Consider the following 41,585-nt stretch of genomic DNA (forward strand, 5'->3'; position numbering starts at 1 on the left):
GCCCGGCCCGGGCGCCGCCGTACGGGCCGGGGGCCGGCGTGTGGAAGCCGGGCGCGCCGCCCGGGCCGGGCTGCGGCGCCATCGGGTGCGAGGGCGGCGGCGGGGTGGACGGCCCGAAGCCGCCGAAGCCCCCGCCGGTCCCGGCCGGCGACTGGTACGGGGTGTGCACGTTCGGCGCCGGGGCCTGCGGGCCGCCGGGCTGGTCCACGGGCGGGAAGACCGCGGAGCCGACGCCCGCGCCGCTGCGGGCCCGCGGCCCCTCGCTGATGATCAGCGGCGTGGCGCCGGACTGGGCCGTGCCGGCGACCCGGGCGCACTCGTCGCGCATCGCCTCGGCGGAGGGGAAGCGCTCGTTGGGGTTCTTCTTGAGCGCGCGGGCGACCAGGGCGTCGACCGCGGGCGGCACCGAGCGGTTGATGCTCGACGGGACCGGCGGCTCCTCCTGGACGTGCGCGTAGGCGATGGCCAGCGGGGAGTCCGCGTCGAACGGAAGCTGCCCGGTGAGCAGCTCGAAGAGCATGATGCCCACGGAGTACAGGTCGCTGCGGGCGTCGACGTTGCGGCCCAGCGCCTGCTCGGGCGAGAGGTACTGCGGGGTGCCGACGACCATGCCGGTCTGGGTCATGGAGGTGACGCCGGACTGCATGGCGCGGGCGATGCCGAAGTCCATGACCTTGACCACATTGCGCTTGGTCATCATCACGTTGCCCGGCTTGATGTCGCGGTGGACCAGCCCCATCTCGTGGCTGATCTCCAGCGCCGCCAGCACATCCGCCGTGATCTTCAGCGCCTTCTCGGTGGGCATGGCACCGAGCCCGGCGATGTCCTCGTCCAGCACCGAGCGCAGCGGGCGGCCCTCGACGTACTCCATGACGATGTACGGCATGGCCGCGCCGTCGTCCGCCAGCGGTTCCTCGCCGGTGTCGAAGACCGAGACGATGTTGGTGTGGGAGAGCTTGGCGACGGCCTGGGCCTCGCGCCGGAACCGCTCGCGGAAGGACTGCTCGCGCCCCAGCTCCGTATGGAGCGTCTTGATGGCGACCTGGCGGTCCAGCACACTGTCGTAGGCGAGGTGCACCGACGCCATGCCGCCCGCGCCGAGCAGGTCGCGCAGCTGGTATCGGCCACCGGCGAGTGAACGCCCCTCGTAGCGACCCTGAGCGCCGTCCTGGCTCATGTGACTGCTTCCCCCTTGGCGGACGGACGCGCTGCCCGGCCAGACGTACTGATCCTCATCGTTTCCCGGCCAAGTCTGCCCCAGGGGTCGGACACGTCAAGCCAGGTGCCCGTTCCGTGACCGCTTGCGCAAAGAAGAGTCTCTGAAGCGTTACCGCGGGCGCTTCCGATTTGCGCCCATGTCCGCACAGAAGGTTTGATGACCGGTCCATCACGAACCGGTGCACGGCGCGGAGCCTGTAGCGTTCCTTAGCGGAAGAACGGAAGAGGTCCCTGGCCCGAGGGCGGTCCAGGGCACCGGACCGTGCAAGCGTGCAGAGATTACGACGGCGAGGACTGATGGCACAGACGCAGCGCGCCCAGGGCCCGTCCGACCCCGACGCGTCCGGCGGCGGCATGGCCGATTCGCCGGAGGTATGGGGCAACGGCGGGCTGGTCGGTGACGGTCGCTACCGTCTCACGCACCGGCTGGGGCGCGGTGGCATGGCCGAGGTCTTCGCGGCCGAGGACGTCCGGCTGGGGCGCACCGTCGCGGTGAAGCTGCTCCGTGCCGATCTCGCCGAGGACCCCGTCTCGAAGGCCCGCTTCACCCGCGAGGCACAGTCGGTCGCCGGTCTCAACCACCACGCCGTGGTGGCGGTGTACGACTCCGGCGAGGACGTCATCGGCAACCGCGCCGTTCCCTACATTGTCATGGAACTGGTTGAGGGTCGAACGATCCGCGACCTGCTGCTCAACGCCGAGGCGCCGCCGCCGGACCAGGCCCTGATCATCGTCTCCGGTGTGCTGGAGGCGCTCGCGTACAGCCACCACCACGGCATCGTGCACCGCGACATCAAGCCCGCCAACGTGATCATCACCCACGGCGGCGCCGTCAAGGTCATGGACTTCGGCATCGCCCGCGCCCTGCACGGCGCCTCCACCACCATGACCCAGACCGGCATGGTCATGGGCACCCCGCAGTACCTCTCGCCCGAGCAGGCGCTGGGCAAGGCCGTCGACCACCGCTCCGACCTGTACGCCACCGGCTGTCTGCTGTACGAGCTCCTCGCGCTGCGCCCGCCCTTCGTCGGCGAGACCCCGCTGTCGGTGGTCTACCAGCACGTCCAGGACACCCCCGTGCCGCCCTCGGAGGTCTCCGACAGCGCGCCGCCGGAGCTCGACGGGCTGGTCATGCGCTCCCTCGCCAAAGACCCGGACGACCGGTTCCAGAGCGCCGAGGAGATGCGCGGCCTCGTGCAGTACGGCCTCCAGATGCTCGCCGAGCGAGGCGCCCACACCGGCGCCTGGGACACCGGCCCCGTGATGCACGCCGGCGGCGCCACCGCGGTGATGGGCGCCGTGGGCACCACCGCCATGCCGCACCCGGTGCACGGCGACACCAGCCAGATCGGCGCGCCGCTGCTGCCGGGCGGCCGGGACGACGACGGGGGCTTCCACGGCGGCCCGCACGGTGGCGGCGGCGGTGCCGGCAGCGGGCGCGGCAAGGTGTGGCTGCTCGCCGCCCTCGCCGTCATAGCGGTGGTCGTGGGCGTCGTCATGGCGATGCCGTTCGAGAAGAAGGGCAGCCCGGACACCGTCAAGCCGCAGAACTCCCCGTCGAAGTCGCAGGACTCGTCGCCCTCGGTCTCCCAGTCGGAGGACCGTCCGCCGGTCACCGAGCCGGACACCTCCACGGGGGGCGAGGGCGGCTGGACCCCGCCGCGCAGCCACTCGCGGCCCTCCACGCGGCCGTCGACGCCGTCCCACACCCCGTCGCAGTCCAGCAGCGGCGACGCGAGTCCGCCGGCCACCAGCGGCGGCGGCCAGGGCGGCACCAGTACGGGCACCGGCAGCGGCGGCTCGAACAGCAGCCCGTCCACGTCGACCCAGGGCGGCGCGTCGAACGGCAACAACGGCGACCCCAAGGGGCCGACGACCTCGGGCGGCGGCGGCAACACCACGAGCGTGGGCACGTCCGCCGGCTCGGGCACGACGACCTCGGGCGGTACGACGACCGGGGGCACGGGCGGCGGCACGCAGTAGCCGGCCGACGCCACGCACCGGGCACACGAGCCCCCGAACGGCCCCCGGGCCGTCCGGGGGCTCGTCCGTTCCGCGCGGCGGCCCTCAGTACGGTGGCGGCGGCCCTCAGTCCGTGAAGGCGTCCCGCACCGCGTCGTAGTCCCGCGTCCACCAGACCACCAGCGCCGCGGCCGCCGGGAACTGGTGGTCGGCCCGCTGGTCGTGCAGCTGATAGCGCCAGCGCAGCATCCAGAAGTCGTTGAGCCGCTCCCACCACACCCGGTGCACCGCGGCCGCCAGCTCGTCCGCGCCCGCGCCGGTCGCCCCCCGGTAGGCGCGGGCGTACGCGCGCACCTTGGACAGCTCCAGCGTGCCGCAGGGCCGCACGAAGAAGATCGCGGCGGCCCGTACCGCCTCCTCGGCGCGCGGCTGGACGCCGAGCCGGTCCCAGTCGACGATCGCGGCCGGCTCCGCGCCCCGGTAGAGCAGGTTCAGCGGGTGGAAGTCGCCGTGCACCCAGCCGGGGGCCGGCTCCGCGCCCGCCTCGGGGCGGCAGTGGGCGTGCCGCTGGAGCAGCACCCGGCGCTCCAGCAGCCGGTGTTCGGCGAGTTCGTCGAAGGCGTCCCTGGGCCGGCGGCCGCGGGCGAGCGCGAGCAGCTCGTCGATCAGCTCGAAGGTGCCGACGGGGTCGGCGCTGGCGTACGGCTCGCCGGCGCCGCGCCCCGGGTCCGGCTCCCCCGCACGGACCGTACGGACCGTACCGGCCGTACGGACGCCGGGCGGCTGCGGGCCGCGCTCGCGCATCACCCGCTCCAGACAGGTGTGCACATGCCCCAGCAGGGCGCCCAGCCGCCCGCACTGCGCCGCGGTCAGCTCGGTGCCGTCCCGATGCCGGCCGTCCACCCAGGGGTGCAGCGCGAAGCACCGGCCGCCGATGACGGCGACGGTGCGGCCGTGGGCGTCGGGCACCGGCGGGGCCACCGGCAGGCCCAGCTCCTCCAGCCGGGCGGTGGCCCGGTGCTGGCGGACGATGGCGGCGCGGTCGCCGTCGAGGTGGTGCTTGAGGAAGTACCGGCCGCGGGTGGTGGCGAGCCGGTAGCCGCGGTTCAGCAGCCCCTGGGCGACCGGTTCGCACGACAGCGGCTCGCCCGTGTTCTCGTACCGGCGCAGCAGCGTGCCCAGCGTCGGTCCGTCGGGGGGCGCGATCTCGGGCGACAGGGTGGCAGATGAGCGCGGCACGCGCCAGATGTTAGATCACCCGGAGTACTGACTCTGGCGGGAAGGAACACCGCTGAGCGAATGGATGGTGATGAACTGCGGTTCGATGCGCAAATAGACCGGTTCGAAGGGGAAGTTGTCCGCCAGGAGCGGTGTCGGGCCGAACAACTCCCGCTGGCGGTCGGTCGGCTGGAGCAGGTGCGCGGTGCCGACGAACTGGGCCGTCCACACGTCCGTGGCGAGGTGCGCGGGCCCGTCCAGGGGGTGCGGCGCGGCCAGCGGGTCGAGCGCGCCGGCGGCGCGTGCCGCGGCCTCGTCCCGGAGGACCTGGTCGAGGTTGTCCGCCTCGTACGCCACCACATTGCCGTCGCAGGACTGGTGGTAGTTGTAGCCGCGGTGCAGCCGCAGCAGGACGGTGCCCCCGGCCACGACATGGCGGGCGACCGTGGTGAACGGCAGGGCGCGCCTGCTGGTCGAGAGCCGGCCGTACGGGGTGCGGTGCAGCAGGTCGAACGCGCGGAATTCCTCGGGGGTCACGGACCCACGGTGGCGCAGGAGGGCCGCCGGGGGAAGGGGCGGGGGCCCTTCCGCGGCAGGGCCGTTGGTCCCGAATCGCCCGCACGCCCGTACGAGGCCGGTACGCCGTACGCCCGCCCGAGGCCCGTGCCCCGTACGCCCGTACGAGCCGTCGCGCCTCCCGTCGGGCGCCCCGCGGGCCGTCGTACCCGCCGGGTCAGCCCTTCTCCGCCTGGAGCCGGGCCACGTACGCCGCCGCCTGCGAGCGCCGCTCCATGCCCAGCTTGGAGAGCAGGCTGCTGACATAGTTCTTGATCGTTTTCTCGGCGAGGTGCAGCCGGTCGCCGATCGCGCGATTGGTGAGCCCCTCCCCGATCAGGTCGAGGATCTTCCGCTCCTGCTCGGTGAGGCTGGCGAGCCGATCGTCGCCCTTGCTCGCGCCGCCGTCGCGGAGACGTTCCAGCACGCGTGCCGTGGCCACGGGGTCGAGCAGGGATTTCCCCGCCGCCACGTCGCGCACCGCGGACAGCAGTTCATTTCCCCGGATGGCCTTGAGGACATATCCCGACGCACCTGCCATGATCGCGTCGAAAAGGGCCTCGTCGTCCGCGAACGAGGTGAGCATCAGGCATTTGATGTCCTCGTCCTGGGAGCGGATCTCCCGGCAGACCTCCACGCCGCTGCCGTCCGGCAGCCGGACGTCGAGAATGGCGACATCCGGCCGGGTGGCCGGAATCCGCACCAGTGCGTCGGCCGCCGTGCCCGCCTCGCCGACGACCTCGATGTCGGCCTCCACGGACAGCAGCTCATGGACCCCGCGGCGGACAACTTCATGGTCATCCAGCAGAAAAACGCTGATTTTTCCTTGTTCGCGCACGCCACCAGTCTCACATACGAACTCTTCCCGTGCTCTTGCCCGCCGGGATAACGTGCGGTTGTCCCGGCGGGCCGCAAGGCTGTGACCAGTGATTGTTCCCCGCTTTCTCGATTTACTTGGAAATCCAAGCAAAATCGCAGGTCAGAGGGGTTTCGCAGACATGCGGAGCACTGGGTAACGTGCCTGTTGCGAGCCATCGCCGGGCGCAGTCACGCCCGGTTCGGCCACGCCGCACACACCCCGTGCGCGTTTCGAAGCGGGTGAGCCTCCCCTAGCCGAGGGCAGGGGGACCCCAGGCCACCGGCGACCCCGGGGGCCGGACAGACGGAGGAGCACACGTGACCGTGGAGAGCACTGCCGCGCGAAAGCCGCGCCGCAGCAGCAAGCGCGTCGGCGCCAAGAAGCCACCGAGCGGCGAACCCCAGCTCGTGCAGCTGCTGACCCCTCAGGGGCAGCGGGTCGAGCACGAGGAGTACTCCATCGACCTCTCCGCCGACGAGCTGCGCGGCCTGTACCGCGACATGGTGCTGACCCGGCGGTTCGACGCCGAGGCCACCGCCCTCCAGCGCCAGGGCGAGCTGGGCCTGTGGGCCTCGCTGCTCGGCCAGGAGGCCGCTCAGATCGGCTCCGGCCGCGCGCTGCGCGACGACGACTACGTCTTCCCGACCTACCGCGAGCACGGCGTCGCCTGGTGCCGCGGGGTCGACCCGACCAATCTGCTCGGCATGTTCCGCGGTGTGAACCACGGCGGCTGGGACCCCACCTCCAACAACTTCCACCTCTACACCATCGTCATCGGCTCGCAGACGCTCCACGCGACCGGTTACGCGATGGGCGTGGCCAAGGACGGCGCCGACTCGGCGGTGATCGCCTACTTCGGCGACGGCGCCTCCAGCCAGGGCGACGTGGCGGAGGCGTTCACCTTCGCCGCCGTCTACAACGCCCCCGTGATCTTCTTCTGCCAGAACAACCAGTGGGCGATCTCCGAGCCCACCGAGCGCCAGACGCGGGTGCCGCTCTACCAGCGCGCCGCCGGCTTCGGCTTCCCCGGCGTCCGGGTGGACGGCAACGACGTGCTCGCCTGCCTGGCGGTCACCCGGGCCGCGCTGGAGCGCGCCCGGCGCGGTGAGGGCCCCATGCTCATCGAGGCCTTCACCTACCGCATGGGCGCGCACACCACCTCCGACGACCCGACCCGCTACCGCCACGACGAGGAGCGGGAGGCGTGGGAGGCCAAGGACCCGATCCTGCGGCTGCGGACGTATCTGCTGGCCGAGGGGCACGTCGACGAGGCGTTCCTCGCGGAGCTGGAGACGGAGAGCGACGCGCTCGCCAAGCGGGTGCGCGAGGCGGTCCGGGCCATGCCCGACCCGGACGGCATGGCCATCTTCGAGCATGTCTACGCCGACGGGCACGCGCTCGTCGACGAGGAGCGCGCGCAGTTCGCCGCCTACCGGGCGTCGTTCGCTGACGAGGCGGAGACCGCCGGGAAGGGGCACTGATCATGGCCGTGGAGAAGATGGCGATCGCCAAGGCGCTCAACGAGGCGCTGCGCGGGGCGCTGGAGTCCGACCCCAAGGTGCTGATCATGGGTGAGGACGTCGGCAAGCTCGGCGGCGTCTTCCGCGTCACCGACGGGCTGCAGAAGGACTTCGGCGAGGACCGCGTCATCGACACCCCGCTCGCGGAGTCCGGCATCGTCGGCACCGCGATCGGGCTGGCGCTGCGCGGCTACCGGCCGGTGGTGGAGATCCAGTTCGACGGGTTCGTCTTCCCGGCGTACGACCAGATCGTCACCCAGCTCGCCAAGATGCACGCGCGGGCGCTGGGCACGGTCAAGCTCCCCGTGGTCATCCGCATCCCCTACGGCGGCGGCATCGGCGCGGTGGAGCACCACAGCGAGTCCCCCGAGGCGCTCTTCGCGCACGTGCCGGGCCTCAAGGTGGTCTCGCCGGCCACGCCGTCCGACGCGTACTGGATGATGCGCCAGGCCATCGAGAGCGACGACCCGGTCATCCTGTTCGAGCCCAAGCGCCGCTACTGGGACAAGGGCGAGGTCGACACCTCCGCCATCCCCGGGCCGCTGCACGCGGCGCGGGTGGTGCGCGAGGGCACGGACCTCACGCTCGCCGCGTACGGGCCGATGGTGAAGGTGTGCCTGGAGGCGGCCGCGGCCGCCGCCGAGGAGGGCAAGTCGCTGGAGGTCGTCGACCTGCGCTCGATGTCGCCGGTCGACTTCGCGACCGTGCAGGCGTCCGTGGAGCGGACCCGGCGGCTCGTCGTGGTGCACGAGGCACCGGAGTTCCTCGGCATGGGCGCGGAGATCGCCGCCCGGATCACCGAGCGGTGCTTCTACCACCTGGAGGCCCCCGTCCTGCGGGTGGGCGGCTACCACTCGCCCTACCCGCCGGCCCGGGTGGAGGACGAGTACCTGCCCGGCCTGGACCGGGTGCTGGACGCCGTCGACCGCGCGTTGGCGTACTGAGGAGAGGGTCGTGACGACGATGACCGAGACTGCCACCACGGCCGTCCGCGAGTTCAAGATGCCCGACGTGGGCGAGGGGCTCACCGAGGCGGAGATCCTCAAGTGGTACGTCCAGCCCGGCGACACCGTCACCGACGGACAGGTCGTGTGCGAGGTGGAGACGGCGAAGGCGGCCGTCGAACTGCCCATCCCGTACGACGGGGTGGTCCATGAGCTGCGGTTCCCCGAGGGGACGACCGTGGACGTGGGCCAGGTGATCATCACGGTGGACACGGGTGGGGGTGCGGGTGCCGCCGCGGCGGCGGCTCCGGCCGCTGCGCCCGCCGCTGCTCCCGCCGTCGCTCCCGCCGAGCCGGGCGCGGCTCCGGCGGCCGAGGAGGAGGAGCCGCAGGGCCGCCAGCCGGTGCTGGTCGGCTACGGCGTCGCCGCCTCGTCGACCAAGCGCCGGCCGCGCAAGCAGCAGCCGGGCGGGGGCGGGGCTCAGCCGGCCGCCGCGGCCGCCGTACAGGCCGAGCTCAACGGCCGTGCCGGTGCGGCTCCGACGGCTCCGGTTGCCCCGGCGGCTCCGGTTTCCGCGACGGCTCCGGTTTCCGCGACGGCTCCGGTTTCCCCGGCGGCGCCGGGCGCGGGGCGGCCGCTGGCCAAGCCGCCGGTGCGCAAGCTCGCCAAGGACCTCGGCGTGGATCTCGCGGGCGTCACCCCGACGGGCCCCGGCGGGGTCATCACCCGCGAGGACGTGCACGCGGCGGCGGCCCCCGCGCCGCAGGCCGCTCCGGCGGCCGACACGGCTGCGGCCCAGGCCGCGCCCGTGGCCCCCGCCGCCCCGGCCGCCGCCACGGGTGAGCGCGAGACCCGGGTGCCGGTCAAGGGCGTACGGAAGGCCACCGCCCAGGCGATGGTCGCCAGCGCCTTCACCGCGCCGCACGTCACGGAGTTCGTGACCGTCGACGTGACGCGCACGATGAAGCTGGTCCAGGAGCTCAAGCAGGACCCGGATCTGGCCGGCGTGCGGGTCAACCCGCTGCTGATGGTGGCGAAGGCGTTCCTGGTGGCGATCCGCCGCAACCCCGAGGTCAACGCGGCCTGGGACGAGGCGAACCAGGAGATCGTCCACAAGCACTATGTGAACCTGGGCATCGCGGCCGCCACGCCGCGCGGCCTGATCGTGCCCAACATCAAGGACGCCCACGCCAAGACGCTGCCGGAGCTCGCGGCGGCCCTCGGCGAGCTGGTGACCACGGCCCGCGAGGGCAGGACGTCCCCGGCGGCGATGCAGGGCGGCACGGTGACCATCACCAACGTCGGTGTCTTCGGCGTGGACACCGGCACGCCGATCCTCAACCCCGGCGAGTCGGCGATCCTCGCCTTCGGCGCGATCAAGCTCCAGCCGTGGGTCCACAAGGGCAAGGTGAAGCCGCGTCACGTCACGACGCTGGCGCTCTCCTTCGACCACCGCCTGGTCGACGGCGAGCTGGGCTCCAAGGTCCTCGCGGACACCGCGGCGGTCCTGGAGCGCCCCAAGCGCCTGATGACCTGGTCGTAATCGCCAGGGGCGGCAGCCGATACGACGAGGGGCCCGGACCACGACAGGTCCGGGCCCCTCGCTACGTTGACGACCATGAACGCTCTCATGGCCGCCTCCATCGTCCTGGTCGCCCTCATCGGCTTCTTCCCCGCCATCACCCCCAAACTCCGCTCCGTGGAACGCAAGGTCGACGAGCTGGACCGCAAGCTCGACCTGATCTGCGCCCACCTGGGCATCGACACCCGCCACCCCGGCCTGGAGGAGGTCGAGTCCTTCCTCCGCGAGGGCAAGAAGATGTCGGCCATCAAGGCCTACCGCGACCTGACCGGCGCGGACCTCAAAGAAGCGGCCGACGCGATAGCCCGCCTCACCCCCCGCGCCTGACCCGGACCGAGGCGATGACCCTCCTTCAGCGCGCCGGGCGGTGGCTGTTCGCCACGCCCCCGCGCATCGTCGTCGTGGCGGCCGTGTCCCTGACGCTGCTCACCGTGGGGTATCTGCGGATTCCGACCGGCCCCTCGTACGGGTGCCCGAGGCCGCTCTCCCGCCTGGACGGGGACTCCCTTGTGGGGGACTACACCGGCTCCGGCGGGATGCGCATCACCCTCCACCCCTCCACGTTCAGCGTGGAGAACTGGCCCTCCGGGGACATCGGGTTCCACGGGGCGGACAGCCGGCTGCCGAGTGGGTCGGGGAGATGGTCCATGGACACGTACGCGGGTTCCGACGAGAAGCTGCTCCGGCTCAGTTTCGAGGGCGGTCCGGGGGCCGCGGAACCCAAACCGCTGCAGTTCCTCGCCGTCGGGGGCGACCGGGGCCACCGCGTGCTGTTCGACGACGAGGACCCGGACGTCTGTCCCGACACCGTGCTCACGAGGGCCCCGCGCTGAGGAAGCGCCGCCAGGTCCGGCAGGGCCTGGCGGGCCCGCCCCGTCCGGGATGCGGACGGGGCATCGGCAGGATCATCTGTTGTATCTATGATGCGTTCATCATGAGTGCAGCCCTCACAGCCAAGCAGCCGCCCGCCGCCGAGCGGGTGTACGCGCATGTCAAGCAGGCCGTTCTGGAGCGGCGTTACGAAGGGGGGACGCTGCTCACCGAGGGGGACCTCGCCGAGGCCGTCGGGGTGTCGCGGACGCCCGTGCGGGAGGCGCTGCTGCGGCTGGAGGCGGAGGGGCTGCTCAAGCTCTACCCCAAGAAGGGCGCGCTCGTGCTGCCCGTCTCCGCGCAGGAGATCGGGGACGTGGTCGAGACCCGGCTGCTCGTCGAGGAGTACGCGGCCCGCCGCGCCGTGCCCGCCGGGCCGCGGCTGATCGGCCGGCTGGAGGAGCTGCTCGCCGAGCAGAAGGCCCACGCCGAGGCCGGCGACCTCGCCGCCGTCGCGGTCAGCGACCGCTGCTTCCACGCCGAGATCGTGCGCAACGCGGGCAATCACATCCTCGACCGGCTCTACGACCAGCTACGCGACCGCCAACTCCGGATGGGAGTCGCCGTGATGCACGCGCACCCGGACCGTATCGCCAAGAACATCACCGAACACACCGAGATCCTGGAGGCCCTGCGGTCCGGCGACGCGGACGAGGCCGCGGCCGTCGTGCACCGCCACGTCGGCTGGGTGCGCACGCTCGCCCGGGGTGAGCACCGGTGAGCCCGCCGCCGAGTCTGCCCGGTGACCCACCCGGCGGCCGGCGGGCCGCCGCGGTGTGGGGGATCGGCGTCGCCGTCTACTTCGTCGCCATCACCTACCGGACCAGCCTGGGCGTGGCGGGCCTCGACGCCGCCGACCGCTTCCACATCAACGCGTCCGCGCTCTCCAGCTTCTCCATCCTCCAACTCCTGGTCTACGCCGGGATGCAGATACCCGTCGGCCTGATGGTCGACCGCCTCGGCACCCGGAAGGTCCTCGCGCTGGGCGCGGTGCTCTTCACCGTCGGCCAGCTCGGCTTCGCCCTCTCCCACTCCTACGCCGCCGCCCTCGCCTCCCGCGCCCTGCTGGGCTGCGGGGACGCGATGACGTTCATCAGCGTGCTGCGGCTGGGCTCGCGCTGGTTCCCCGCCCGCCGGGGCCCGCTGATCGCGCAGGTCGCCGCCCTCTTCGGCATGGCCGGCAACCTCGTCTCCACCGTCCTCATCGCCCGCCTGCTGCACCGCTTCGGCTGGACCCCGACCTTCGCGAGCAGCGCCATCGGCGGCGCCGTCGTGCTGATCGCCCTGCTGCTGTTCCTCCGGGACCACCCGGAGGGCCACGCGCCGCCGCCCCCGCGGCAGCGCGGCCGCGGCTCCGTGCGCCGGCAGGTCGCCGCGGCCTGGCGCGAGCCCGGCACCCGGCTCGGCATGTGGGTGCACTTCACCACGCAGTTCCCCGCCATGGTCTTCCTGCTGCTGTGGGGGCTGCCGTTCCTCGTCGAGGCGCAGGGGCTGTCCCGGGCCACCGCCGGTGAGCTGCTGACCCTCGTCGTGCTCTCCAACATGGCGATCGGCCTGGTCTACGGGCAGGTCATCGCCCGGCACCACGCGGCGCGGGCCCCGCTGGCGCTCGGCACGGTGGCCGCCACGGCGCTGGTGTGGGGCGCGGCCCTCGGCTGGCCCGGCGGCCGCGCGCCGATGTGGCTGCTGATCACGATGTGCGCCGTGCTGGGGGCCTGCGGCCCGGCCTCGATGATCGGGTTCGACTTCGCCCGCCCGGCGAACCCCCCGGAGCGCTTCGGCACGGCCTCCGGCATCGTCAACATCGGCGGCTTCACCGCCTCGATGGCGACGCTGCTGGCCATCGGCGTGCTGCTGGACGCCACGGGTGAGGACTACCGCACGGCCTTCGCGTCGGTCTTCGTCCTCCAGGCGCTGGGCGTGGCGCAGATCCTGCGGCTGCGGGGGCGCGCCCGGCGGCGGGAGCGGGAGCGGATCGTGGCGAGCCGGGTGGAGACGGTCCACGTGCCGGCGTGACGGCTCCGTACGGCGGCGGCTCACCCTCGTACGGACGGCGGCGCGCCGCGGCTCACCCTCGTACGGACCGCGGCGTGCGGCGGCCAACCCTCGTACGGAGCGCGCCCGTACCGCGGCGGCCCGCTCTCGTATCGCGTACGGGTCGCGCCCGTACCGCGGCCGCTACGGCGTGACCGCGAACGCCGCCAGGATCGCCGCGGCCAGCTCCTGGTCGCCCTCCACCTTCACCCGGTCGGCCACCGCCGCCGGCCGGACCCGCCCGCACGCCAGCCGCACATACGTCTCCCAGTCCGTGGCCAGCGTGACCGCGGGGCCCAGCGAGGGGCTGCCGTCGATCGAGCCCCGGCCCCGGTCGTCCACCCGTACCGTCCGCAGGAACTCCAGCGGCCCGTGCACGTCCACCACCACCGCGGAGTTCGGCGGCGCGCCGGCGTCCTTGGCGACCACCTTGGGCAGCCCGGCCAGCAGTATGTCCCGGGTGAGGTGCGCGCCCGGCGAGACCAGATTGCCGGGCCGGCCCAGCGCCCGGCGCAGGTCCTGCTCGTGCACCCACACGTCGAAGGCCCGCAGCCGCAGCACCTGTTCGAGCGTCTGCTCGCGCCCCAGCAGCCCGCGCACCAGTGTCTGCGGCTCCCGCTTCTCGTTCCTGAGCTGCCGCGACCGGCGGATGACGGTGTACTCCAGTTCGGAGGTCATCTCCGGCGCCGTGTGGCAGCGGCGCACATCGACGGGGACCTCCATGTAGCGGCTGAACTCGTCCTTCACATGGAACAGATCGCGCGGCAGGCTGTGGATCGGCCGCGGATCGCCGAGCATCTCGCACTCCATCCCGATGACGTGCGAGACCACGTCGCGCACCGACCAGCCGGGGCACTCCGTCGCCCGGTTCCACTCGCCCTCGGCGAGCGGTGTCACCAAGGCGGATATGGCGTCGATGGAGTGGGCCCAAGCGTCGATGGAGGACTGAAGGTTCGGATGGACGGTCACGGTCACGGGACCCCTCGGACAGTTCAGTTGCGCGAGCAGAGTGCTGTGTGCAGTTAAGTTACGCTGCCCACGAGCGCCCCGGCAGTGCTTTCGGGGGACGATCGTAGGCCCGTTCCGGCAACTCGGACCGTGAGAGTGGTGGTAGTGTGCGCGCCTCCTTGCTCCAGATTTCCGTCAATTCGGATGAATCGGCCGATGAGCGGCGAGCCCGGGTGGCGTCCCTCGTCCGGGCGCGGGCCGGCGTCGCGGACCTCGTCGTGCTGCCGGAGCTCTGGCCGGTGGGGGCGTTCGCGTACGAGGACTTCGCCGCGGGGGCGGAGAGCGCGCAGGACGGGCCCACGGCCCGCCTGATGTCCGCCGCGGCGCGGGACGCGGGCGTCTGGCTGCACGCCGGCTCCGTCGTCGAACGCGGCACGGACGGCGTCCTCTACAACACCTCGCTCGTCTTCCGCCCGGACGGCACGCTCGCCACGACCTACCGCAAGATCCACCGCTTCGGCTTCGACAAGGGCGAGGCCGTGCTCATGGGCGCCGGTGACGCGATCGCCACGGTGGCCCTGCCGGGCGGGCTCACGCTGGGCCTGGCCACCTGCTACGACCTCCGCTTCCCCGAGCAGTTCCGGCAGCTCACGGACGCCGGCGCGCAGGTGCTCGTGATCCCGGCGGGCTGGCCGGCCCGCCGCCGCGCGCACTGGTCGCTGCTGGCCCGCGCCCGCGCGGTGGAGAACCAGGCGTACGTGCTGGCCTGCGGCACGGCCGGTACGCACGCGGGCGTCCCGCAGGCCGGTCACAGCGTGATCGTCGATCCCTGGGGCGAGACGGTCGCCGAGGCGGGCGAGGCGGAGGAGATCCTCACCGCCGACCTCGACCCGGCGCGGGTCGCGAAGACGCGCGAGGAGTTCCCGGCGCTCAGGGACCGGGTGCTGGGGCTGGCGCCGCCGCGCGAGCGGTGAGGCCGGCGCGGCCGGCGCGCCCGGGGGTGCCGGGGCCTCGCCCCGTCCCAGGGCCTCGCCCCGCCCCGGGGCCGGGCCTCGTCCGGCGATGGGCCCGGTCTCACCTCAGTTGCAGGATCATCGAGTCGTAGACCGGGGTCTCGCCCCACGGTCTGAACCGCCCCACCAGCCGGTAGCCCCACGACCGGTACGCGCAGCGGGCCGGCGCCGCCTCGGGCTCCGGCCGCGCGGTCAGCGTCACCCGCTCGACCGTGAGCCCCTCCAGCAGCGCGGCGTGCAGCCGCGCGGCGATGCCCTGCCGCCGGCACGGCTTGCGCACGGCCAGCCCGGCCACGGCGAAGGTCCGCTCGCCCGTCTCCCGGGTGAAGTCCTCCTCCGGCAGCGGCTCCAGCAGCCCGTCCCACCACGGGCTGCCCGCGGCCAGCCGGTGCCCGAACGCGAACCCCACGATCTCCGCCGCCCGCCGCGCCAGCACCAGCCGGAATCCGGGCCGCTGGGCCTGCCGCTGAAAGCTGTCGATGAAGTCGGCGACCTCCAACGGCCCGGCGCGGTACGGGGGCTCGACGTAGACCTCCTCGTACGCGGGGAGGAACACATCGATCTGCCGGGCGGCCTCCGGCCCGTCCCACCGGCGCAGCGACACCTCTGCCATGAACGCACTCCTCCCCTGGCGTAGCGAAACGGGACGCAACCGACGCGTTGCGATCGCCTCCTTACGCATAGTGTCGGCCGCGCGCCCCCGTTCCCGGGAGGGACACACGCCCCGCCCCGCTTCGTCCGGATGTGATCCGGCGTGCGCCAGATGATCGCCTACCCCAGATACGGCGCCGCCCGCCGCTCCAGAAAGTGCCGCAGCCGAAGCCGCTGGGTATGGTGCATGGGCAGGGAGCCGAGCTCCGTGGGCGCCACGAACCGGAGTTCCGTGCTCTCGTCGGAGACGGCCAGGCCGCCGCCGACGACCCGCGCCGTGAAGCACACGTTGAACTGCCGCCGCACTTCTCCGTCGCTGTACGCGATGACGTGCCGGGGGTCGGTGTACGTGCCGACGAGCCCCGTGATCTCCACGTCGAGGCCCGTCTCCTCCCTGACCTCCCGCACGGCGGCGCCGGGCAGCGACTCGCTCATGTCCATGCCGCCCCCGGGCAGCGCCCACAGCCCGTTGTCCCGCCGCCGCTGCAGCAGAATGCGCCCCTCCTCGTCCGTGACCACGGCCGACGCGGCCACAACCAGCCGATTGGGCTCCGGCGCGCCCGGGTCGTCGTAGTACTCGGTCCGTCCCATGCGCTCACCTTTCCACGGGCCGTGCCGTGTCCCATACGGCATCGAAACTGTTCGCGTAGGTGTCGAACACCCCGCCGTCCCGAGTCCGCCGCAGATGCCAGACGGGCGCTGCGTAGGCGTTCGTGCCCCAGACGTGGGCGTTGACCAACACCTGGTCGTCCGCGCGGTACAGGGTGTTGTAGAGCGTGGTGGCATGCGTGCGCAGCTCGATCCCGGGCACGTCGAGAAGGGGCGCGTAGTGCAGGAGGGCCAGACGGCAGCGTGACTCGATGCCGTGCCCGAACCGCTCTTCCCGTCCTCGGGCCCGTACGTGGGGGCTGTCGGCGTCCCCTACGGCGATTTTGATGGCGGTGCCTTCGGCCGCCCGCTCCCGCAGAAGGTCATTGAGCCGGGGATACGCCTCATGCAGGAAGACGGCCGCGTACACGAGCACGTCGATGCGCTCGCGAGCCTGGGCCAGAACTTCCACGAACACCGACACGGGAAGGTCGGCGCGTTGATCGTAGAGCGCCACCAGTTCAGGACTGACAGTCCGTGCTGCCCGCGCCTGCCGAAGGGCGGGCCACAGCGCGTACACGTCCTCCCCAAGGGCTTCGGCCGCCATGAGGGCCGTCGCGCGGCGAGGCGTACGCCCCAGGTTCACCCATCGCTCGACGGACTTGGGATCGACCCCGGCAGCGTCGGCAAGGACCGCGTGAGTCCAGCCGCGCGATGCCAGCGCGGCTCGTAAACGCTCGTTCGGCATACCCGCTCCTTCCGTTTCCGGACGCGGTCAGGGACGTTCTACCTCCCTCGGGACGTCCCGAAGTGGGAAACGCGTGAGGTTCCTTCGTCCTGACGGCCGGCGAGACGCTCGCTGTGACAGCACGGACCGGAGGGGACGGCGAGACGATGACGGCAGAGGCCGATGTGGACATCAGCATGGACAAGTACGCGACGTACGCTCCGCCAGGCGAGACGTGCTTCACCTGCGGGGAACCGATCAGGACCCTTGAGTTCGTCCGGCGAGGCACTCTGGCGGGTTCGTCCGGCGTGCGCATGGTGATCTACCGGCATGTGACCTGTCTCAGGGGCCCGCAGTGATTGCGTCGGCCCCGGCGGCGGCGCTCCGTGGTGGGGACCGTGATCCCTACCGGGGCACGCCCTATGAGAACTCCCCCCAAGGATGGTGGACGGATCTCGGCGGTGCACTGGATGTGTCCTCCGGCGTGGTCTACGTCCCGCCCGGCGTCGGGCTTCCACCGTGCCCGTCGCCGTGCCCGACGTGCCGGGCGAAGGGGCGCCAGTAGTTCCCGCCACCTGCACAGTGGCCCGCTCGCGCAGTGGGGAGCAACACAGCCGGAGGGTCGTCGTACGGGTGTGATCCCGTGTTCATACGTGGATGGCAAGCTTGAAGGATGAACGATGCCGCCTCCGCGACCGCGCCCCGTCGACGCGCACGTGTCCGTGCTCCCGAGCTGATCGGCAAGGGAGGGTGGCTCAATACGGGCGGGAAAGAGCTCAGCCTCGCCGGGCTGCGGGGGCGCATCGTGGTTCTCGACTTCTGGACGTTCTGCTGTGTGAACTGCCTGCACGTCCTCGACGAGCTCCGTGAGCTGGAGGAGAAGCACCGCGACACCGTGGTGATCATCGGCGTGCACTCGCCGAAGTTCGTGCACGAGGCCGAGCACCAGGCCGTGGTCGACGCCGTCGAGCGGTACGAGGTGCACCACCCCGTGCTCGACGACCCCGAGCTCGCCACGTGGAAGCAGTACGCCGTGCGGGCCTGGCCCACGCTCGTGGTCATCGACCCCGAGGGGTACGTCGTCGCCCAGCACGCCGGCGAGGGCCACGCCCACGCGATCGCCGCGCTCGTGGCGGAGCTGGAGGCCGAGCACGCGGCGAAGGGGACGCTGCGGCGCGGGGACGGGCCGTACGTGCCGCCGGAGCCGGTCGCGAGCGACCTGCGCTTCCCGGGGAAGGCGCTGGCGCTGCCCGGCGGCGGCTACCTCGTCTCCGACACCACGCGCCACCGTCTTGTGGAGCTGGCCGACGACGGCGAGACCGTCCTGCGGCGGATCGGAACCGGCGAGCGCGGGCTCGTCGACGGCCCCGCCGACCTCGCCCGCTTCAGCGAGCCGCAGGGCCTCGCGCTGCTCCCCGACGGCTCGGTGATCGTCGCGGACACCGTCAACCACGCGCTGCGCCGGCTCGACCCGGCGACCGGCGAGGTCACCACCGTGGCCGGCACCGGCCGGCAGTGGTGGCAGGGCTCGGCGACGTCCGGGCCGGCCCGCGAGGTGGCGCTGTCGTCCCCGTGGGACGTCGCCTGGTGGGCGGACCGGCTGTGGATCGCCATGGCGGGCGTGCACCAGCTGTGGAGCTACGACCCGGCCGCCGGGACGGTCGCGGTCGCGGCCGGTACGACGAACGAGGGCCTGGTCGACGGCCCCGCCCACGCGGCGTGGTTCGCCCAGCCGTCCGGGCTGGCCGCCGCCGGCGACCGGCTGTGGATCGCCGACTCCGAGACCTCCGCGCTGCGCTGGGTCGAGCGCGCGGAAGAGGGCGACGAGGGCGACGAGGGCGACGAGGGCGCCGACGGCGAAGGGGGCGGCTTCACCGTCCGCACGGCCGTCGGCACCGGTCTGTTCGACTTCGGCCACCGCGACGGCCCCGCCGCCCAGGCGCTGCTCCAGCACCCCCTGGGCGTCACCGCGCTGCCCGACGGGTCGGTGGCCGTCAGCGACACGTACAACCACGCGCTGCGCCGCTACGACCCGGCCACCGGCGAGGTCACCACCCTGGCCACCGATCTGCGGGAGCCCTCCGACGCGGTGCTGGCCGGGGACGACATCGTCGTGGTCGAGTCGGCGCGGCACCGGCTGACCCGGCTGCGGCTGCCGGAGGAGACCGTACGGGTGGAGGCCGTGGCCCACCGCACCCGGCGCGCGGCGACGGAGGTCGCGCCCGGCGCGCTGCGGCTGGACATCGTCTTCCAGGCCCCCGCGGGGCAGAAGCTGGACGACCGCTACGGGCCGTCCACGCGGCTGATCGTGAGTGCCTCGCCGCCGGAGCTCCTGGCGGAGGGCGCGGGTACGGGTACGGACCTGGGTCGGGATCTCGTCCTCGCGGACGGCGTCGCCGAGGGCGTGCTGCACGTCTCCGCGATGGCCGCGTCCTGCGACGACGACCCCGCGAACGAATACCCCGCCTGCCACGTCCACCAGCAGGACTGGGGCGTCCCCGTCCGCGTCACCCCCACGGGCGCGACCCGCCTCCCGCTGGTGCTAGCAGGTCTGGACGCTCCGTGACAAGTCGACTCCACCGGGTCAGGTGGGGTTGGGTAGCCTGAACGCATGAGTGAGGTCGAGGAGCTGCGCCGTCGCATGGACGCCATGGAGGCCGAGATCGCCACGCTCCGCGAGGACGCGGCGACCACCCGCGCGCTGGTCGCCATAAACGATCGGGACGTGGCGGAGTTCCGTAGCGAGCTGCGCGCGCACCGCCAGGTGCTCTCCGCCCTGCGGGAGACGCAGATCGAGCAGGGTCAGCGGCTGGACTCGCTGGACGGGGAAGTCCGGCGCGGGTTCTCCACCGTTCTGTCGGCCGTCGAGGCCATCGCCCGGCGTCTGGATCGCGGGGGCCCGCCGCGTGGGGAGGACGCGCGCTGAGCGCGCGTCCTCAGCGGTAGTAGCGGTCGTGGTCCTCGACCTCGACGACCGGGGCGCCGGGCGGCGGGGGCTGGACCCGGCGGCGCTTGAGGATGCTGACGTAGGACGCGAGGCCGATGATGCCGACCGCCATCATGATCAGGCCCGCCACGTCGAGGTTGATGCCGGCCACTTGCCAGTCGACCGCGAAGGTGAGGATCGCCCCCACGGCGATCAGACCGATGCATCCGCCGATTCCCATGGTGTCCGCCTCCGTAAGGGGATGGCACTGCGAGGCTCTACCTCCCCTCGCGTACCCGGAGGCGGACAACCCATGTGCGATCGGGCGGAACCCGCCCCTCAGCCCGCGAGGTTGACGGGCCGGTAGGGCTTGAACTGGGTGCCCTTGGCCAGGCCGTAGGAGACGACGCGGTGCTGCGTGCCGTGCCCGGCGCGGTGCTCGAACGCCCAGTAGGCCGTCTTCTTGGCGTTGGCCCACTTCTCGAAGATGACCACGTGCCGGTTGCGGCTGTTGCCGATGGCGTCGATGAGGAGGTCACCGGACTTGAGCTGCTTGACCGTGATGGGCTTGGTCAGCTTGCGGTCGTTGGCCATGGCCACCGTGTTGGGGCCGGGCTTCGGCAGCCGGAGCGCCATGGAGACATAGCCGGAGCAGTCCTGGCGGTAGCCGTCCTTCCAGACCTTGCGCTGGTTGTACGGGACCGGCTTGCCCTTGTTGGCGGTGAGCCAGATGTGCGCCCGCTTGCGCGCGTCCGTCCAGGAGATCCGGGGGGCCACGGGGGCGAGGGGGCTCGCCTCGGTGGCGCCCGACTCCGGGAGGGCCTCGGGGCCGGCGGGCGGGCCGGCGATCGGGTCGGCCTCGGGATCGGGCTCGGGGTCGGTGTCGGCCGCGCTGTCGGCCTCGGTGTCGAGCGGGCCCTCGCCGGGGCCCTCGGCCTGGCTGTCGGCCGGGCTCTCGGTGCCGGCCTCCATCCCGGGGCGCGGGTCGGCCTGGGGGGCGGCCTGGTCGGCGGGCGGCGGCTCGGCGACCACTCGGGCGACGGCCGGCGGTGTGAGCATCAGCAGGCCGAGCACGAGCGCGGTGACGGAGGACAGCGCCTTCGGTCGTACGGACCACGGCGATCGCGCGGATCGTACGGAGCGGCCGAAGGACGGGAAACGGGGGAGCGAGCGGGACATGACGCGTTCCTCTCGGTGCGCCGGAACGGACACGGAGCGGCCCGGCCCGAGAGGTCCGGGCCGGGACTCCGACTTTCCGACGATCATGCGGGCGGGGCCGCCCGCGACCCCCGCGTCCGGCCCGGTGTCACGCGCAGATCACCTGATGGATGCCGCCGCTGCCCGCCACCTGGCGGTGGCGCGGGCCCCCGAAGGGGCCGACACGGTCCCGACACGGGCCGCACGCGAGCCCCGCGCGAGCCCCGTACGGGCCGTCAGCCCCGCAGGAACTCCGTGAGCGCGTTCGCCAGCAGATACGGGTCGTCCGCCCCGCACAGCTCCCGCGCGGAGTGCATGGACAGGATCGCCACCCCGATGTCGATCACCGAGATGCCGTGCCGCGCCGCGGTGATCGGCCCGATCGTCGTGCCGCAGGGCACCGCGTTGTTGGAGACGAACGTCTGCCACGGCACGCCGGCCCGCTCGCACGCCTCGACGAACACCGCCCGGCCGCCGCCGTCGGTGGCGTACCGCTGGTTGACGTTCACCTTCAGGATCGGCCCGCCGTTGGGCATCGGGTGGTGCCCGGGGTCGTGCCGCTCGGAGTAGTTGGGATGCACCGCGTGGCCGGTGTCGGAGGAGAGGCAGATCGTGCCGGCGAGGGCGCGGGCACGGTCCTCGTACGAGCCGCCGCGGGCGTGCACGGAGCGCTCCAGCACGCTGCCGAGCAGCGGCCCCTCGGCGCCGGTGTCGGACTGGCTGCCGTTCTCCTCGTGGTCGAACGCGGCGAGCACCGGCACACAGGCCGGCTCGGCGCCGCCCCGCTCCGAGCCGCCCCGCTCCGCGGCCGCCGCGGCCGCGAGCAGCGCGGCCGTGCCGGCGTGCACGCTCAGCAGGTTGTCCATGCGGGGCCCGGCGAGCAGCTCGCGGTCCCGCCCGAGGTACGCGGGCGGCTCGACGCTGTGCGTCATCAGGTCCCAGCCCACGATGTCCGCGGCGACGAGGCCGGCCTCCTCGGCGAGGAAGTCGATCAGATCGCCCTCCTGGACCCGGCCCAGGCCCCAGATGGGCGTCATATGGCGCTGCCGGTCCAGCTTGAGGCCCTCGGTGTTGACGGACCGGTCGAGGTGCACGGCGAGCTGCGGCACCCGCAGCAGCGGCCGGTCCACCGAGACCAGCCGGTGTTCGCCGCCGCGCAGGGTGAGCCGGCCGGAGAGGCCGAGGTCGCGGTCGAGCCAGGTGTTGAGGAGGGTGCCGCCGTAGATCTCGACGGCGATCTGCCGCCAGCCGTGCGCGCCGGTGTCCGGGACGGGCTTCACCCGGAGGTTGGGGGAGTCGGTGTGCGCGCCGACGATCCGGAACGGCGTGGTGGGCGTCGCGCCCTCGGGCACGTACCAGGCGATGATCGCGCCGCCGCGCACCACGTACTTGCCGCCCGCCGTGCCGTCCCACGCGGCCGTCTCCACGAGCTGCTGGAAGCCGGCCTTCTCCAGGCGTTCGGCGGCGCTCGCGACCGCGTGGTACGGCGACGGACTGGCGGCCAGGTAGGCCATGAGGTCATCGGTGAGGCCGCGGTCGAAGCGGGCGGGATTGCTCATGGTCCTCAGCATAGGCAGGGCCGGGCAAAGGGTCCGAACGGGCGCGACCGAGGCGCTGAACGGCCCGAACGCGGACGGCAGTTGTCCGCAAGGGGACATAGCTTTTCCGGTGTGACGGACGAGAGAGGTGGCCCCATGGCGGACGCACGGAGCACGGCGGAGACGACGGACGGGCGGAGCGCCGTGGAGACGATGGACGAGCGCGGTGAGCTCCTGCGCGCCCTGGCGGAGCAGCGGCAGATGCTGCTCATCACCGTGCGGGGGCTGGACGACGCGCGGGCGGCCGAGCGCAGCACGGTCAGCGAGCTGACCCTCGGTGGGGTGATCAAGCACCTCACCAGCGGCGAGCGGGCGTGGACGCGGATCATGGCGGCGGGCGACGGGGTGGCCCCGCCGGGGATGTTCGACGACGGTCAGTACGTCATGGCCGAGGGCGAGACGCTGGCCGGCCTGGTGGCGGAGTACGAGGCGGCGGCGCGCGCGACGGACGAGGCGGTGGCCGCGCTGGCGGACCTCTCGGCGGTGGTGCCGCTGCCGGAGGCGCCGTGGTGGCCGGTGCGGGAGTGGTGGTCGCCGCGGCGCATCCTGCTCCACCTGCTGCGGGAGACGGCGCAGCACGCGGGGCACGCGGACCTCATCCGCGAGTCGCTGGACGGGGCGAGCACGACGGCGCAGCTCGGTACGTGATCGCCCGCGGCTCGCGCCGTACGTGATCGCCCGCGGGGCGCACCGTACGTGATCGCCCGCGGCGCGTGCCGTACGTGACGGTGGCGCGTGTCCCCCGCAACGGCCCAGGGCCCCCGGCGCGAAGCCGGGGGCCCTGGGTGTCGTTCGAGCCGCTGGAGCGGTTGGACGGCCGGGATCGCTTTTAGAACGCGGCCTCGTCCAGCTCCATCAGGGACTGGTCGACGGACTCCGCCAGCTTGCGCTGGACCGAGACGCCCGGCAGCACCGTCTGCGCGAAGAACTTCGCCGCGGCGATCTTGCCCGTGTAGAAGTGCTTGTCCTTCGCGGAGGCCGTGGCCAGCTTCTCCGCGGCCACGGCCGCGCCCTTGAGCAGCAGGTAGCCGACGACGACATCGCCGGAGGCCATCAGCACGCGGGTGGTGTTGAGGCCGACCTTGTAGATCGACTTCACGTCCTGCTCGGTGGCCGCGAGGTCCGTCAGCATGGCGCCGACGATCGCCTCCAGGTCGACGGCCGCCTTGGCCAGCTCGCCGCGGGCCTCGGCCAGCTCCTCGCCGCCCACGCCCTCGGCGAGGAACTTCTTGATCTCCTCGGAGAGGGTGGTGAGCGCCTGGCCCTGGTCCCGGACGATCTTCCGGAAGAAGAAGTCCTGGCCCTGGATGGCCGTGGTGCCCTCGTAGAGGGTGTCGATCTTCGAGTCCCGGATGTACTGCTCGATCGGGTACTCCTGGAGGTAGCCGGAGCCACCGAAGATCTGCAGCGACTGGGAGAGCAGCTCGTAGGACTTCTCCGAGCCGTAGCCCTTCACGATCGGGAGCAGCAGGTCGTTGAGGCCGTGCAGCGCCTTGGCGTCCTCGCCCGCGGCCTCCTTGATCAGGATCTCGTCCTGAACGGCGGCGGTGTAGAGCACCAGCGCGCGCATGCCCTCCGCGTACGCCTTCTGCGTCATCAGCGAGCGGCGCACGTCGGGGTGGTGCGTGATGGTGACCTTGGGCGCGGTCTTGTCGGTGAAGTTCGCCAGGTCCGGGCCCTGGACGCGCTCCTTGGCGTACTCCAGCGCGTTGAGGTAGCCGGTGGAGAGGGTGGCGATGGCCTTCGTGCCCACCATCATCCGGGCGAACTCGATGATCATGAACATCTGGCGGATGCCGTCGTGCTTCTCGCCGATCAGCCAGCCCTTGGCGGGGTGCTTGTCGCCGAAGGTCATCTCGCACGTGTTGGACGCCTTGAGGCCCATCTTGTGCTCGACGTTGGTGGCGTAGACGCCGTTGCGCGCGCCGAGCTCACCGGTCTCGAAGTCGAACTCGTACTTCGGCACGAGGAAGAGGGACAGGCCCTTGGTGCCGGGGCCGTGGCCCTCGGGGCGGGCGAGGACGTAGTGGAGGATGTTCTCCGCCATGTCGTGCTCACCGGACGTGATGAAGCGCTTCACGCCCTCGATGTGCCAGGAGCCGTCCTCCTGCTGGACCGCCTTGGTGCGGCCGGCGCCCACGTCCGAGCCCGCGTCGGGCTCGGTCAGCACCATGGTGGAGCCCCACTGCTTCTCCACCGCGAGCTTGGCGATGTGCTTCTGCTGCTCGGTGCCCTCCTCGAAGAGGACGCCCGCGAAGGCCGGGCCGGAGGAGTACATCCAGACGGCCGGGTTGGCGCCCAGGATGGTCTCGGCGAAGCCCCAGAGCAGGGAGCGCGGGGCGGTGGTGCCGCCGATCTCCTCCGGGATGCCCAGGCGCCACCACTCGGCGTCCATGTAGGCCTGGTAGCTCTTCTTGAAGGTGTCCGGGACCGGCGCGGTGTTGGTGTCGGGGTCGAAGACCGGCGGGTTGCGGTCGGCGTCCACGAAGGAGTCGGCCAGCTCGTTCTCGGACAGCCGGGTGATCTCGGCCAGCACGCTCTTGGCGGTCTCGACGTCCATCTCCGCGAACGGGCCGGTGCCGTACACCTTGTCGCGGCCGAGCACCTCGAAGAGGTTGAACTCGATGTCGCGGAGATTCGACTTGTAGTGCCCCATGGCGACGGCTCCGTAAGGCTCGGGAGAGAGAGTTCTCTGTATACGTACCAATCGGTAACCAGCATGATGCTACCGGTCGGTAATAACAGGCAAGCCTCAGATGAACATCTGTGACTCAGTACGCTTTGGCGCATGTACGGCTACGACCAGAACGTCGGCGCAGGCCAGGGCTACGGGGCCCCGCCCCCGCCGCAGCATCCGCAGCAGCAGGTGCCCGGTGGTTACGGGGAGCAGCCGCTCTACCCCGAGCCGTCACCGCCCTCGCTCGCCGACGCGGTCCGGGCCTTCACCACCGGGTCGATGTCGGCCGAGGACTTCCAGCACATCTTCTCGACCTCGAAGGTCTACTGCCCGCGCGGCGACAACCCCGGATTCCTGGCGCTGCACAACACCCAGCAGCCGGTGATCCCCATGTTCACCTCGCTCAAGGAGCTGCGGCGGTACGCGGGCAAGGAGTCCAAGTACTTCGTGATCACCGGCGCCGAGGTGCTCGATCTGCTGCCGACGGGGTACGGGTTCGTGCTCGACATGGAGGGCGACCACCGGATGGTGTTCGACGCGAAGGCGGTCGAGCAGATGGTCGAGTTCGCGATGCGCCGCATGTACGGCTAACGCCGTCACTTCGTGTATGGCTAGCGCCATCACTGCGTGGATGGCTAACACCTCAAGGCGCTGACCCGCGGGAATGGGGCGGCCTTGTGGGTGGTTCAGAGTTCAACTAAATTGAACGGTGAACCGACCCAGGAGGTCGCCATGCCTGCCGTGACCGTCGACAACCCCCTGACCCTGCCGCGCGTGGCCGCCCCCGCCGGGGCCCGGCCGCGCCGGGTGCTCGCCGTGTCCACCGCGCCCGCCGGCTTCGAGGGCGAGGGCTTCCCCGTCCGGCGCGCCTTCGCGGGCATCCGGTACGAGCTGCTCGACCCGTTCGTCATGATGGACCAGATGGGCGAGGTGGAGTACGCCCCGGGCGAGCCCCGCGGCACCCCCTGGCACCCGCACCGCGGCTTCGAGACCGTCACGTACCTGCTCGACGGCACCTTCGTGCACCAGGACTCGCACGGCGGCGGCGGGGTCATCAACGGCGGTGACACCCAGTGGATGACCGCCGGCGCCGGGCTGCTGCACATCGAGGCGCCCCCGGAGGAGCTCGTCGTCAGCGGCGGGCTGTTCCACGGGCTCCAGCTGTGGGTCAATCTGCCGGCCGCGCACAAGATGATGCCGCCGCGCTACCAGGACATCGGCGGCGGTCGGGTGCGACTGCTCACCTCGCCCGACGGCGGGGCGCTGCTGCGGGTGATCGCCGGCGAGCTCGGCGGCCACCGCGGGCCCGGGATCACCGTCACCCCCATCACCATGGTCCACGCGACGCTGCGGCCCGGCGCGGAGGTCGACCTGCCCTGGCGGGAGGACTTCAACGGGCTCGTCTACGTGCTCGCCGGGCGCGGCGCGGTGGGCGAGGAGCGGCGCCCGGTCCGCAGGGGCCAGACGGCCGTCCTCGGCGAGGGCGGCGCGCTGCGGGTGCGGGCGGACGAGCGCCAGGAGTCGCGGGCGCCCGAGCTGGAGGTCGTGCTGCTCGGCGGGCGGCCGATCGGGGAGCCGGTGGCGCACTACGGGCCGTTCGTGATGAACAGCCACGCGGAGCTGGTGGCGGCGTTCGAGGACTACCGGGCCGGCCGCCTCGGCACGGTCCCGGCGGACCGGGCGTAAGGACCGGGCGTAAGGGCCGGGCGCAAGAGCCGGACTCAGGGACCGGGCTCAGGGACCGGGCACGAACCGGGGGCGGACCGCCCGGCGAATGGGGGAGTCGCGGGGGCGCCGCCCCCGCTCCGCCCCCGCGCCGTGGTCGACTTTCGAGGGTGCTGACCCTCCTCCCCGAACCGGCCCGCCGCATCGCGGCCTGGTGCGGCGTGATCCTCCTGGTCACCGCCGTGGCCGCGGTGGCCGTCTGGCTCTGTGTCGTGCTGAAGGCCGCCGTCACCCCCGTCCTGCTCGCCCTGCTCGGCACCGGGCTGCTGGGCCCGCTGCACCGCCGGCTGGTCGCCCTCGGGGTGCACCGCTCCCTCGCCGCGGCCCTGACCTGCGCCGCCCTGGTCGCGGTGGTGGGCGGCGCCGGCTACATCGTGGTGAACGCGCTGATCGACACCGGTGATCAGATCCTGGCCTCGCTCAAGAGCGCCGCCCGGGACCTCTCCGCCCACTTCGGGACGGCCGGCACCTCCCTCGACGACGTGGTTTCGAACGCGCGGGAGCTGGCGGGGAAGTTCGGCGCCACCGCCGCCTCCGGGGTGATCTCCGGGATCAGCGTGGTCGGCGAGGTGATCGCGATGGCCGTGCTGGCGCTGTTCCTCACGTTCTTCTTCCTGCGGGACTCGCACAAGGCGGCGGCCCTGCTGCACTCCCTGGCCCCGGCCGGGGCCGGTGCGCGGCTGGAGGCGATGGCCCGCCGCGGCCTGCTGGCCGTGGAGGGCTTCATGCGCGGTACGACGTTCATCGCGCTGATCGACGCGATCCTGATCGCCGTCGGGCTGCTGATCCTGCGGGTGCCGGGCGCGGTGGGGCTGGGCGCGCTGGTGTTCGTGGGCGCCTACATCCCCTATCTGGGTGCCTTCATCTCCGGCGCCGTGGCGATCCTGGTGGCGCTGGCCGACCGGGGCGCGGCCATCGCGCTGTGGGCGCTGGCCGTGGTCCTGGCCGTGCAGCTGATCGAGGGGCACCTGCTCCAGCCGGTGATCCAGAGCCGTACGGTCCAGATGCACCCGGCGGTGGTGATGCTGGCGATCACGGCGGGCGCCGCGGTGGCCGGCATTCTCGGGATGCTGCTGGCGGTGCCACTGGCCGCGGCCGCCTTCGGGGTGGTCTCGGAGCTGCGCGCCGCCTACGCGCCGGGCGCCGGCCCCCCGGTCGCCACCGGCACCGGAACCGGCTCCACGCCCTCCGGGCCGGCCGACGGGCCACCCTCGCCCCCGTCCTCGCCCCCGCCCTCGTAGAGCTCGAACCAGATGCACTTGCCCTCGCCCCGCGGGTCCACCCCCCAGCTGTCGGCGAGCATCTCCATCAGCAGCAGCCCGCGGCCGGAGGAGGCCATCTCGCCGGGGCGGCGGCGGTGCGGCAGCTCGTCGCTGCCGTCGGCCACGTCGACCCGCAGCCGGCGGGCGGGGCGCTGACCGGTGATCTCGGCGATCATCAGGGCGTCGCCGTCGGTGTGCAGCAGGACGTTGGTCACCATCTCGGAGACCATCAGCACGGCCGCGTCCGTCTGCTCGTCGTCGGCCCAGTCGTACAGCAGCTCGCGCAGTTGGTGCCGCACCCCCGCGATGCGCTCGGGCTCGGACTGGGCGACGGTCAGCACCGTACGGCGCACCGGTCGCGGCGGCGGGCCCTCCTCCGGGCCGCAGCCGCACCCGGGGGCGTTGCGGCACAGCAGCAGGACGGCGATGTCGTCCTCGCGCCGGTCGGCCAGCGGGCCGGTGGTGTGGTGCGAGGACGGCCCGTGCACGGCCTGGACGAGGGCGTCCGCGAGCTTCTCCAGGGGCTCGCCCGCGTGCTCCTCCACGATGGCGCGCAGCCGCCGCCAGCCGGTCTCCAGGTCGTGCCCGCCGGTCTCGATCAGCCCGTCGGTGCAGACCATCATCATCTCGCCGGGCTCCAGCAGCAGCCGGGTGGTGGGGTAGTCGCAGTCGGGGTCTATGCCCAGCGGCAGCCCGCCCGCGGTCGGCCGGATCAGCATGGTGCCGTCGCTCTGCCGGGTGGCGAGCTCCGGGTGTCCGGCGCGGGCGATGTCCAGCGAGCCGGTGGCCGGGTCGACCTCGATGTACAGGCAGGTGGCGAAGCGCGGGCCGTCGTCGTCCCCGTCGGCGTACGCGTCGGTGATGCCGGCGAAGAACCGGGACGCGCGGGAGAGCACCGCGTCGGGGTGGTGCCCCTCGGCGGCGTACGCGCGCAGGGCGATCCGCAGCTGCCCCATCAGCCCGGCGGCCCGTACGTCGTGCCCCTGGACATCGCCGATGACCAGGGCGAAGCGCTGGTGCGGCAGCGGGATCATGTCGTACCAGTCGCCGCCGACCTGGAGGCCGCCGCCGGTGGGCACATAGCGGGCGGCCACCGTCATCCCGGGGATGTTCGACACATGCGTGGGCATCATCGAGCGCTGCAGGCCCAGGGACAGCTCCCGCTCCGACTCCTGCACCCCCGCCCGGGACAGCGCCTGGGCGAGCATCCGGGCCACGGTGGTGAGCACCGCGCGCTCGTCCGGCGTGAACGCCACCGGATGGCTGAACGCGGCCATCCACGCGCCGATGGTGCGGCCCGCGACGATCAGCGGCAGGAACGCCCAGGACCGGCGGCCGAAGCCGGAGACCAGCGACCAGAAGGCGGGGTAGCGGCGGCGGTACTCCTCGGCGGAGGAGAGGTAGACCGCCCGGCCGGTGCGCACCACCTCGGAGGCGGCCCACTCGGTGTTGAGCGACATCTGGTCGAAGACCCGCTCGCTGCCGTGCTCGTAGCCGTGCTGGCCGATCACGGTCAGCCGGTCGCCCTCCAGCCCGAAGACCGCCAGCCCGTCCGGGGAGAAGCCCGGCATGGACAGCGAGGCGGCCACCCGCAGCACCTCGGCCGTCGACCGGGCCTCCGCCAGGGCCCGCCCCGCGTCCAGCAGGAACGCCTCCCGGGAGCGCCGCCAGTCCCCGGTCACCTCGGGCCGGCGGGCCGCGGCGGTGCCCGGCTGCGGCTCGGGCACCTCCTGGAGGGTGCCGACGAGCTGGTAGGCGCCGTCGCGCAGGGCCGGCCGGGAGCGGCTGCGCACGGTCCGCAGCACCGTGCCCTCCTCGTCGACCACCCGCAGCCGCGCCTCGGCGAGGGTGCCCTCGGAGACCGCCAACAGGATGATCCCGCTCAGCTCGATCCAGTCCACCGGGTGGAAACGGGCGCGCACGGCCCCCTCCGAGCAGGTGACCGCCGCCGGCTCCAGCCCGATCAGCCGGGCGGACTCGGCGTCCAGGGTCACCAGACCGGCGGCGTTGTCCCAGCGCCAGATACCCGTGGCGGTGGCGGCCAGGACGTCTTTGGTGCGCATTGCATTACTTTATGTGGATATGACCGGAGCATTCCAGTGAAGGGCCGCGGGGCCCGGAACGGTACCCTTGCAGACTGGTCTGTCCTGTCGATGGTCCCCGGCTCGTCCCACCGATGGCACCGCCGTACCACCGATGGCGCCGCCGCCCCGCCGATGGCGCCCAGGCCCGCCCACCCCCGTCTCGACGACTTGGATGAACGATGCATCGGTACCGGTCCCACACCTGCGGCGAGCTCCGTGCCGCTGACGTCGACACCGACGTGCGGCTCAGTGGCTGGCTGCACAACCGTCGTGATCTCGGTGGCATCCTCTTCATCGATCTGCGGGACCACTACGGCCTGGTCCAGCTGGTCGCCCGGCCCGGCACCCCCGCCAACGAGGTGCTCGGCTCGCTGACCAAGGAGACCGTCGTCCGCGTCGACGGCAGGGTCGTCAGCCGCGGCGCCGACAACGTCAACCCCGAGCTGCCCACCGGCGAGATCGAGATCGAGGTCTCCGAGGTCGAGGTGCTCGGCGCGGCCGAGCAGATCCCCTTCACCATCAACGCCGAGGACGGGGTCAACGAGGAGCGGCGCCTGGAGTACCGCTTCCTGGACCTGCGCCGCGAGCGCATGCACCGCAACATCATGCTGCGCACCGCGGTGATCCGGACGATCCGCGAGAAGATGACCGCCCTCGGCTTCAACGAGCTGGCGACCCCCATCCTCTCCGCCACCTCGCCCGAGGGCGCCCGCGACTTCCTGGTGCCCTCCCGGCTGCACGCCGGCAAGTTCTACGCGCTGCCGCAGGCCCCGCAGCAGTTCAAGCAGCTGCTGATGATCGCGGGCTTCGACCGCTACTTCCAGATCGCGCCCTGCTTCCGCGACGAGGACGCCCGCGCCGACCGCTCCCCGGGCGAGTTCTACCAGCTCGACGTCGAGATGAGCTTCGTCGAGCAGGAGGACGTCTTCCAGGTCATCGAGAAGGTGATGACCGACCTGTTCGAGCAGTACGGGCAGGGCCGGCACGTCACCTCCCCCTTCCCGCGCATCCCCTTCCGCGAGGCGATGCTGCGCTACGGCTCGGACAAGCCCGACCTGCGCGCCCAGCTGGAGCTCGTCGACATCACCGATGTCTTCGCCGGCTCCGACTTCAAGGCGTTCGCGGGCAAGCACGTCCGCGCGCTGCCGGTGCCGGACACCGCCGACCAGCCGCGCAAGTTCTTCGACGGGCTCGGCGAGTACGCCGTCGAGCAGGGCGCGAAGGGCCTGGCCTGGGTGCGCGTCGGCGAGGACGGCTCGCTGACCGGCCCGATCGCCAAGTTCCTCACCGAGGACAACGTCGCCGTGCTCACCGAGCGCCTGGGCCTGAAGCCGGGCCACGCGGTGTTCTTCGGCGCGGGCGAGTTCGACGAGGTCTCGAAGATCATGGGCGCGGTCCGCGTCGAGGCCGCCAAGCGGGCCGGCCACTTCGAGGAGAACGTCTTCCGCTTCTGCTGGATCGTCGACTTCCCGATGTTCGAGCGCAACGAGGACACCGGGCAGATCGAGTTCTCCCACAACCCGTTCTCCATGCCGCAGGGCGGCCTGGAGGCCCTGGAGACCAAGGACCCGCTGGACATCCTGGCCTGGCAGTACGACATCGTCTGCAACGGCGTGGAGCTCTCCTCCGGCGCGATCCGGAACCACGAGCCCGAGGTCATGTACAAGGCCTTCGAGATCGCCGGTTACTCCAAGGACGAGGTCGAGCGCGAGTTCGGCGGCATGCTGCGGGCGTTCCACTACGGCGCCCCGCCGCACGGCGGCATCGCGCCGGGCGTCGACCGCATCGTGATGCTCCTCGCCGACGAGCCCAACATCCGCGAGACGATCGCGTTCCCGCTCAACGGCAACGCGCAGGACCTGCTGATGGGCGCGCCCAGCGAGGTCGACGAGTCGCGGCTGCGGGAGCTGCACATCGCCCTGCGCAAGCCTGCGGCGCCGAAGCCGGCCGAGTAGCACTCCCGGCTCGAAGGGGCCCCGGGCCCGACGCGATTGCGGCGTCGGCCCGGGGCCCCTTCGCCGTTCTCCTCCGCCATCCCCTTCGCCGTTCCCGCGCCCGTCAGGACCTCGTAGGGAACGCGCCAAGGCCGCGTATCGGGGCGTGTGTCCGGGGCGACCCGTACCTAGCGTTGATCACCGCAACGGGGGCGGGTCGACACGGGGGTGGACACATGGCGTCGGAGGACCTGGTGGTCAGGAGGGACGACCTCGGGCGGGTCGGCCACGCCGCGTACAAGCTGCACGGCGGCCTCGCGGCCCACGGCGAGCACGCCAAGGCGAACAGCACGGCGGCCGGCACGGACCTGGCCGGCGACGGCTTCGCCACCGGCGCCGCGCTGAAGGAGACCGTACGGACCTGGAGCACCCAGGTGAAGACGTTGATGGAGGCGTGCGCGCACATCTCCAACCACCTGGACCACTCCTCGAAGAAGTACGGCGAGGAGGACGCCAGGATCGCCACGAGCCTGCGTGACGCGCGGAACCAGGCGATGACCGTCTCCCGCATCAACGACTACTTCCACTGACGGGGCGGGGCGGCGAGATGGCGCAGGTGACGTTCGAGAAGCTGCTGCACGCGCGGCTGACGGTGAGCGCCGCGGCGGGGCCCGGCGGCCGGAGCGAGGGGGATTCCGGCCCCACGCCGGAGACCCTGGAAGGCGTGCGGCAGGCGATCCGTACGGCCCTGGGCGCGGCGAGCGAGGCCGACGAGACGGTCGCGCGGGCCCTGCGGGGCCTCGTCGCCGACCACCCGTACGACTTCGGCAGCGACAACTACGCGTCCCTGAAGGAGTACCGGGAGACCGAGCGCTACGAGGGCACCCGCGACGCGGACGAGGCGCTGAAGCTCGCCGGCGACGGGCGGTCGCTCGGTGACGCCGAGCTCACCCGGCTCAACACGCTGCTCGCCGCCAACAAGGACAATCCGTTCTTCGCCGAGCGCTTCTGCCGGGCCACTCCAACCCGTACGGCTTCCAGGTCATGAGCAACCTGATGCGCGAGGGGGTGTACGAGAAGAGGTTCCTCGACGACTACGGGGCGGCGCTCGTGGCCACGGAGAAGACGATGCGGCTGCCCGACCGCTACTGGAACAACCCGCTGGGCGCGCCCACGCACCTCACGTTCGGGGGCGCGGCCGGTGACGCCGGCCGCCCCCCCATGACCGGCTTCATGAAGGCCCTCGCCCACAACCCCGACGCGGCCACGGCGTTCTTCGACCGCACCGAGCCGCAGGACGCCGCGGAGTGGGTCCTCACCAAGCGCCGGCCGTTCGCCGACGGACCGGGCGGCGACGGCCCGTACGCCTCCCGGGAGGCCACGGGCGCGGCGCTGGTCGCCGCGGCCACGGGCATCGACCCCGGCGACGAGAAGGCCCGCTTCGTCGAGCACACGGACGCCCACCGCCAGGTCCTCCGGCGCTCCCTCGCCCAGCTCGCGGGCCTGGGCGACGAGGTCCCCGCGGAGTTCCGGGACGACATGGCGAAGGTGCTGGCGAACCACGGGGACGAGCTGCACCGGTCGGCGAGCGCCCTGGACGACGAGTCCAGCCCGCTCGACCGCAAGCAGCTGCTGGAGGTCGCCAAGCAGGTCTCCCGTGATCGGAACGCGTACGGGATTCTCAACGAGGGCCTCATCCGGGAGATCTCGCACGACATCCACCACGACAAGGGCGGCGATCCGAAGGAGACCCTCCACCGCGCGGGCTATTCGGTCGGCTTTCTGGAAGAGGCCCGCTACCAGGCGCTGAAGGGCGACAAGGCGGACCCCTCCTGGGACGCGAAGTGGGGCTACCACATCGGCGGCACGATCGCGAACCTCCTGCCCCAGCCAATCGGTGACATCGCGCAGCGCGGAGTGGACGCGATCGCTTACGCGTGGCAGGTGGACGAGCAGAAGCGGATCAATGAAGAGGCCGGCGAGCAGAACGCGAAGGTATTCGGCCGCCGGGAGACGCAGTTGAAGGCGATCGCGGAGGAGTGGCAGAAGGCCGGCCCCCACCGCGGGAGCGTGAACCTGTGGTCGCTCCAGCGCGAGATCGGCGCGGACGCGTACGACGGCAACCGCCTGGCCAAGGGCCTGGCGGGTGACCAGTGAGGTGGCGCGCCCGAACGTCCGCGGCGACGGCTCTGGCCGGGCTGGTGGCCCTCTCGCTCCTGGCGCCGGGCTGCGAGAAGGCGCCGTCGCGGGAGTACACCGTGCCCGAGACGCTCTGCGGCCGGGCGATCGACCCGGAGGTGGTGAAGCCCTTGCTGCCGCCGGGCAGAAGACTCACCGCCTACCAGGGCCTGGAGGACGACGATGATCGCACCTGCTTCATCAACGTCGATCGCACGTCCGTCCTCTACATCCGGGAGGCGGTCACGGGCGGGCCGGCGGACGCCGCGCCGCGCGTCAAGCCGTACGACGGTCTGCGACGCGTGAAGCTCGGACCGGACGGTGACAGCACGGTCCTGTGGAACAAGGGCGCGCTGTCGGTGAACCCCTGTGTGCACAAAGGGGAGAGGATCAACTACGTCTTCGAGGTCGACGTCTACGCGCCGGACCCGAAGAAGCCGGACATCGAACGGTTCGCGAAGGCGTACGTGTCGGTGGGGAAGCCACTGATGGGGTGCGGGTCGTGACGGGGGTACGGACGCGGGCGACGGCGCTGGCCGGTGCCGCGCTGCTGGTGCTGACGGGCGCCACGGCGTGCGGTGAGCGGGAGCCGGACCACTACACCGTCCCCAAGGGCTTCTGCGGGACGACGATGGACCCCGCGCTCGTGACGCCGCTGCTGCCGGAGGGCAAGCGCTTCCGGGCGAAGACGACCCGGGAGGACGGGTGGCGGCGCAGCTGCCTTCTCTATGTCGACGGCGACCTGGCCCTGGAGACCATCGAGGAACTGTCCACGGTCCGGCCGTCCACCGAGTCGGCGGAGTCCGATCGGACACTGATGGGGATGGAGCACCCCCGGCGGGTGCCCATCGGTGAGGAGACGCTGATCGAGGGCAACGTGTACTCCCTCAACCCCTGCCGCCGGGACGGCTGGGACCTCACCCACAAGATGAAGATCCTGGTTCAGTGGCGGGACTTCTCCCCACCCGTCCTGGAGGCCCGCATGGAGCGCTTCACCCGCGCCTACCTCCCCGACGGCCTCGCGGCCCTCGGCTGCGAGCGGCAAGGGTGAGCCGGAGCACCCCGCCCCGCCGGGGGCTGGCCATGGTGGCGATCACCTGTCCGGGCGATCACGCCCGTGCCGGGTGGCGTCGGGGCGTGATCCTCGGACGTGACGGGCGTCAGGCCGTCGTGAACCTGGCGACGTACTCGTCGAAGGGCTCGATGCCGACCTCCGCGCGCCGTTCGTCCATGCGCCCGGGTTCTTCGCAGGGCCACGGAACGGGCGCCCCGTCCTTCACGCCGGCGATCTGAGTGCCGTAGATCTGCTCGCGGCCCTCGTTGACCAGTGTGCGGTCGCGGAGGAAGGCCAGCTCGCGCGGGGCGGCCGCGCCTGCCGACACCGCCTGCTCCAGCAGCCGGAGGGCGCGTCGCTGGACGTGCAGCTGCCGGTCGGCGTGCTGGGCGATCAGCCAGGCCGCGCGAGCGGCCTCCTCGCCGACGAGTTCCGCCGTCGGCCAGCCGTACTCGTCCATGATCTCGCCGAGCCGGTCACCGTGCCGCGCGGTCAGCCGGCGCCACGCCAGTTGTTCGGCCGGGTCGTCGCTGTTCGCGTGGACAGCGGCCCGCTGATCAGCCGCAGCCATGGCCTTGAGTTCCTCCGCCAACGCGGCACCGTCGTGCGCCACTCTCAACTCCCTGTGTCGATGGACGGGTTGTGTTCGCCATCGCAACCCTAGGGCCACATTTGGGGTGTGAAGATCATTCCGAGGGGCGGTGACAAGCGCCTCGGCGACCGGCGACAATGGATCTGTCCCCGGAACCCGTGACACCACGAGAGCGGGACGTTCCGTCCCTGGGGCGGGTCGCGAAAGCCCTACGCCTCGCGGGTCAGGGAGGCGCGGATCAGGGACAGGAGCTCCTCGTCGGGGAGGCCCAGGCGGCGGGATTCGGTGATCAGGCGGCGGGTCTGCGTCACGAGGCGGGCGCGGCCCGCCGGGCGTTCCCCGGTCACCACCGCCCCGCGGCCGCGGCGCAGGTCGATCAGGCCCTCCTCGCGGAGGCGCTGGTAGCCGCGCAGCACGGTGTGCACGTTCACCCCGAGCGACTCGGCGAGCTCCCGCGCCGCGGGCAGCCGTTCGCCCGCGCGGACCTCGCCCTCGGCGATCGCCCCGCGGACGGCCGCCGCGATCTGGTCGCCGAGGGGGAGCGGCGACGCGGGGTCGACGCGGATCAGCATGTCAGTCCTCCGGGGCGCCGGTCCCGCGCTCGCGCGCGGCGAGGGTGTTGAGCAGCGCGGCGGCGGTGTCGGCGTCGTCCACCGTCACCACGAACTCCTTGCCGCCCGCGAGGTGGACGCACACCGCGGTGCCGGACCGCAGCACCCAGCCGCTCGCGCCGGGGCGTACGCGGTAGCCCCAGCCGCCGAAGTCCCCCAGCGGGTGGATCTCGCGGACCGTGGCCTCCTCGACGCGGGCCAGGGGAATGGTCGTACGGGGGCGTGGCAGCAGCAGGGAGGAGACGGTGAGGCCGCGCCGGTCCACGGTCACCCGGACGCCGGTGAACACCGCGCAGACGGCGCCGGTGGCGAGCGTGGGGGACGCGGCGTCCCAGCCCATCGTGCAGCCGAGGACGACGCCCAGGGCGACGACCGCCGCGCTCACGAGCGGCACCGCCGGGGCCCGTACGGTGCGCGTCCAGACGGCCGCCTCGCCGTCGGCGAGGGGCAGGCGGGCCGCTGCGGCGGAGGGCGCCCGCTCGGCCGGTGGGGGCGGTGCGCCGGCGCCGGCCAGCAGCCAGCCGAGCGCGGCCGCCGCGCCCGGCACGGCGAAGGCGAGCGCGATCTGCCCCGCCGGCAGCGTGACCGCCGCCGGGTCGTCGGCGCCGGCGTTGGCCGGGAGCGTGGCCACCCCCAGAAAAGCGATCAGCGCGGCGACCGCGAACGATCCGGTCGCCAGCCCGCGTTGGGCACCCGGCGAGGTGCGCGTCGCGTACGTGAACACGGCGAACACCACCGCGCCGACCGCGAGCAGCGCCACGAGCGTGGTGAGGAAGGCTTCCGTGCCGGTGTAGCCGTCGGCGCCGCCGCCGGCCCCGAAATGCGTGGCGAGCCGACGCGGCAGCCGCTCCCGCAGCGTGGCGTACGTGGTGAGCAGGGCGGCGAGCGCGATCACGAACGGCGCGCCGGTCAGCAGTAACGCACGTCGCCGCAACGCCCTATGACGGTCCATGAACACCTCCCATATTCGTATCACGCTAGAACAATGAGCATGGACCGCGCCAGAGGGTCACCCGCGGCGAGGGGCCGGCGGCCGGGTCCGGGAACGGCGATGCCCCGCCGGGCGAGGCGCCCGGCGGGGCATCGGTGACGGCGCGTCAGGCGCCGTCAGGTGAAGCGGGAAAGACCTCAGTGCTTGAGGGGCGAGCCCGTCAGCTGCCAGGTCTGGGCGCCCTTGGCGTCGCCCTCCAGGTCGTACGTGATGGTCGCGTCGCCCGACCAGTACGCGGCCGGGTCGAACGTCGTCCACGGCGAGACACAGGTCGGGCCGTCGGAGGAGCGGCCGTACTCCTTGTTGAGGTTCGCGGTGAAGTCGCAGGTGAGGCTGTTCACCACGGAGTCCGCGCCGGACGAGGTCGCGCGGCGCTCCAGGCGGCTGTCCACCTTGACGGAGGTCCAGCGCTTGCCGAAGTCCTCGACCTGGTCGACGTCGATCTGCCAGTGCAGGGTGACCGACGAGCGGATCTTGCCGGCGCTGGTCTCCGAGCAGACCTCGGCGATCAGCGTGGTGTCCGGCTTCTTGCCGGGCAGGTCGAGCGAGAGCGTCTGGAGGTTGGTGCACGGGCCGGGCGCGGCCGCGGCGGTGTGCGTGGTCATGGAGACGCCGGTCAGGGCGGTGCCCGTGAGGGCGACGGCCATGAGTCGGTGCATCGAGCGCTTCATTGTTCTCCCCTGGTCAAAAAAGCGTCACGAGTGCCGTAGTGCTGAGTCGGTGTCGGTGGATGTCCCCCCACGTCCCCCATGGTCGGCGCCGCAGCTCATCGTGCACATACATGGAGCAACGAGACAGTAGCAGAACATGTGTTCGCCCCCGGGGAGTGTGGCGGACGGCACGTCCGGCGACACGGCCGAGGCCCCGCCGCGGAGCGCGACGGGGCCTCGGGGAAGCGCGGGTCGACCAGGGTCACTCGCGTGGCTCGACCAGGGTCACTCGGCGGCGCCGAAGCGCTCCCGGTACGCCTCCAGGTCTTCCTCCGTGATCTTCGCGAAGAGCACCGGCGGCACCGTGAACGGCGTGCCCGCCGGCACGGAGGCGAGCGCGCGCGCCTCGTCCGCGCCCACCCACGCCGCCGTGTCGTCGGCCAGCGCGAACGCCGACCGCATCGCCGCGGCGGAGGCCGGGATGAACGGCTCGGACACCACGGCGTAGAGGTGGATGAGGTTCATCGCCGTGCGCAGCGTGAGCGCCGCGGCGTCCTGGTCGGTCTTGATCTCCAGCCAGGGGGCCTTCTCCTCCAGGTAGGAGTTGCCCGCGCTCCACAGGGCCCGCAGCGACGCCGCCGCCTTGCGGAACTGGAGGGCGTCCATGTGGCCCTCGTACTCGGCCAGCAGCCGGGCGATCTCCTCGCCCAGGCGCGCCTCGGCCTCCCCGGCCGGGCCGCCCTCCGGCACCGCGTCGCCGAAGCGCTTGCGGGAGAAGGACAGGACGCGGTTGACGAAGTTGCCGAGCGTGTCCGCCAGGTCCTTGTTCACCGTGGCCGTGAAGTGCTCCCAGGTGAAGGACGTGTCGTCCGACTCGGGGGCGTTCGCCATCAGGAAGTAGCGCCAGTAGTCGGCCGGCAGCAGCTCCAGCGCGGCGTCGGTGAAGACCCCGCGCCGCTGCGAGGTGGAGAACTTGCCGCCGTAGTACGTCAGCCAGTTGAACGCCTTGACGTAGTCGACTTTCTTCCAGGCGTCCCGGGTGCCGAGCAGCGTCGCCGGGAACATCACCGTGTGGAAGGGGACGTTGTCCTTGGCCATGAACTGGGTGTAGCGAACGGTGTCGTCCGCCTCGTACCACCACGACTTCCAGTCGCGGTTCGCCGGGTCCTGGTCCGCCCACTCCTTGGTGGCGCCGATGTACTCGATCGGCGCGTCGAACCAGACGTAGAAGACCTTGCCCTCGGCGGCCAGCTCCGGCCAGGTGTCGGCCGGCACCGGGACGCCCCAGTCCAGGTCGCGGGTGATGGCGCGGTCCTGGAGGCCCTCGGTGAGCCACTTGCGGGCGATGGAGGAGGCGAGCGTCGGCCAGTCCCTGCCGTGCTCCTCGACCCACGCCTCGACCTCGCCGGCCAGCGCCGACTGGAGGAGGAAGAGGTGGGTGGTCTCGCGGACCTCCAGGTCGCTGCTGCCGCTGATCGCGGAGCGGGCGTCGATCAGGTCCGTGGGGTCGAGCACGCGGGTGCAGTTCTCGCACTGGTCGCCGCGCGCCTTGTCGTAGCCGCAGTGCGGGCAGGTGCCCTCGATGTAGCGGTCCGGCAGGAAGCGGCCGTCGGTGTTGGAGTACACCTGGCGGATCGAGCGCTCCTCGATGAAACCGTTCGCCTTGAGCTCGCGGGCGATCTCCTGGGTGATCTCCCGGTTCTGCTCGGAGGAGCTGCGGCCGAAGTGGTCGAAGGCGAGCGCGAAGCCGTCGTAGATCGCCTTCTGGGCGTCGTGCGCCTGCCCGCAGAACGTGTCCACCGGCACGCCCTGCTCCTTGGCGGCCAGCTCGGCGGGGGTGCCGTGCTCGTCGGTGGCGCAGATGTAGAGCACGTCGTGGCCGCGCTGGCGCAGATAGCGGGCGTAGACATCGGCCGGGAGCATGGACCCCACCATGTTGCCCAGGTGCTTGATCCCGTTGATGTACGGAAGGGCGCTGGTGATGAGGTGTCGAGCCATTGCCGGCTGCTCCCAAGTCGTTACGCGGAGTAAGGATTTGATCTACGGACCGTCAATATCGTATCCGAAGGGCCCCGGGTGGCCGCGCGGCCTTTTTCCCGGGGCCCCTCGTTCGGTGGCCGGTCGGCGGTCGGCGGTCGGCGATCGGTGGCCGGCGGCCGTGGCTGGTGGTGGCCTCGGCGTCAGTCGGCGGACGGCCGGGGCAGGATGCCGGCCCGCTCGACCTCCTCCAGCCACTCCGGGAACTCCACCATCAGCTCGCGGTAGAGCTCCGCGTCGGGGAGCAGCAGCGGATCGGGGCCGGCGTGGAAGAAGCCCGTGTTGTCCACGGGGCGGCGCTCGGGCACGGCCAGGTCGTCGAGCCGGCGCAGGAAGTCGAACCCCTTGCCCTCCGGGTCGCCGAAGCCCACGAACTGCCAGAAGATCGGCAGTCCGGCCGCCTCGCAGAGCGCCCGCTCGGCGGCGGGCCGGCTGGTGGGCGCGCCGTCCGTCTGGAAGATCACGAACGCGGGGTCGGTGGCGCCGGACCGCTTGTAGTGGTCGACGACGGCCTCGATGGCCCAGTGGTAGTTCGTACGGCCCATGTGGCCGAGGCCGGAGTGGAGTTCCTCGACGCGGCCCGCGTACGCGTCGAGGGAGAGGTCGGCGGTGCCGTCGACGTCGGTGGAGAAGAAGACGACCGGGACGACGCCGTCGTCGTCCAGGTTCGCGGAGAGCGCGAGGGCCTGCTCGGCGAGGTGCTGGACGGTGCCGTCCTTGTAGTAGCGGCGCATGGAGCCGGAGCGGTCCAGGACGAGGTAGACGGCGGCGCGCCGGCCCGCCAGGCCCTGCCGGCGCAGGGTCGTCCCCGCGGTCTTGTAGAGGCTGACCAGCCCGGGGGCGGTGGACTCCAGCTTCTCCAGCGAGAGGGCGGGCTCGCCTCCGGCGGGGGCGGTGGCCTGCACGGTGGCGGCCTCTGCGGGGGCGGCCTCCACCGGGGTGGCCTGTACGGCGGTGGGCCGCGCCGCGGTGGTCTCCGTGGCGGTGCGAGCCTCCGGAAGCAGGCCACCGCGCTCCGCCCGCTGCTCGCCCCCGCCCGCGGCGCGGCCGCCGTCGCCCGTGGCGCCGTCACCCGTGGTGCGATCGCCCTCGCCCGCCGCGGGAGCCGTCGAGGCGGACGCCGGCGCTTCCTCGCGGGGGCGGGGGACCTCCGCCGGTGCGGTCGTCTCCGGCGAGGCCGTCGTCGCCTCCGCCTCCGTCTCCGCGCGCGAGCGTCCGAACACAGTGCGCAGAAGATCTCGAATGCCCATGGGGAGCCCCTTCCCGTGTGTCGGTTGTGAGGTATGTCCGAGGCGCGGGAATCGTCCCTGACCAGGGCGGACACGTAAGGCTAGCGGGCGGGGGCGAGCAGCGGGCGGAGCGCGGTGGCCTGCTTCCGGA

The 41,585-nt window shown here is 72.4% G+C and carries 40 protein-coding genes; 21 read left to right on the top strand and 19 right to left on the bottom strand.

From position 1 onward, the window contains the following. Positions 1–1,177: protein kinase domain-containing protein (locus ACSNOD_RS04725; RefSeq protein WP_436765441.1), on the bottom strand; the 1,177-nt coding region annotated here is incomplete at its 3' end. Positions 1,178–1,515: 338 nt separating this feature from the next. Between ACSNOD_RS04725 and ACSNOD_RS04730 the strand changes: the two genes are divergently transcribed. Continuing rightward, positions 1,516–3,201 (top strand): protein kinase domain-containing protein, encoded by a 1,686-nt coding sequence (locus ACSNOD_RS04730; RefSeq protein WP_436765442.1) that lies wholly within the window; start codon positions 1,516–1,518, stop codon positions 3,199–3,201. Between the two features lie 105 nt (positions 3,202–3,306). On the opposite strand, the gene ACSNOD_RS04735 is transcribed toward ACSNOD_RS04730, so the two are convergent. From ACSNOD_RS04735 to ACSNOD_RS04745, 3 genes are all read right to left on the bottom strand, one after another. Continuing rightward, the gene (locus tag ACSNOD_RS04735; protein WP_436765443.1) at positions 3,307–4,419 is read right to left on the bottom strand and encodes a phosphotransferase; all 1,113 of its coding nucleotides are present in this window, start codon (positions 4,417–4,419) and stop codon (positions 3,307–3,309) included. 15 nt (positions 4,420–4,434) lie between these two features. After that, positions 4,435–4,935: a pyridoxamine 5'-phosphate oxidase family protein gene (locus tag ACSNOD_RS04740; RefSeq protein WP_436765444.1), complete on the bottom strand. Its 501-nt coding sequence runs from the start codon at positions 4,933–4,935 to the stop codon at positions 4,435–4,437. A gap of 196 nt (positions 4,936–5,131) precedes the next feature. Then, positions 5,132–5,791, bottom strand: a complete 660-nt coding sequence (locus tag ACSNOD_RS04745; RefSeq protein ID WP_436765445.1) for a response regulator — start codon at positions 5,789–5,791, stop codon at positions 5,132–5,134. Between the two features lie 338 nt (positions 5,792–6,129). On the opposite strand from ACSNOD_RS04745, the gene pdhA reads away from it, so the two are divergent. The 7 genes from pdhA to ACSNOD_RS04780 all read left to right on the top strand — a co-directional run bounded on the left by pdhA (position 6,130) and on the right by ACSNOD_RS04780 (position 12,744). Further along, positions 6,130–7,293, top strand: coding sequence for a pyruvate dehydrogenase (acetyl-transferring) E1 component subunit alpha (pdhA, locus tag ACSNOD_RS04750; protein WP_436765446.1), 1,164 nt, complete (start codon positions 6,130–6,132; stop codon positions 7,291–7,293). A 2-nt stretch (positions 7,294–7,295) separates the two neighbouring features. Continuing rightward, positions 7,296–8,276, top strand: a complete 981-nt coding sequence (locus ACSNOD_RS04755) for an alpha-ketoacid dehydrogenase subunit beta (RefSeq protein WP_436765447.1) — start codon at positions 7,296–7,298, stop codon at positions 8,274–8,276. A 19-nt stretch (positions 8,277–8,295) separates the two neighbouring features. Further along, a complete protein-coding gene (locus ACSNOD_RS04760) occupies positions 8,296–9,819 on the top strand; it encodes a dihydrolipoamide acetyltransferase family protein (RefSeq protein ID WP_436765480.1) in 1,524 nt (507 codons plus the stop codon). Positions 9,820–9,894: 75 nt separating this feature from the next. Then, positions 9,895–10,185, top strand: a complete 291-nt coding sequence (locus ACSNOD_RS04765) for a hypothetical protein (RefSeq protein WP_436765448.1) — start codon at positions 9,895–9,897, stop codon at positions 10,183–10,185. A gap of 14 nt (positions 10,186–10,199) precedes the next feature. After that, a complete protein-coding gene (locus ACSNOD_RS04770) occupies positions 10,200–10,691 on the top strand; it encodes a hypothetical protein (RefSeq protein ID WP_436765449.1) in 492 nt (163 codons plus the stop codon). 101 nt (positions 10,692–10,792) lie between these two features. Further along, positions 10,793–11,449 (top strand): GntR family transcriptional regulator, encoded by a 657-nt coding sequence (locus ACSNOD_RS04775; RefSeq protein WP_436765450.1) that lies wholly within the window; start codon positions 10,793–10,795, stop codon positions 11,447–11,449. Further along, complete coding sequence (locus ACSNOD_RS04780; RefSeq protein WP_436765451.1) at positions 11,446–12,744, top strand: MFS transporter; 1,299 nt, start codon at positions 11,446–11,448, stop codon at positions 12,742–12,744. Before ACSNOD_RS04775 ends, ACSNOD_RS04780 begins: the two co-directional genes overlap by 4 nt. 162 nt (positions 12,745–12,906) lie before the next feature. Here ACSNOD_RS04780 and ACSNOD_RS04785 read toward each other — a convergent pair whose 3' ends face one another. Beyond that, positions 12,907–13,731 (bottom strand): maleylpyruvate isomerase family mycothiol-dependent enzyme, encoded by an 825-nt coding sequence (locus tag ACSNOD_RS04785; RefSeq protein ID WP_436765452.1) that lies wholly within the window; start codon positions 13,729–13,731, stop codon positions 12,907–12,909. 146 nt (positions 13,732–13,877) lie between these two features. On the opposite strand from ACSNOD_RS04785, the gene ACSNOD_RS04790 reads away from it, so the two are divergent. After that, entirely contained in the window at positions 13,878–14,684 is an 807-nt protein-coding gene (locus tag ACSNOD_RS04790) for a carbon-nitrogen family hydrolase (protein WP_436765453.1), read from the top strand. Positions 14,685–14,784: 100 nt separating this feature from the next. On the opposite strand, the gene ACSNOD_RS04795 is transcribed toward ACSNOD_RS04790, so the two are convergent. The 3 genes from ACSNOD_RS04795 to ACSNOD_RS04805 form a co-directional block, all read right to left on the bottom strand. Beyond that, complete coding sequence (locus tag ACSNOD_RS04795; RefSeq protein WP_436765454.1) at positions 14,785–15,336, bottom strand: GNAT family N-acetyltransferase; 552 nt, start codon at positions 15,334–15,336, stop codon at positions 14,785–14,787. Positions 15,337–15,494: 158 nt separating this feature from the next. Further along, positions 15,495–15,965 carry an NUDIX domain-containing protein gene (locus tag ACSNOD_RS04800; protein ID WP_436765455.1) on the bottom strand — a complete coding sequence of 157 codons (471 nt, stop codon included), beginning with the start codon at positions 15,963–15,965 and terminating at the stop codon, positions 15,495–15,497. A gap of 4 nt (positions 15,966–15,969) precedes the next feature. Beyond that, positions 15,970–16,710 carry a helix-turn-helix domain-containing protein gene (locus ACSNOD_RS04805; RefSeq protein ID WP_436765456.1) on the bottom strand — a complete coding sequence of 247 codons (741 nt, stop codon included), beginning with the start codon at positions 16,708–16,710 and terminating at the stop codon, positions 15,970–15,972. A 652-nt stretch (positions 16,711–17,362) separates the two neighbouring features. Between ACSNOD_RS04805 and ACSNOD_RS04810 the strand changes: the two genes are divergently transcribed. Beyond that, positions 17,363–19,255 carry an NHL domain-containing thioredoxin family protein gene (locus tag ACSNOD_RS04810; protein WP_436765457.1) on the top strand — a complete coding sequence of 631 codons (1,893 nt, stop codon included), beginning with the start codon at positions 17,363–17,365 and terminating at the stop codon, positions 19,253–19,255. Positions 19,256–19,300: 45 nt separating this feature from the next. Beyond that, a complete protein-coding gene (locus tag ACSNOD_RS04815) occupies positions 19,301–19,615 on the top strand; it encodes a hypothetical protein (RefSeq protein WP_436765458.1) in 315 nt (104 codons plus the stop codon). 10 nt (positions 19,616–19,625) lie between these two features. Here the strand turns inward: ACSNOD_RS04815 and ACSNOD_RS04820 are convergent, their stop codons facing one another. The 3 genes from ACSNOD_RS04820 to ACSNOD_RS04830 all read right to left on the bottom strand — a co-directional run bounded on the left by ACSNOD_RS04820 (position 19,626) and on the right by ACSNOD_RS04830 (position 22,371). Then, positions 19,626–19,856, bottom strand: a complete 231-nt coding sequence (locus ACSNOD_RS04820) for a hypothetical protein (protein WP_436765459.1) — start codon at positions 19,854–19,856, stop codon at positions 19,626–19,628. 98 nt (positions 19,857–19,954) lie between these two features. Beyond that, positions 19,955–20,794, bottom strand: a complete 840-nt coding sequence (locus ACSNOD_RS04825; RefSeq protein WP_436765460.1) for a hypothetical protein — start codon at positions 20,792–20,794, stop codon at positions 19,955–19,957. Positions 20,795–21,048: 254 nt separating this feature from the next. Then, positions 21,049–22,371: a M18 family aminopeptidase gene (locus ACSNOD_RS04830; RefSeq protein WP_436765461.1), complete on the bottom strand. Its 1,323-nt coding sequence runs from the start codon at positions 22,369–22,371 to the stop codon at positions 21,049–21,051. Positions 22,372–22,506: 135 nt separating this feature from the next. Between ACSNOD_RS04830 and ACSNOD_RS04835 the strand changes: the two genes are divergently transcribed. Beyond that, a complete protein-coding gene (locus ACSNOD_RS04835; protein ID WP_436765462.1) occupies positions 22,507–23,058 on the top strand; it encodes a DinB family protein in 552 nt (183 codons plus the stop codon). A gap of 181 nt (positions 23,059–23,239) precedes the next feature. Here the strand turns inward: ACSNOD_RS04835 and ACSNOD_RS04840 are convergent, their stop codons facing one another. After that, complete coding sequence (locus ACSNOD_RS04840) at positions 23,240–25,066, bottom strand: acyl-CoA dehydrogenase (RefSeq protein WP_436765463.1); 1,827 nt, start codon at positions 25,064–25,066, stop codon at positions 23,240–23,242. 132 nt (positions 25,067–25,198) lie between these two features. Here ACSNOD_RS04840 and ACSNOD_RS04845 point away from each other — a divergent pair, with 132 nt between their 5' ends. The 3 genes from ACSNOD_RS04845 to ACSNOD_RS04855 all read left to right on the top strand — a co-directional run bounded on the left by ACSNOD_RS04845 (position 25,199) and on the right by ACSNOD_RS04855 (position 28,053). Beyond that, positions 25,199–25,678, top strand: a complete 480-nt coding sequence (locus ACSNOD_RS04845) for an SseB family protein (RefSeq protein ID WP_436765464.1) — start codon at positions 25,199–25,201, stop codon at positions 25,676–25,678. A gap of 141 nt (positions 25,679–25,819) precedes the next feature. Further along, on the top strand, positions 25,820–26,773 hold the full coding sequence (locus ACSNOD_RS04850) for a pirin family protein (RefSeq protein WP_436765465.1): 954 nt from the start codon (positions 25,820–25,822) through the stop codon (positions 26,771–26,773). 149 nt (positions 26,774–26,922) lie between these two features. Then, a complete protein-coding gene (locus ACSNOD_RS04855; protein ID WP_436765466.1) occupies positions 26,923–28,053 on the top strand; it encodes an AI-2E family transporter in 1,131 nt (376 codons plus the stop codon). On the opposite strand, the gene ACSNOD_RS04860 is transcribed toward ACSNOD_RS04855, so the two are convergent. Further along, a complete protein-coding gene (locus ACSNOD_RS04860) occupies positions 27,942–30,137 on the bottom strand; it encodes an ATP-binding SpoIIE family protein phosphatase (RefSeq protein ID WP_436765467.1) in 2,196 nt (731 codons plus the stop codon). The two genes, ACSNOD_RS04855 and ACSNOD_RS04860, sit on opposite strands and share 112 nt — an antisense overlap. Positions 30,138–30,337: 200 nt before the next feature. Between ACSNOD_RS04860 and aspS the strand changes: the two genes are divergently transcribed. The 6 genes from aspS to ACSNOD_RS04890 all read left to right on the top strand — a co-directional run bounded on the left by aspS (position 30,338) and on the right by ACSNOD_RS04890 (position 35,321). Next, positions 30,338–32,113 carry an aspartate--tRNA ligase gene (gene aspS / locus ACSNOD_RS04865; protein ID WP_436765468.1) on the top strand — a complete coding sequence of 592 codons (1,776 nt, stop codon included), beginning with the start codon at positions 30,338–30,340 and terminating at the stop codon, positions 32,111–32,113. 215 nt (positions 32,114–32,328) lie between these two features. Continuing rightward, positions 32,329–32,682: a hypothetical protein gene (locus tag ACSNOD_RS04870; protein ID WP_436765469.1), complete on the top strand. Its 354-nt coding sequence runs from the start codon at positions 32,329–32,331 to the stop codon at positions 32,680–32,682. Positions 32,683–32,708: 26 nt separating this feature from the next. Beyond that, positions 32,709–33,140, top strand: coding sequence for a hypothetical protein (locus tag ACSNOD_RS04875; RefSeq protein ID WP_436765470.1), 432 nt, complete (start codon positions 32,709–32,711; stop codon positions 33,138–33,140). After that, positions 33,137–34,249 (top strand): hypothetical protein, encoded by a 1,113-nt coding sequence (locus ACSNOD_RS04880; protein ID WP_436765471.1) that lies wholly within the window; start codon positions 33,137–33,139, stop codon positions 34,247–34,249. Before ACSNOD_RS04875 ends, ACSNOD_RS04880 begins: the two co-directional genes overlap by 4 nt. A 44-nt stretch (positions 34,250–34,293) precedes the next feature. Further along, the gene (locus ACSNOD_RS04885; protein ID WP_436765472.1) at positions 34,294–34,776 is read left to right on the top strand and encodes a hypothetical protein; all 483 of its coding nucleotides are present in this window, start codon (positions 34,294–34,296) and stop codon (positions 34,774–34,776) included. Then, positions 34,773–35,321 carry a hypothetical protein gene (locus tag ACSNOD_RS04890; protein ID WP_436765473.1) on the top strand — a complete coding sequence of 183 codons (549 nt, stop codon included), beginning with the start codon at positions 34,773–34,775 and terminating at the stop codon, positions 35,319–35,321. Before ACSNOD_RS04885 ends, ACSNOD_RS04890 begins: the two co-directional genes overlap by 4 nt. A gap of 109 nt (positions 35,322–35,430) precedes the next feature. Here ACSNOD_RS04890 and ACSNOD_RS04895 read toward each other — a convergent pair whose 3' ends face one another. The 6 genes from ACSNOD_RS04895 to ACSNOD_RS04920 all read right to left on the bottom strand — a co-directional run bounded on the left by ACSNOD_RS04895 (position 35,431) and on the right by ACSNOD_RS04920 (position 41,455). After that, the gene (locus tag ACSNOD_RS04895; RefSeq protein ID WP_436765474.1) at positions 35,431–35,937 is read right to left on the bottom strand and encodes a DUF6624 domain-containing protein; all 507 of its coding nucleotides are present in this window, start codon (positions 35,935–35,937) and stop codon (positions 35,431–35,433) included. Between the two features lie 188 nt (positions 35,938–36,125). Next, complete coding sequence (locus tag ACSNOD_RS04900; protein ID WP_436765475.1) at positions 36,126–36,488, bottom strand: GntR family transcriptional regulator; 363 nt, start codon at positions 36,486–36,488, stop codon at positions 36,126–36,128. Between the two features lies 1 nt (position 36,489). Continuing rightward, the gene (locus ACSNOD_RS04905) at positions 36,490–37,479 is read right to left on the bottom strand and encodes a DUF1648 domain-containing protein (RefSeq protein WP_436765476.1); all 990 of its coding nucleotides are present in this window, start codon (positions 37,477–37,479) and stop codon (positions 36,490–36,492) included. Positions 37,480–37,655: 176 nt separating this feature from the next. Beyond that, entirely contained in the window at positions 37,656–38,177 is a 522-nt protein-coding gene (locus tag ACSNOD_RS04910) for a hypothetical protein (protein WP_436765477.1), read from the bottom strand. A gap of 276 nt (positions 38,178–38,453) precedes the next feature. Then, positions 38,454–40,166: a methionine--tRNA ligase gene (gene metG, locus ACSNOD_RS04915; protein WP_436765478.1), complete on the bottom strand. Its 1,713-nt coding sequence runs from the start codon at positions 40,164–40,166 to the stop codon at positions 38,454–38,456. Positions 40,167–40,348: 182 nt separating this feature from the next. Further along, positions 40,349–41,455 (bottom strand): vWA domain-containing protein, encoded by a 1,107-nt coding sequence (locus tag ACSNOD_RS04920; RefSeq protein ID WP_436765479.1) that lies wholly within the window; start codon positions 41,453–41,455, stop codon positions 40,349–40,351. Positions 41,456–41,585 lie beyond the last annotated feature (130 nt).

The sequence above is a fragment of the Streptomyces sp. URMC 123 genome (assembly GCF_051386515.1).
GTDB lineage: Bacteria > Actinomycetota > Actinomycetes > Streptomycetales > Streptomycetaceae > Streptomyces.

Bases quoted from the DNA above. Each gene is read 5' to 3' on its own strand.
- ACSNOD_RS04730 (WP_436765442.1), top strand. From the start codon at position 1,516: ATGGCACAGACGCAGCGCGCCCAGGGCCCGTCCGACCCCGACGCGTCC.
- ACSNOD_RS04755 (WP_436765447.1), top strand. From the start codon at position 7,296: ATGGCCGTGGAGAAGATGGCGATCGCCAAGGCGCTCAACGAGGCGCTG.
- ACSNOD_RS04760 (WP_436765480.1), top strand. From the start codon at position 8,296: ATGACCGAGACTGCCACCACGGCCGTCCGCGAGTTCAAGATGCCCGAC.
- ACSNOD_RS04765 (WP_436765448.1), top strand. From the start codon at position 9,895: ATGAACGCTCTCATGGCCGCCTCCATCGTCCTGGTCGCCCTCATCGGC.
- ACSNOD_RS04770 (WP_436765449.1), top strand. From the start codon at position 10,200: ATGACCCTCCTTCAGCGCGCCGGGCGGTGGCTGTTCGCCACGCCCCCG.
- ACSNOD_RS04775 (WP_436765450.1), top strand. From the start codon at position 10,793: ATGAGTGCAGCCCTCACAGCCAAGCAGCCGCCCGCCGCCGAGCGGGTG.
- ACSNOD_RS04795 (WP_436765454.1), bottom strand. From the start codon at position 15,336: ATGGCAGAGGTGTCGCTGCGCCGGTGGGACGGGCCGGAGGCCGCCCGG.
- ACSNOD_RS04800 (WP_436765455.1), bottom strand. From the start codon at position 15,965: ATGGGACGGACCGAGTACTACGACGACCCGGGCGCGCCGGAGCCCAAT.
- ACSNOD_RS04805 (WP_436765456.1), bottom strand. From the start codon at position 16,710: ATGCCGAACGAGCGTTTACGAGCCGCGCTGGCATCGCGCGGCTGGACT.
- ACSNOD_RS04810 (WP_436765457.1), top strand. From the start codon at position 17,363: ATGAACGATGCCGCCTCCGCGACCGCGCCCCGTCGACGCGCACGTGTC.
- ACSNOD_RS04815 (WP_436765458.1), top strand. From the start codon at position 19,301: ATGAGTGAGGTCGAGGAGCTGCGCCGTCGCATGGACGCCATGGAGGCC.
- ACSNOD_RS04820 (WP_436765459.1), bottom strand. From the start codon at position 19,856: ATGGGAATCGGCGGATGCATCGGTCTGATCGCCGTGGGGGCGATCCTC.
- ACSNOD_RS04825 (WP_436765460.1), bottom strand. From the start codon at position 20,794: ATGTCCCGCTCGCTCCCCCGTTTCCCGTCCTTCGGCCGCTCCGTACGA.
- ACSNOD_RS04830 (WP_436765461.1), bottom strand. From the start codon at position 22,371: ATGAGCAATCCCGCCCGCTTCGACCGCGGCCTCACCGATGACCTCATG.
- ACSNOD_RS04835 (WP_436765462.1), top strand. From the start codon at position 22,507: ATGGCGGACGCACGGAGCACGGCGGAGACGACGGACGGGCGGAGCGCC.
- ACSNOD_RS04840 (WP_436765463.1), bottom strand. From the start codon at position 25,066: ATGGGGCACTACAAGTCGAATCTCCGCGACATCGAGTTCAACCTCTTC.
- ACSNOD_RS04845 (WP_436765464.1), top strand. From the start codon at position 25,199: ATGTACGGCTACGACCAGAACGTCGGCGCAGGCCAGGGCTACGGGGCC.
- ACSNOD_RS04850 (WP_436765465.1), top strand. From the start codon at position 25,820: ATGCCTGCCGTGACCGTCGACAACCCCCTGACCCTGCCGCGCGTGGCC.
- ACSNOD_RS04860 (WP_436765467.1), bottom strand. From the start codon at position 30,137: ATGCGCACCAAAGACGTCCTGGCCGCCACCGCCACGGGTATCTGGCGC.
- aspS (WP_436765468.1), top strand. From the start codon at position 30,338: ATGCATCGGTACCGGTCCCACACCTGCGGCGAGCTCCGTGCCGCTGAC.
- ACSNOD_RS04870 (WP_436765469.1), top strand. From the start codon at position 32,329: ATGGCGTCGGAGGACCTGGTGGTCAGGAGGGACGACCTCGGGCGGGTC.
- ACSNOD_RS04880 (WP_436765471.1), top strand. From the start codon at position 33,137: ATGAGCAACCTGATGCGCGAGGGGGTGTACGAGAAGAGGTTCCTCGAC.
- ACSNOD_RS04900 (WP_436765475.1), bottom strand. From the start codon at position 36,488: ATGCTGATCCGCGTCGACCCCGCGTCGCCGCTCCCCCTCGGCGACCAG.
- ACSNOD_RS04905 (WP_436765476.1), bottom strand. From the start codon at position 37,479: ATGGACCGTCATAGGGCGTTGCGGCGACGTGCGTTACTGCTGACCGGC.
- ACSNOD_RS04910 (WP_436765477.1), bottom strand. From the start codon at position 38,177: ATGCACCGACTCATGGCCGTCGCCCTCACGGGCACCGCCCTGACCGGC.
- metG (WP_436765478.1), bottom strand. From the start codon at position 40,166: ATGGCTCGACACCTCATCACCAGCGCCCTTCCGTACATCAACGGGATC.
- ACSNOD_RS04920 (WP_436765479.1), bottom strand. From the start codon at position 41,455: ATGGGCATTCGAGATCTTCTGCGCACTGTGTTCGGACGCTCGCGCGCG.